The organism is Nonomuraea sp. bgisy101 (assembly GCF_057708945.1).
The window spans coordinates 1-54,999 of record NZ_JBYITD010000049.1 but is presented as its reverse complement, the minus strand read 5'-3'; the positions used below and the strand labels follow the sequence as shown (position 1 = coordinate 54,999).

The 54,999-nt window shown below is 69.0% G+C and carries 58 protein-coding genes; 28 read left to right on the top strand and 30 right to left on the bottom strand.

From position 1 onward, the window contains the following. The first annotated feature begins 195 nt into the window (after positions 1-195). Positions 196-813: a GNAT family N-acetyltransferase gene (locus tag AC3EO4_RS50040; RefSeq protein WP_379572831.1), complete on the top strand. Its 618-nt coding sequence runs from the start codon at positions 196-198 to the stop codon at positions 811-813. Between the two features lie 745 nt (positions 814-1,558). Here AC3EO4_RS50040 and trxA read toward each other — a convergent pair. The 8 genes from trxA to AC3EO4_RS50000 form a co-directional block, all read right to left on the bottom strand. Then, complete coding sequence (trxA, locus tag AC3EO4_RS50035) at positions 1,559-1,873, bottom strand: thioredoxin (RefSeq protein WP_358132853.1); 315 nt, start codon at positions 1,871-1,873, stop codon at positions 1,559-1,561. A gap of 14 nt (positions 1,874-1,887) precedes the next feature. Further along, a complete protein-coding gene (gene trxB / locus AC3EO4_RS50030; RefSeq protein WP_379572832.1) occupies positions 1,888-2,820 on the bottom strand; it encodes a thioredoxin-disulfide reductase in 933 nt (310 codons plus the stop codon). 114 nt (positions 2,821-2,934) lie between these two features. Then, positions 2,935-3,765, bottom strand: coding sequence for an anti-sigma factor family protein (locus AC3EO4_RS50025; RefSeq protein WP_431903106.1), 831 nt, complete (start codon positions 3,763-3,765; stop codon positions 2,935-2,937). After that, positions 3,755-4,366, bottom strand: coding sequence for an RNA polymerase sigma factor SigM (gene sigM, locus AC3EO4_RS50020; protein WP_354919254.1), 612 nt, complete (start codon positions 4,364-4,366; stop codon positions 3,755-3,757). The genes AC3EO4_RS50025 and sigM overlap by 11 nt, the downstream gene beginning before the upstream one ends. Before the next feature lie 5 nt (positions 4,367-4,371). After that, entirely contained in the window at positions 4,372-5,859 is a 1,488-nt protein-coding gene (locus tag AC3EO4_RS50015; protein WP_379572834.1) for a protein kinase family protein, read from the bottom strand. A 132-nt stretch (positions 5,860-5,991) separates the two neighbouring features. Further along, on the bottom strand, positions 5,992-7,599 hold the full coding sequence (gene murJ, locus AC3EO4_RS50010; RefSeq protein ID WP_431903104.1) for a murein biosynthesis integral membrane protein MurJ: 1,608 nt from the start codon (positions 7,597-7,599) through the stop codon (positions 5,992-5,994). Beyond that, on the bottom strand, positions 7,596-9,758 hold the full coding sequence (locus AC3EO4_RS50005) for a DUF6049 family protein (protein ID WP_431903102.1): 2,163 nt from the start codon (positions 9,756-9,758) through the stop codon (positions 7,596-7,598). The genes murJ and AC3EO4_RS50005 overlap by 4 nt, the downstream gene beginning before the upstream one ends. A gap of 34 nt (positions 9,759-9,792) precedes the next feature. Next, the gene (locus AC3EO4_RS50000; RefSeq protein ID WP_431903100.1) at positions 9,793-10,314 is read right to left on the bottom strand and encodes an aminoacyl-tRNA deacylase; all 522 of its coding nucleotides are present in this window, start codon (positions 10,312-10,314) and stop codon (positions 9,793-9,795) included. A gap of 110 nt (positions 10,315-10,424) precedes the next feature. Here AC3EO4_RS50000 and AC3EO4_RS49995 point away from each other — a divergent pair, with 110 nt between their 5' ends. Continuing rightward, a complete protein-coding gene (locus AC3EO4_RS49995) occupies positions 10,425-11,828 on the top strand; it encodes a CCA tRNA nucleotidyltransferase (protein WP_379572838.1) in 1,404 nt (467 codons plus the stop codon). On the opposite strand, the gene AC3EO4_RS49990 is transcribed toward AC3EO4_RS49995, so the two are convergent. Next, positions 11,825-13,111 carry an MFS transporter gene (locus AC3EO4_RS49990; protein WP_431903098.1) on the bottom strand — a complete coding sequence of 429 codons (1,287 nt, stop codon included), beginning with the start codon at positions 13,109-13,111 and terminating at the stop codon, positions 11,825-11,827. The genes AC3EO4_RS49995 and AC3EO4_RS49990 overlap by 4 nt on opposite strands. Before the next feature lie 117 nt (positions 13,112-13,228). Between AC3EO4_RS49990 and idi the strand changes: the two genes are divergently transcribed. Continuing rightward, entirely contained in the window at positions 13,229-13,813 is a 585-nt protein-coding gene (gene idi, locus AC3EO4_RS49985) for an isopentenyl-diphosphate Delta-isomerase (RefSeq protein WP_379572840.1), read from the top strand. Positions 13,814-14,073: 260 nt separating this feature from the next. Here idi and AC3EO4_RS49980 read toward each other — a convergent pair whose 3' ends face one another. Next, on the bottom strand, positions 14,074-15,153 hold the full coding sequence (locus AC3EO4_RS49980; protein WP_379572841.1) for an inositol-3-phosphate synthase: 1,080 nt from the start codon (positions 15,151-15,153) through the stop codon (positions 14,074-14,076). Positions 15,154-15,166: 13 nt separating this feature from the next. Next, entirely contained in the window at positions 15,167-15,742 is a 576-nt protein-coding gene (locus tag AC3EO4_RS49975) for a PadR family transcriptional regulator (protein ID WP_379572842.1), read from the bottom strand. 133 nt (positions 15,743-15,875) lie between these two features. Here AC3EO4_RS49975 and AC3EO4_RS49970 point away from each other — a divergent pair, with 133 nt between their 5' ends. The 4 genes from AC3EO4_RS49970 (at position 15,876) to AC3EO4_RS49955 (ending at position 21,321) form a co-directional block, all read left to right on the top strand. After that, positions 15,876-16,262 (top strand): DUF5318 family protein, encoded by a 387-nt coding sequence (locus tag AC3EO4_RS49970; protein WP_379572843.1) that lies wholly within the window; start codon positions 15,876-15,878, stop codon positions 16,260-16,262. Between the two features lie 219 nt (positions 16,263-16,481). Next, on the top strand, positions 16,482-18,980 hold the full coding sequence (locus AC3EO4_RS49965) for a transglycosylase domain-containing protein (protein WP_431903095.1): 2,499 nt from the start codon (positions 16,482-16,484) through the stop codon (positions 18,978-18,980). Next, positions 18,977-20,275 (top strand): glycosyltransferase family 87 protein, encoded by a 1,299-nt coding sequence (locus AC3EO4_RS49960; protein ID WP_379572845.1) that lies wholly within the window; start codon positions 18,977-18,979, stop codon positions 20,273-20,275. Before AC3EO4_RS49965 ends, AC3EO4_RS49960 begins: the two co-directional genes overlap by 4 nt. Then, positions 20,275-21,321: a mannosyltransferase family protein gene (locus AC3EO4_RS49955; protein WP_431903093.1), complete on the top strand. Its 1,047-nt coding sequence runs from the start codon at positions 20,275-20,277 to the stop codon at positions 21,319-21,321. Before AC3EO4_RS49960 ends, AC3EO4_RS49955 begins: the two co-directional genes overlap by 1 nt. Positions 21,322-21,384: 63 nt before the next feature. On the opposite strand, the gene AC3EO4_RS49950 is transcribed toward AC3EO4_RS49955, so the two are convergent. Then, positions 21,385-22,128, bottom strand: a complete 744-nt coding sequence (locus AC3EO4_RS49950) for a deoxyribonuclease IV (RefSeq protein ID WP_431903091.1) — start codon at positions 22,126-22,128, stop codon at positions 21,385-21,387. A gap of 76 nt (positions 22,129-22,204) precedes the next feature. Between AC3EO4_RS49950 and AC3EO4_RS49945 the strand changes: the two genes are divergently transcribed. Beyond that, the gene (locus AC3EO4_RS49945) at positions 22,205-22,381 is read left to right on the top strand and encodes a hypothetical protein (protein WP_379572848.1); all 177 of its coding nucleotides are present in this window, start codon (positions 22,205-22,207) and stop codon (positions 22,379-22,381) included. A gap of 455 nt (positions 22,382-22,836) precedes the next feature. On the opposite strand, the gene AC3EO4_RS49940 is transcribed toward AC3EO4_RS49945, so the two are convergent. Further along, the gene (locus AC3EO4_RS49940) at positions 22,837-23,148 is read right to left on the bottom strand and encodes a hypothetical protein (RefSeq protein WP_379572849.1); all 312 of its coding nucleotides are present in this window, start codon (positions 23,146-23,148) and stop codon (positions 22,837-22,839) included. Positions 23,149-23,335: 187 nt separating this feature from the next. Between AC3EO4_RS49940 and rpsF the strand changes: the two genes are divergently transcribed. The 4 genes from rpsF to rplI all read left to right on the top strand — a co-directional run bounded on the left by rpsF (position 23,336) and on the right by rplI (position 25,101). Beyond that, positions 23,336-23,626 carry a 30S ribosomal protein S6 gene (gene rpsF, locus AC3EO4_RS49935; protein ID WP_379572850.1) on the top strand — a complete coding sequence of 97 codons (291 nt, stop codon included), beginning with the start codon at positions 23,336-23,338 and terminating at the stop codon, positions 23,624-23,626. Between the two features lie 80 nt (positions 23,627-23,706). Continuing rightward, entirely contained in the window at positions 23,707-24,291 is a 585-nt protein-coding gene (locus AC3EO4_RS49930; RefSeq protein ID WP_431903088.1) for a single-stranded DNA-binding protein, read from the top strand. A 112-nt stretch (positions 24,292-24,403) separates the two neighbouring features. Continuing rightward, a complete protein-coding gene (gene rpsR, locus AC3EO4_RS49925; RefSeq protein WP_020543048.1) occupies positions 24,404-24,640 on the top strand; it encodes a 30S ribosomal protein S18 in 237 nt (78 codons plus the stop codon). Between the two features lie 14 nt (positions 24,641-24,654). After that, positions 24,655-25,101, top strand: a complete 447-nt coding sequence (gene rplI / locus AC3EO4_RS49920; RefSeq protein ID WP_379572852.1) for a 50S ribosomal protein L9 — start codon at positions 24,655-24,657, stop codon at positions 25,099-25,101. Between the two features lie 123 nt (positions 25,102-25,224). On the opposite strand, the gene AC3EO4_RS49915 is transcribed toward rplI, so the two are convergent. The 3 genes from AC3EO4_RS49915 to AC3EO4_RS49905 are packed head-to-tail and all read right to left on the bottom strand — an operon-like array spanning position 25,225 to position 26,381. Further along, complete coding sequence (locus tag AC3EO4_RS49915) at positions 25,225-25,677, bottom strand: SRPBCC family protein (RefSeq protein ID WP_431903085.1); 453 nt, start codon at positions 25,675-25,677, stop codon at positions 25,225-25,227. Beyond that, on the bottom strand, positions 25,674-26,015 hold the full coding sequence (locus AC3EO4_RS49910; protein ID WP_379572854.1) for an ArsR/SmtB family transcription factor: 342 nt from the start codon (positions 26,013-26,015) through the stop codon (positions 25,674-25,676). Before AC3EO4_RS49910 ends, AC3EO4_RS49915 begins: the two co-directional genes overlap by 4 nt. Before the next feature lie 6 nt (positions 26,016-26,021). Continuing rightward, positions 26,022-26,381: a VOC family protein gene (locus AC3EO4_RS49905; RefSeq protein WP_379572855.1), complete on the bottom strand. Its 360-nt coding sequence runs from the start codon at positions 26,379-26,381 to the stop codon at positions 26,022-26,024. Positions 26,382-26,425: 44 nt separating this feature from the next. Here AC3EO4_RS49905 and AC3EO4_RS49900 point away from each other — a divergent pair, with 44 nt between their 5' ends. The 4 genes from AC3EO4_RS49900 (at position 26,426) to AC3EO4_RS49885 (ending at position 29,252) form a co-directional block, all read left to right on the top strand. After that, on the top strand, positions 26,426-26,704 hold the full coding sequence (locus AC3EO4_RS49900) for an MmyB family transcriptional regulator (RefSeq protein WP_431903082.1): 279 nt from the start codon (positions 26,426-26,428) through the stop codon (positions 26,702-26,704). Positions 26,705-26,800: 96 nt separating this feature from the next. Next, complete coding sequence (locus AC3EO4_RS49895; RefSeq protein ID WP_379572857.1) at positions 26,801-27,670, top strand: ABC transporter substrate-binding protein; 870 nt, start codon at positions 26,801-26,803, stop codon at positions 27,668-27,670. Further along, positions 27,670-28,512 carry an amino acid ABC transporter permease gene (locus AC3EO4_RS49890; protein ID WP_431903080.1) on the top strand — a complete coding sequence of 281 codons (843 nt, stop codon included), beginning with the start codon at positions 27,670-27,672 and terminating at the stop codon, positions 28,510-28,512. The genes AC3EO4_RS49895 and AC3EO4_RS49890 overlap by 1 nt, the downstream gene beginning before the upstream one ends. Then, positions 28,509-29,252, top strand: a complete 744-nt coding sequence (locus AC3EO4_RS49885; RefSeq protein ID WP_431903078.1) for an amino acid ABC transporter ATP-binding protein — start codon at positions 28,509-28,511, stop codon at positions 29,250-29,252. The genes AC3EO4_RS49890 and AC3EO4_RS49885 overlap by 4 nt, the downstream gene beginning before the upstream one ends. A 4-nt stretch (positions 29,253-29,256) precedes the next feature. Here AC3EO4_RS49885 and AC3EO4_RS49880 read toward each other — a convergent pair whose 3' ends face one another. Both AC3EO4_RS49880 and AC3EO4_RS49875 read right to left on the bottom strand, forming a co-directional pair. Continuing rightward, positions 29,257-30,699: an amino acid permease gene (locus tag AC3EO4_RS49880; RefSeq protein WP_431903077.1), complete on the bottom strand. Its 1,443-nt coding sequence runs from the start codon at positions 30,697-30,699 to the stop codon at positions 29,257-29,259. A gap of 85 nt (positions 30,700-30,784) precedes the next feature. After that, positions 30,785-32,080 carry an MATE family efflux transporter gene (locus AC3EO4_RS49875; RefSeq protein ID WP_431903075.1) on the bottom strand — a complete coding sequence of 432 codons (1,296 nt, stop codon included), beginning with the start codon at positions 32,078-32,080 and terminating at the stop codon, positions 30,785-30,787. A 303-nt stretch (positions 32,081-32,383) separates the two neighbouring features. Between AC3EO4_RS49875 and AC3EO4_RS49870 the strand changes: the two genes are divergently transcribed. From AC3EO4_RS49870 to AC3EO4_RS49860, 3 genes are all read left to right on the top strand, one after another. Further along, the gene (locus AC3EO4_RS49870; protein WP_431903073.1) at positions 32,384-36,319 is read left to right on the top strand and encodes a replicative DNA helicase; all 3,936 of its coding nucleotides are present in this window, start codon (positions 32,384-32,386) and stop codon (positions 36,317-36,319) included. A gap of 67 nt (positions 36,320-36,386) precedes the next feature. Then, complete coding sequence (locus AC3EO4_RS49865) at positions 36,387-37,472, top strand: protein kinase family protein (protein ID WP_379572863.1); 1,086 nt, start codon at positions 36,387-36,389, stop codon at positions 37,470-37,472. Positions 37,473-37,516: 44 nt separating this feature from the next. After that, entirely contained in the window at positions 37,517-38,275 is a 759-nt protein-coding gene (locus AC3EO4_RS49860) for an HAD family hydrolase (RefSeq protein ID WP_431903071.1), read from the top strand. Here the strand turns inward: AC3EO4_RS49860 and AC3EO4_RS49855 are convergent. Continuing rightward, a complete protein-coding gene (locus AC3EO4_RS49855) occupies positions 38,238-38,906 on the bottom strand; it encodes a TetR/AcrR family transcriptional regulator (protein ID WP_431903069.1) in 669 nt (222 codons plus the stop codon). The genes AC3EO4_RS49860 and AC3EO4_RS49855 overlap by 38 nt on opposite strands. A gap of 259 nt (positions 38,907-39,165) precedes the next feature. Here AC3EO4_RS49855 and AC3EO4_RS49850 point away from each other — a divergent pair, with 259 nt between their 5' ends. After that, entirely contained in the window at positions 39,166-39,621 is a 456-nt protein-coding gene (locus AC3EO4_RS49850; RefSeq protein WP_379572866.1) for a universal stress protein, read from the top strand. Here the strand turns inward: AC3EO4_RS49850 and soxR are convergent. Further along, positions 39,551-40,096 (bottom strand): redox-sensitive transcriptional activator SoxR, encoded by a 546-nt coding sequence (gene soxR, locus AC3EO4_RS49845; RefSeq protein WP_379572867.1) that lies wholly within the window; start codon positions 40,094-40,096, stop codon positions 39,551-39,553. The genes AC3EO4_RS49850 and soxR overlap by 71 nt on opposite strands. Next, positions 40,093-40,809 (bottom strand): metallophosphoesterase, encoded by a 717-nt coding sequence (locus tag AC3EO4_RS49840; protein WP_431903067.1) that lies wholly within the window; start codon positions 40,807-40,809, stop codon positions 40,093-40,095. The genes soxR and AC3EO4_RS49840 overlap by 4 nt, the downstream gene beginning before the upstream one ends. 39 nt (positions 40,810-40,848) lie before the next feature. On the opposite strand from AC3EO4_RS49840, the gene AC3EO4_RS49835 reads away from it, so the two are divergent. Beyond that, the gene (locus AC3EO4_RS49835) at positions 40,849-41,745 is read left to right on the top strand and encodes an SMP-30/gluconolactonase/LRE family protein (protein WP_431903065.1); all 897 of its coding nucleotides are present in this window, start codon (positions 40,849-40,851) and stop codon (positions 41,743-41,745) included. Here AC3EO4_RS49835 and AC3EO4_RS49830 read toward each other — a convergent pair. Together AC3EO4_RS49830 and AC3EO4_RS49825 are read right to left on the bottom strand one after the other, a co-directional pair. Continuing rightward, complete coding sequence (locus AC3EO4_RS49830) at positions 41,723-42,397, bottom strand: ABC transporter permease (protein ID WP_379572870.1); 675 nt, start codon at positions 42,395-42,397, stop codon at positions 41,723-41,725. The genes AC3EO4_RS49835 and AC3EO4_RS49830 overlap by 23 nt on opposite strands. Beyond that, entirely contained in the window at positions 42,394-43,299 is a 906-nt protein-coding gene (locus tag AC3EO4_RS49825; RefSeq protein WP_431903063.1) for an ABC transporter ATP-binding protein, read from the bottom strand. The genes AC3EO4_RS49830 and AC3EO4_RS49825 overlap by 4 nt, the downstream gene beginning before the upstream one ends. A 109-nt stretch (positions 43,300-43,408) precedes the next feature. Here AC3EO4_RS49825 and AC3EO4_RS49820 point away from each other — a divergent pair, with 109 nt between their 5' ends. From AC3EO4_RS49820 to dnaN, 3 genes are all read left to right on the top strand, one after another. Further along, positions 43,409-44,818, top strand: coding sequence for a sensor histidine kinase (locus AC3EO4_RS49820; RefSeq protein WP_379572872.1), 1,410 nt, complete (start codon positions 43,409-43,411; stop codon positions 44,816-44,818). Beyond that, positions 44,812-45,471: a response regulator gene (locus AC3EO4_RS49815; RefSeq protein WP_431903061.1), complete on the top strand. Its 660-nt coding sequence runs from the start codon at positions 44,812-44,814 to the stop codon at positions 45,469-45,471. The genes AC3EO4_RS49820 and AC3EO4_RS49815 overlap by 7 nt, the downstream gene beginning before the upstream one ends. A gap of 178 nt (positions 45,472-45,649) precedes the next feature. After that, entirely contained in the window at positions 45,650-46,747 is a 1,098-nt protein-coding gene (gene dnaN / locus AC3EO4_RS49810) for a DNA polymerase III subunit beta (RefSeq protein ID WP_431903059.1), read from the top strand. A 16-nt stretch (positions 46,748-46,763) separates the two neighbouring features. On the opposite strand, the gene AC3EO4_RS49805 is transcribed toward dnaN, so the two are convergent. Together AC3EO4_RS49805 and AC3EO4_RS49800 are read right to left on the bottom strand one after the other, a co-directional pair. Continuing rightward, the gene (locus tag AC3EO4_RS49805; protein WP_431903058.1) at positions 46,764-47,426 is read right to left on the bottom strand and encodes a response regulator; all 663 of its coding nucleotides are present in this window, start codon (positions 47,424-47,426) and stop codon (positions 46,764-46,766) included. After that, a complete protein-coding gene (locus tag AC3EO4_RS49800) occupies positions 47,423-48,550 on the bottom strand; it encodes a sensor histidine kinase (protein WP_379572876.1) in 1,128 nt (375 codons plus the stop codon). Before AC3EO4_RS49800 ends, AC3EO4_RS49805 begins: the two co-directional genes overlap by 4 nt. A 218-nt stretch (positions 48,551-48,768) precedes the next feature. Here AC3EO4_RS49800 and AC3EO4_RS49795 point away from each other — a divergent pair, with 218 nt between their 5' ends. Next, positions 48,769-49,182, top strand: coding sequence for a DUF6223 family protein (locus AC3EO4_RS49795; protein ID WP_431903056.1), 414 nt, complete (start codon positions 48,769-48,771; stop codon positions 49,180-49,182). Between the two features lie 131 nt (positions 49,183-49,313). Here the strand turns inward: AC3EO4_RS49795 and AC3EO4_RS49790 are convergent, their stop codons facing one another. The 5 genes from AC3EO4_RS49790 to upp form a co-directional block, all read right to left on the bottom strand. Further along, positions 49,314-49,997 carry a FadR/GntR family transcriptional regulator gene (locus tag AC3EO4_RS49790; protein WP_379572878.1) on the bottom strand — a complete coding sequence of 228 codons (684 nt, stop codon included), beginning with the start codon at positions 49,995-49,997 and terminating at the stop codon, positions 49,314-49,316. Between the two features lie 104 nt (positions 49,998-50,101). Next, a complete protein-coding gene (locus tag AC3EO4_RS49785) occupies positions 50,102-51,436 on the bottom strand; it encodes a helix-turn-helix domain-containing protein (RefSeq protein WP_379572879.1) in 1,335 nt (444 codons plus the stop codon). 96 nt (positions 51,437-51,532) lie between these two features. Next, the gene (locus AC3EO4_RS49780; protein ID WP_192778731.1) at positions 51,533-52,063 is read right to left on the bottom strand and encodes a PH domain-containing protein; all 531 of its coding nucleotides are present in this window, start codon (positions 52,061-52,063) and stop codon (positions 51,533-51,535) included. A gap of 273 nt (positions 52,064-52,336) precedes the next feature. Continuing rightward, positions 52,337-52,552, bottom strand: coding sequence for a hypothetical protein (locus AC3EO4_RS49775; protein ID WP_379572881.1), 216 nt, complete (start codon positions 52,550-52,552; stop codon positions 52,337-52,339). 120 nt (positions 52,553-52,672) lie between these two features. Next, entirely contained in the window at positions 52,673-53,311 is a 639-nt protein-coding gene (upp, locus tag AC3EO4_RS49770) for a uracil phosphoribosyltransferase (protein WP_379572882.1), read from the bottom strand. Positions 53,312-53,464: 153 nt separating this feature from the next. On the opposite strand from upp, the gene AC3EO4_RS49765 reads away from it, so the two are divergent. The 3 genes from AC3EO4_RS49765 to tadA are packed head-to-tail and all read left to right on the top strand — an operon-like array spanning position 53,465 to position 54,926. After that, positions 53,465-53,974 (top strand): tRNA adenosine deaminase-associated protein, encoded by a 510-nt coding sequence (locus AC3EO4_RS49765; RefSeq protein WP_358132932.1) that lies wholly within the window; start codon positions 53,465-53,467, stop codon positions 53,972-53,974. A 17-nt stretch (positions 53,975-53,991) separates the two neighbouring features. Further along, entirely contained in the window at positions 53,992-54,471 is a 480-nt protein-coding gene (locus AC3EO4_RS49760) for a tRNA adenosine deaminase-associated protein (protein ID WP_379572883.1), read from the top strand. A gap of 17 nt (positions 54,472-54,488) precedes the next feature. Beyond that, a complete protein-coding gene (gene tadA, locus AC3EO4_RS49755) occupies positions 54,489-54,926 on the top strand; it encodes a tRNA adenosine(34) deaminase TadA (RefSeq protein ID WP_379572884.1) in 438 nt (145 codons plus the stop codon). Positions 54,927-54,999: the final 73 nt, after the last annotated feature.

Sequence of the window (54,999 nt, the reverse complement as noted above, 5' to 3'; positions counted from 1 at the left end):
CGACCGTGATCCGTCTCTTCTTCCGTCACGGTCCACCTCCTCGGTGTCAAATGGGGGCTGAGAGACCAGAGTACGTCAAAGGCATGACCCGCCCGCGACCGGGAGAGCCCTCTGGAGAATGCACCACTGAGCTACGATGCCAGCTGGGGACGCGGTATTCGCGCGCTTTTCCGCCGAGCAACGATTGGGGCAGAGTTGTCGCGTCGGCTGGCCAACATCACTCTGGACAACCTGGATGATCTGCCGCGCCGGTGCCGGCAGTGCGTCTTCTGGGAGCTCGACCCGGTCAGCGGGGAGCGGGCCGTGAAGACGGGTGACCCAGGGCTGGAGAAAGAGGCCTGGATCTCGGCGACGCTGCTGGAGTGGGGCAGCTGCGGAAAGATCGTCTATGTCGACGGGGCGCCCGCAGGGTTCGTTCTCTACAGCCCGCCGCTCTACAGCCCGCGCTCGGTCGCGTTCCCGACCTCGCCGGTCAGCGCGGACGCCGTCCTGCTGATGACCGCCCACATCATCCCCGAGTTCTCGGGCGGCGGGCTGGGGCGGATGCTCATCCAGGGAGTGGCGAAGGACCTGACGCGGCGCGGGGTGCGGGCGATCGAGGCCTTCGGCGACCTGAAGTGGGAGGAGCCGAGCTGCGTGGTGCCCGCCGAGTACCTGTTGTCCGTGGGGTTCAAGACGGTTCGGCCGCATTTGCGGTATCCGCGGCTGAGGCTGGAGCTGAAGACGGCCATCTCGTGGCGTGAGGACGTCGAGGTGGCCCTGGAACGGCTCCTCGGCTCCATGAGCCCGGAACGCGCCCTCCGCCCCGTCTGAGCCCCCTTGAGGCGCTCCTGACCGTCCCGCGTCACCCCGCCCGAGGCGCGCGTCCTGACCCCGGCCACCTGTTGCGTCCCGACCCCGGCCATCTGTTGCCTTCTGACCCCAGCCATCTGTTGCGTCCCGACCCCAGCCATCTGTTGCGTTCTGACCCCAGTCGTCTGTTGCGTTCTGACCCCGGCCGTCTGTTACGGCACGGCCAAGGAGGGCGCCACCGTGGGAGCGGGGCCGGGGCCTGTCCAGGGATACGCGTCACCGGGTGCGCGGGGCTGGGGCGCGTTACGGCGGAACGTCGAGCGACGGCTTCGGGTCCGCAACCCGCACCGTGGCATCGGGCGCCACGGTCGCGCATACGCCTCACTGGTCGACGCAGCGCCACAGCCGGCCGCGCGTAATCCCTCGCTGGTCGCCCAGGCCGTGAGCCTCCGGCAGGCCGGCACCCGCGCTACCGGAACGGACCGGTCCTCTGCAGCCGCCACGTGCCGTCCCACGAGGCGTGCCGTCCCACGAGGCGTGCGGCCTTACGAAGCGGGCCGCCCCACGAGGCGCGCCGTCCCACGAAGCGCGCCGCCCCACGAAGCGGGCCGTCCCACGAGGCGGGCCGCCCTACGAAGCGGGCCGTCCCACGAAGCGCGGTACCGGGGGTTCCGGGCGTGGGGCACGTCGTGGCGACCCGGGCCGCAGGAGAACGACGGAGCCCCGAGGGTCAGGTAACCCTCGGGGCTCTGGTGCAGAGAGGCGGCTAGATGATGCCGTCGAGCTCGCGCAGCAGCATGGCCTTCGGCTTGGCGCCGATGATCTGCTTGACGACCTCTCCACCCTTGTAGACGTTCATCGTCGGGATCTGGAGCACGCCGTAGTCGCGCGGAACGTTCGGGTTCTCGTCGATGTTCAGCTTGACGATCTCGAGCTTGTCCCCGTACTCCTTCGAGATCTCCTCGAGGATCGGCGCGACCTGGCGGCACGGGCCGCACCACTCGGCCCAGAAGTCAACAAGGACGGGCTTGTCGCTCTTGAGGACGTCCGCCTCGAACGAGGCGTCGGTGACTGCCTTCACAGTCTGCTCCTTCGTTAGTTCTCGTTGCTTGCGAGCCAGCGCTCGGAGTCGAGCGACGCCGCGCATCCGGTACCCGCCGCCGTGATGGCCTGCCGGTAGGTGTGGTCGACCACGTCGCCGGCGGCGAACACGCCGGCGATGTTGGTCTCGGTGGTCGGCGAGGCGACCTTGATGTATCCCTCGTCATCGAGGTCGATCTGGCCCTTGACCAGGTCGGTGCGGGGGTCGTGGCCGATCGCGATGAACAGCCCGTCGACTGCCAGGTCGCACTCTTCGCCGGACTTGAGGTTGCGCAGCTTGACCGAGGTGACCTTGTCCTCGCCGAGCACGTCGACGACCTCGGAGTCCCAGACGAAGCGGATCTTCTCGTTGGCGAAGGCGCGCTCCTGCATGATCTTGCTGGCGCGCAGCTCGTCGCGGCGGTGGACGACCGTCACCATGCGCGCGAAGCGGGTGAGGAAGATGGCCTCCTCCATGGCGGTGTCGCCGCCGCCCACGACCACGATGTCCTTGTTGCGGAAGAAGAACCCGTCACAGGTGGCGCACCAGGAGACGCCGTGGCCGGACAGTCGCTTCTCGTTCGTCAGGCCGAGCTCGCGGTAGCCGGAACCCATCGCCAGGATGATCGACTTGGCGTAGTAGGTGTCGGTGTGGGTCTTGACGACCTTGGGGTTGGCCTCCAGGTCGACTTCGACCACGTCGTCGGCCGTCAGTTCGGCGCCGAAGCGCTCGGCCTGCTTGCGCAGGTTGTCCATCAGGTCGGGACCCATGATGCCATCGGGGAACCCTGGGAAATTCTCCACGTCGGTGGTGTTCATGAGCGCGCCACCCGCGGTGACGGAGCCTTCGAACACCAGCGGCTTGAGTTCGGCGCGCGCGGAGTAGACGGCCGCGGTATACCCTGCGGGCCCCGAACCGATGATGATGACATTCCGGACGTCGCTCAACGCTCCACGCCTTCCTTCTCTGTTTGCCAGTGGCGTCAACAGATACTAGGCGTCTGTGATTCCCGCTCAACCACAAAGCGGAAGGGCCCGCCGTGGCGGGCCCTTCCGCTGGAGCTAGTTCCAGCTACCCAGTGTGGGCTTGACGATGTTCTTGCACTTGAACGGGTCGACCACGTCGACCCGGACGCGTTGTGCGACCTTGTCCTTCCAGGAGGCGATGATCAGGGCCTCCTGGCCGTTGAACTCGCTCTGGTCGACCATGAAAGGCTTCAGCTTGGTGCGGTTGGAGACCTTGGTGACGCAGGCGGTCACCTTGGTGTCGACGCCGCCGCCTTCGGAGGCCGGGGCGGGACCGAAGAAGTCTCGCAGCGGCTGCTTCAGGTCCTGCGCGCTCCAGTTGTAGTCGGTGTCGGTCACGACGTAGCCGAGGCTGGTCTTGGACGGCTGCGGCAGGGCCATGTCGTGCTTCTCCACTGGAGAGGCGCCGCCACCCGCCAGGATGCTCGTCCCGACCGCCGCCGTGCCGACCACGACGGCCGCCGCGGCCGCGGCAACAGCGGGCAGGGCCCATCTGCGCCGTCGGGCGGAGCGCCGCTGTCGTGCTGGGACGATGCTGCCGTCGTCGGCGACGACGCCGAGCCGTACCGGCTCGGGCGACGCTTCCCGGGTCAGCTCATCCCAGTCGGGACTTTCCGCGAGGCCGATGCGCCCCCCGGAAGCCTCACGAGCAAGGGCCTGGTCGATTCGCATCGCGACACCCATCGGCATGGCCGGGGTGGGGGTCGCCGCGAGCACCTCGCGAACCGCCGCCAGATCGGCCAGGAGCTCCCCGCAGGGGTCGCAAACCGCGAGATGCTCGCGTACCTGTCCGGCTGTGGCAGCGTCCAAGAGACCCTCGGCCAGCTCGGCCAAGATCTCAAGATCGTAGTGCGTATCACCCGTCACGAAGTTCTGCTCCCTTCGCGGATGAGACGCGAGTCAGGTCGGTTCGGTTCCGCAGATGCGAAAGAATTGGGGCAAGTTTCGCGCGACCCCGCGCGCAGCGGCTCTTCACCGTGCCGCTGGGCACGGACAGCACCTGAGCTGCGTCTTCGACGGAGTAGCCCATCATGTCGACGAGGACGAGCGCGGCTCGCTGGTCGGCTGGAAGGAGTTTGAGGGCGGCCGAAACCTCCATGGAGACTTCGCGCTCGCCGGTCTGGTCGGGCATCGGGGTGTCGCGTTCGGCCGCTTCGATCAGCTCGTCGTCGGCGACGGGCCGGACCGATTTGCGGCGCATCCTGTCGAGGCACGCGTTGACCACGATGCGGTGCAGCCAGGTGGTGACGGCCGCCTCACCGCGGAAGCTGTGCGCCTTCCTGTAGGCGGAGACGAATGCGTCCTGTACGGCGTCAGCCGCCTCGTCGGGGTCGCCGAGCGTCCGCAGGGCGACCGCCCACATACGGTCTCGGTGCCTTTTGACTATTTCGCTGAACGCATGCTGATCCCCGTCGAGGTGCCGGGTGAGCAGCTCGGCGTCAGAGGGTGGCTCGGGTGGGGAATTCACAAGGTTTATGCCGTTCCGGGGGAATACACCACTACGTCATAGATGGTGCCATGAAACATCCCGTCCTCCGCGGGAAGACGCGTAAACCAGATCAAAACGTACTGACCGGTTGCGGGTTTGTCGGGCGTCAGCGTGACCTTGCCAGAGGCGTCCTTCTGCTTGGCCACGGTCTTGAGTGCGTCCAGGTCAGGGGAGTCGCCGACCTTCAGCTCGATACTGGCGCCAGGGGTGTCGGGAAGCGTCGCGATCACGTCGGCGATCTTCGTGGACTTGCCCATGTCGAGCAGCAGCCCCACGCCCGGCTTGAGGTTGCCCAGCGTCGCACTGACGTAGTTGGTGGTCTTCCAGAAGGTTCCGGGCTTGCCGTCGATGGCGTCCTTGGCGAGCTCGGGGTGCTCCGCACGGTCGTCGCCGAGCGGGTCGAAGCCTGTGGCGTTCGACGGCTTGACGATCTGCGGCTCCGCGGTCGCCGACGGCGGCGGCGAGCTCTCGGCGACCGGCGGCGGGCCGGGGTTGCCCAGCTTGCGGCCGAGCGTCCACGCGCCGACGCCGACCGCGGCGATCACCAGGAGCACGACGAACGTCATCAGCGCCCTGTTGAGCGTGCTCGGCGGCTTCGGCGGCGACGGCACGTACAGGTGCTGCCGGGTTTCGAGCCCCTCGGAGCGGGAGGCCGTGGTGGGCGTGGGGGGCGGCGGCGGGGGCGCCGGCGTGAACGGGATCGGCAGGGGCCTGGCGACGTCGGCGAGCGCCTCGGCCACCTGGGCGGGGCTGGCCAGCGCGCTCTGCCCCCTGCGGGACTCGGGCAGCACGGCCCTGCAGGTGATGGTGTCGAGGTAGCCGGGCACGCCGGCGGTGACCTGGCGAGGGGTGCAGAAGTGACCGTCGCTCATCGGGGCGGCGGGAAGGCCGCCCTCTTCCTCGTCGCCAGGCCAGTGGCCGGTCAGGCCCGCGTAGAGCAGCCGCCCGAGACCTTCGGCGTCGTCGAGCGCGGGGTCGTCGGTGGTGAGCCCGGCGAGTGCGGCGTCGACGCCGACACCGAGCACCTTGACCGTGTTGCCGGTGGTCCAGACGAGGTTGCCGGGGCGCAGGCACAGATGGTGAAGGTCGTGCTCGTGCGCGTGGGCCAGCGCCTCGGCCGCCTCGGCGACCAGCGCGGCGGCCCTCTCGGGCTCCATTGGGCCGCCTGCCAGCAGGTCGGACAGCGAGTCGCCGGTGACCCACTCGCTCACCACGTAGGCGAGCTCGTCGTCCTCGGCGGCGTCGAACACCTGGGTGAGCCGGGGGTCGGTGAGCCTGCTCGCCGCGCGGGCGGCCGTCACCACCTCGGTCACGCGGGGAAAGTCGGAGTCGAAGGTGTGCACCGCGACAGGGCGAGCGAGGATCTCGTCGATGGCCTTCCAGAGGGTCGCGCCCTCGGACTCGCTGACACGGTCCTCCAGGCGGAAACGCTCCGCCAGACGGGTGCCTGGTTCTACCGCTGAGGCGCTCATGACTCGATCACCTGCGTGATGTCACACCACGCAGGCACGCTATGCCGGGTGGATCCGCCCACGCCCCTCCTGCTTCCGTTTTGCCGCGTGTCGGGCACCATGGTAGTGCCGCGCCAGTTCCTCCCGCGCTCCTTAACGGCCTACCCGCCCCGCGACCATTCCAACGATCGAGTGGACCTCCGGGATACGCATCTTGTGCGCGACCACCAGATACAGGGCGCCTCCGAGGCCTCCGCCGACGGCCAGAATGATCAGTGAATTCACCATGCCGAGGGTGCCGAAAACCTGCTGAACCCCCCAGACGGCCCCGAGCGCGAGCACGGCCGTCGGGAGCGCCGCGATGTACATCCTGGTCAGCGCCGAGCCCACCGACCAGCCGCCGAGACCCTGCACGCGCCGGCTGGCCATCGTCCACGCCACGGTCGCGCCGATCGTGTACGCCACGGCGTAGGCGAAGGCCAGCCCCATGACGACGTACGCCGCAGGAAGCGTGAAGTAGGCCACGAGCATGAGCGCCGCGTTGACCGCCGTCGTGCCCGCGCCCACGAACACCGGCGTCCTGGTGTCGCCGAAGCTGTAGAACACCCGGAGCAGCAGTTGGAAGACCGAGAACGGCACCAGCGCCAGACCGAAGACCTGCAGCACGTTGCCGATGTAGATGGCGTTCTCCGGAGAGGAGGCGCCGTGGCCGAAGATCAGCACGGTGACCGCGGGGCCGAGCACCATGAGCATGAGCGAGATCGGCACCATGACCGAGGCGACGAGCCGTACCCCCGAGCCGAACTCGGCGCGCACCTCGTCGAGCCTGCCCTCGCCCGCCGACCTGCTCATCCTCGGCAGTATGGCGGTGATGACGGAGACGCCGATGATGCCGTAGGGCAGCTGGAAGAGCTGGAACGCGAAGTTGTACGGCGTGAGGCCGTGGTCCCTGACCGCCGCCCCGGCCGCGGTGGCCAGGTTGGTCGTGAGGACCAGGCCGAGCTGGGTGACCACCACGTAGCCGATCGTCCAGACGCCGGCCCTGCCCATCTCGCCGAGCCTGGCGTTGCGCACGTCGAACCGCAGGCGGAAGGAGAACCCGGCCCGCTTGAGCGAGATGATCAGGACGACGGCCTGGGCCACGATGCCCGCCGTGGTGCCGAGGCCGAGCAGGGCCAGGTCGCTGTCGGTGACCTTCGAGATGTCGTCGCGGCCGACGCTGACCCCCATGTAGGCCAGCAGCACGATGATGACCACCACGTTGTTCAGGACGGGCGCCCACATGGGGGCGGCGAACCTGTCCCTGGTGTTCAGGATGGCGCCCGCGATGGCGCCGACGCCGAAGAAGGCGAGCTGCGGCAGGATGAACCTGGCCAGGGAGACCGCGACCTCGAACTCCCTGGAACCGGCCCGCCAGTCGGTGTACAGGTCGATCAGCTGCGGGGCGATCAGCACGGCCAGCACCGCCACGACCGTGAGCGCGAGTGTCGACAGCGTGAGCAGCCGCTGCTCGTATGCCCTGCCGCCGTCGGGGTCCTGCTGCTGGGCCCGCACGATCATCGGCACGACCACGCTGCTCAGCACGCCGAGGATGAGCAGGTCGAGGATGCTGTAGGGGATGGTGTAGGCGGCCTGGTAGGCGTCGCCCATCAGGCCGAGGCCGATCGCGGCGGACAGGATGATCGTGCGGACGAAACCCGTGACCCTGGACACCATCGTGCCAGCGGCCATGATCGCGCTGGCTCGCAGCATGCGGCTCATACGTGCTCGTTCTCCCTAGGCTTCGCCGACTTCGCCGCGCGCCGCTGCGACCTGCGCCGCAGTACGCGCATCACCACGGCCGCCAGCATCACCGACAGCGCCGCGCCGACGATCACCAGCGCGATGCCGGTGTAGCCGGTCGCCTTGATCGTCAGCTTGGCCGGCTTCTGGTACGCCTTGTTGTCCAGGGTGCGCAGTCTGATGGTGAGCAGCGAGTCGCCGCTCACCTTGACCCGCATCTGCACCTGGATCGTGCCGCTCTGCTTCGCGCCGATGTCGAGCCGCTGCGGCTTGCCGTCGCCGACGATCTCCAGCAGGTCGGGGGAGTCGGAGGTGACCTGCACGGTCAGCGAGACGGGCTCGTCACGCGCGTTCTTGACGCTGACGGGGATCTGGCCCTCCTCACCGGCCAGCGAGCGCGTCCTCGAGTCCGAACCGGTGATGAAGACCCTTCCGATGCTCTCGTCCACCACCTCGTTGACGCGCTTGACCTCGGCGGAGCCCGTGCCCGTCTTGGTGCGCCACGCAGAAGAGGTCAGCCGCAGCACCGCCGTGTCGAAGACGGACGGCAGGCGCTCGGAGGTGATGCCGGAGGTGAGCGCGGCCTTGGCGGCGACCCGCTTGACGGACGCGAGGTACTTCTTGCTCAGCTCGGCCTTGCGGTCGGTGTCGGTGTAGGTCAGCCCCGCGTGCGGCGCGGACGCCTTGGTCGGCTTGATCGAGCCGAGCGGCACGCTGGTGAGCCACGGCAGGCTCGCTGCCGTCTTCAGCAGGTTGGTCACGTGCGCCGGGTTGGGGTTCCAGCGGCGCGCGGGCGCCACGACGAGAGACCTGGGCAGGGTGCCGCCCTGCTCGCCGGCGATCATCGCCGTCTCCGCGACGAAGCGCTGCTTCTGCAGGGTGGACGAGCCCGGCACGCCCTTCTCGAGCTCCAGCGTACGGCTCAGCACCGGGTCGGCGACGAGCGCCTTGACCGGGCCGGAGACGCTGTCGATGGTGGTGGCGGCGTCGGGCGTGACGGCGGGGAGCGTGTTCGCGCCCGTGTTCGCCGACGTGTTCGCCGAGGTGTTCACGGCGGTGTCCTGGGCCGCATGCGTGGACAGGTTGTCGGCGTTGAGCAGCACCGTGGTGACGCCGCTGACCGTCAGCAGGTCGAGCGCGTCCTCGTCGATCTTGCCGGCGACGGGCCAGGCGGTCGTGGCCGGCACGTCGCGCTTGAGCAGCTCCCTGGCCTTGTCGCCGCCGATCTTGATCGCCTTGGCGGTCTCCTCGTCGAGCCCCTGGTGGGCCAGGGCCGTGATGTCGGGATCGGCGTACGGCGTGGCCACCACCTCCTGGCCGGCGAGCGCCGTACGGATCGCGGCGAGCCATCCGGCGGCGCTGGTGTCGCCTGGCCTGCTGACCTCCGTCCCCGACTTGGGACGCACCTTGTACGGCGCGGTCATCGCCATGACGTCGTCGAGCAGCGCGGGCTCGACGAACCAGGTGACGTTCTTCGGCTGGGACTTGGCGATGCGCAGGAGGTCGGCCAGGCGGCCGTCGCCCAGCAGGGAGGTGCGCAGGTTCTCGTCGATGAAGAGGCCGTTGTCGCTGCGGCGCGGCTGGTCGATGATCGGCAGCGCGAACGCGATCTTGTTCTTCCGCAGCTTGGCGTCCGGCGGCGCGTAGGTCAGGAAGGTGCGGACGTTGGCGGCCGGCTGCCAGCCGTTCGCCAGGACCTCGACGCCGAGCGGGTAGACGCCGAACCTCGACAGGGTGAGCGCCATGGGCGTCGTGGTCAGCTCGAACGGGGTGGAGCCTCCCGCGGGCACCGAGGGGAGGACGAGCGTGGAACTCCTGGAGGCGTAGTCGGAGACGAAGCCGCCCGCCAGGTACTCCTCCATGGCCGCCCTGCCGGTGAACTGCTGCCTGGACGGGCGCAGCCGCACCAGCACGTTGGTGAGGGGCGTCGTGCCGGAGTTGGTCAGCTTGCCGGTCACCTTGATCACGTCGGTCGGCTTGCGCGGCACGTCCGGCGTGATCGACTCGATCGTCAGCCTGACCTGCTGCGCCGTGATCGTGGTGGCAGCCGTGCTCGCCGGCGTCACGACCATGGCGGTGAGCAACACGGCGATGAGGACGGAGAGCAGCGTGGCCTTTCGGATCACGCGTCTGCCCATGGAGGAGTTCGACGCACGCCGCCATGGTACGGGCTCAGTGCCGGAGCGCGACCGCCTCACGAGTTCCCCTCGGACGGATCAGGCCAAGATCCACGGCCTTGCCGCGAACCAGGCGTAGCAGGTCGAGGGCGTGTAGCCGGAGGGCCGTGTGTCGCTCGCCCGTCGGGGTGAAGACGAAGCCGCCGTCGGCGGGCATCCGTTCGTCGATGAGGACGAACAGGTCGTGAGGGAGCAGGAGCGGACAGATCAACCCTGCCGCGTAGTCGGTGGACGCGTTGATCGCGAAGGCGGGGGCGGGACTGATGTTCCTCGAGCCGAGCAGCAGGCCGACCGTGCGAGGAGTGGGGAGGTCGGCGACCGTGGAGACCACGGCGACGGCCTCGCGGCCCAGCCGGGAGTGGCGCTCGAACACCGTCACGGCCACGCACCGCTCCGGAGCGGCGGAGATCGTCGCGGGCAGCTCTTCGGCGCACGTCATGGGGCGCGGAAGGCGTACGATCTCATGATGGACCTGGTGTGCGAGGAGCCAGCGGTGGATCGCGAGGGCGTCCTTCATATGTACGCTCCTTGCCTCGTTCCATGGGCCCCCGACGGTCTCTGACCGACGGTAACCCGGACCCGGTGTGGCTCGGGGGATATGTTCCGCAATAGAAGGACCTACCCAGCTTGTCCGACTCAATAGAGATCTCCCGCAAAATCGCTCCGGTCGCCAACGAACTCGGCGAACTCTTCGCCGCCCGCGGGCACGAGCTTGCCCTGGTGGGCGGGTCAGTGCGCGACATCCTGCTGGGCCGTGCCGGAAACGACCTCGATCTGACGACCGACGCCCGCCCCGAGCGGGTCCTGGAGATCGTCAGAGACTGGGCCGACTCGGTCTGGACGATCGGCATCGACTTCGGCACGGTCGGCGTGCGCAAGGGCGGCTGGCTGCTGGAGATCACCACCTACCGCAGCGAGTCCTACGACCCCAAGTCGCGCAAGCCCGAGGTCATGTACGGCGACACGCTCGAGGCCGACCTGGAGCGCCGCGACTTCGCCATCAACGCGATGGCGGTACGGCTGCCGGGACACGAGTTCGTCGACCCGTACGGAGGCAGGCGCGACCTGGCGGCCAGGATGCTGCGCACGCCGGGCACGCCCGAGCAGTCCTTCGACGACGACCCGCTGCGCATGCTGCGCGCCGCCCGCTTCGCCTCCCAGCTCGGCTTCGCGGTCGCGCCCGAGGCCGTGGCGGCGATGACCGCGATGAGCGAGCGCATCGAGATCGTCTCGGCCGAGCGGATCCGCGACGAGCTCGACAAGCTGGTCTGCGGCGCCAACCCGCGCGAGGGGCTGCGCCTGCTCGTCGAGACAGGCCTGGCCGCGCACGTGCTGCCCGAGCTGCCCAGGCTGCGCCTGGAGATCGACGAGCACCACCGCCACAAGGACGTCTACGAGCACACACTGATCGTGCTGGAGCAGGCCATCGCCCAGGAGGAGGACGGCAAGCCCGACCGCATCCTGCGCTGGGCGGCGCTCATGCACGACGTGGGCAAGCCCAAGACACGCCGTCACGAGCCGGGCGGCAGGGTCTCCTTCCACCACCACGAGGTGGTCGGCGCGCAGTTGACCAAGAAGCGGATGGCGGAGCTGAAGTTCCCCAAGGACGTCGTCTCCGACGTCTCCCGCCTGGTGGAGCTGCACCTGCGCTTCCACGGCTACGGCACGGGCGAGTGGACCGACAGCGCGGTGCGCCGCTACGTGCGCGACGCGGGTCCCCTGCTCGACCGCCTCCACAAGCTGACCAGGGCCGACTGCACCACGCGCAACAAGCGCAAGGCGCAGGCCCTCTCCCGCACCTACGACCAGCTCGAGGAGCGCATCGAGCGGCTCGCGGAGGAAGAGGAACTGGCCAAGATCAGGCCCGAGCTCGACGGCAACGAGATCCAGCGGATCCTCGGCGTCGGCCCTGGCCCGATGGTCGGCAAGGCCTACAAGTTCCTGCTGGAGCTACGCCTCGACAAGGGCGTCATCGGCAAGGAGGCCGCCACGGAGGCGCTGCTGGAGTGGGTGGGCGAGAGCAGGCCCTAGAGAGCCGAGGGGGCGCGCGTCGGCGTGACGATCCGGTAGATCATCGCACCGAGCACGTAGCCGATCGCGATGATCGCGACGGCGACGAAGGACTTGCCGTTCGCCGGCAGGATCGCCGCCGACAGCGCCGCCGCCAGCACGTACATCCCGTTGAACAGCATGTCGTAGATCGAGAAGGCCCTGCCCAGGTAGGCGTCCTCGATGTCGCGCTGCACGCTGGTGTCCGCGCAGATCTTGACGCTCTGCCCGGTCACCCCCAGCACGAAGCCGCCGATCCACAACCCCCACGGCTGGAACGGGATGATGAGCACCGCGCCCAGGACACCCGCGGTGACCAGCATGATCGGCACCCAGCGCTCGATGGGGAACCGCTCGGTCGCCCACGGGGTGATGATCACCGCGAGGAAGTAGCCGAAGCCCGAGGTCACCAGCACGATGCTGATGCCCGACAGCGCGGCGTCGGCGTCGCCGTCGGTGAAGTAGTAGCGGTAGAGGATGATGCCCATCGCGGTCGCCATGCCGTACATGAAGCGGTGGGTGGCCATCGCGCCCATCGCGGCGGCGGCCGCACGGTGGTGGACGAGGTGCCTGGCGCCGTCGACGAGCCCGCTGACCACGTTGCGCAGGGCCTCGCGCGCCTGCGGGCGGTCGGGATCGTAGGAGGGGCCGAGCAGGTCGCGATGCATGGTGCGGGCGATCAGCGCGCTCAGCCCGAACACCACGCCCGAGGTGATGAGCAGCAGCGCGGTGCCGCCGTGGCCCGCGCCGAAGACCCAGCGCAGCACGATGCCGAAGCCCGCGCCGATGAAGGTGACGACGGTGCCGGAGGTCGGTGTGACCGCGTTGGCCATCATCAGCTGGTCGCGCGGGACCACGTGGGGCAGCGAGGCGCCGAGCGCGGCCAGGAAGAACCTGTTGACGCCGAGCACGCCGAGCGCCGCCGCGTAGAAGTACTCGTCGGGCAGGCCCACCGCGACGAACGCCGCCGCGACCAGCAGCAGCCCTCCGCGCACGACCGGCGCGACGACCAGGATCTGCCGCCGCGACCACCGGTCGATGAACACGCCCACGAACGGGCCGAGCACGCTGTACGGCAGCAGCAGCACGGCGAGGCCGATGGCCACCTGGAGCGCTGTCGTCTGCTTCTCCGGGCTGAAGAAGGCGAAGCCCGCGACGCCGAACTGGAAGATCCCGTCGGAGAACTGCGAGACCAGCCGGGTGGAGAACAACCGTCTGAAGTCGCGGCCCTTCAGGACCACACGGAGATCGGCGGCATAAGACACGACGCCAGCCTAGCCGTCACCCCACGTCCCGACATCGGGGTCAACCCTGAGAGCGGTGGCGTGACAGATGTTGAAAAGTGTTCCAGCTAACCGTCATGATCACGTACGCTACAGACTGTGACTCCTGACGAACTCGTGGTGTTGGTCGACGGCGACGGCAACGCGATCGGCACCGCACCCAAGACGTCGGTGCACGGTCCTGACACACCACTTCACCTGGCCTTCTCCAGCTACGTCTTCGACGAGGGCGGCAGAGTGCTGCTGTCCAGGCGGGCCTCCCACAAGGTCACCTGGCCGGACGTGTGGACCAACAGCTGCTGCGGCCACCCGCTGCCGGGCGAGTCCCTCGACGACGCGGTGGTGCGCAGGCTCTCCTACGAGCTGGGCCTGGTCGTCGACCACGTCGACCTGATGCTGCCCCGCTTCTCCTATCGAGCGATCATGGGTAACGGCATCGTCGAGCACGAGCTCTGCCCCGTCTACCGCGTCCTGACGACCGCGCCCGTGCGGCCGAACCCCGAGGAGGTGGGGGAGGTGCTGTGGATGCCGTGGAAGGAGTTCACGGCGGGCGTGATGTCGGGCCTGCTGGCGATCTCGCCATGGTGCCGCGACCAGGTGCCCCAGCTCGACGACCTCGGCGCGGACCCGCTGGCCTGGACCCCCGCGACGGCCGCCGACCTGCCTCCCGCGGCCCGCCGGTGAACGTTCCCGCTCGCGTGCCCGGGCCCGCCACGGCGCACAGGAGAACGGCGCCAACGGAAACGGGGCCGCGGGCAACGGGCCGAAGGAAACGCCGCCGCGGGTAGGGCGCGCACGAAGAACGCCGACGTGTCGTCGGTGAGGGGAGCCCGCGCGCTGGAGCAGCGCGCGAAGACCGACCCCTGCCACGACGAGACGCCGGCGCTACGTCGGCTTGCCGTACGGGATGGCCGGCCGTAGGGGTGGCCGGCCGTACGGGATGGTCAGCGCTCGACTTCGCCGCGGATGAACTTCTCCACGTAGTCGCGCGCCTCGTCGTCGGAGTACTGCTCGGGCGGCGACTTCATGAAGTAGGAGCTGGCCGACAGGATCGGCCCGGCGATGCCCCTGTCGAGGGCGATCTTCGCCGCGCGGACCGCGTCGATGATGATGCCCGCCGAGTTGGGCGAGTCCCACACCTCGAGCTTGTACTCGAGGTTCAGCGGGGTGTCGCCGAACGAGCGGCCCTCCAGACGGACGTAGGCCCACTTGCGGTCGTCGAGCCACGGCACGTGGTCGGAAGGACCGATGTGCACGTCGGCCCTGGCCATCTCGTGCGGGATCTGCGAGGTGACCGACTGCGTCTTGGAGATCTTCTTCGACTGGAGGCGCTTGCGCTCCAGCATGTTCATGAAGTCCATGTTGCCGCCGAAGTTGAGCTGGTACGTGCGCAGCAGCTCGACACCGCGGTCCTCGAACAGCTTGGCCATCACGCGGTGCGTGATGGTGGCGCCGACCTGCGACTTGATGTCGTCGCCGACGATCGGCACGCCCGCCTCGGTGAACTTCTCCGCCCACTCGGGGTCCGAGGCGATGAAGACCGGCAGCGCGTTCACGAAACCGACCTTGGCGTCGATCGCGCACTGGGCGTAGAAGCGGTCGGCCTCCTCCGAGCCCACCGGCAGGTAGGACACCAGGACGTCGACCTGGGCGTCCTTCAGCACCTGCACGACGTCGACGGGCTCTTCGTCCGACTCCTCGATGATCTCGCGGTAGTACTCACCGAGACCGTCGAAGGTGTGGCCGCGCTGGACGATGACACCCGTCGGCGGCACATCCGTGATCTTGATGGTGTTGTTCTCGCTGGCGACGATCGCCTCGGACAGGTCGCGGCCGACCTTCTTGGCGTCCACGTCGAAAGCGGCGACGAACTCGACGTCGCCGACGTGGTATTCACCGAACTTGACGTGCATCAGACCCGGCACTCGTGTGTCCGGGTCGGCGTCCTTGTAGTAGTGGACGCCTTGAATCAGCGACGCCGCGCAGTTGCCGACACCGACAACGGCTACGCGTACCGAACCCATCGCACTCGCTCCCTTACTCATCTGATGACGTATCTTTCGCGGGCTCCTGTGAGGCCCTGCGTTCTGTTGCGATCAGCTCATTCAGCCAGCGCACCTCGCGTTCGACCCCTTCCAGGCCGTGCCGTTGAAGCTCCAGCGTGTAGCTGTCCAGGCGCTCCCTCGTGCGGGCCAGCGCGGTGCGGACGCTGTCGAGTCGTTCCTCCAGCCGGCTGCGGCGTCCTTCGAGGATGCGCAGCCGTACCTCGGCCTCCGTGTGCCTGAAGAAGGCGAAGTGGACACCGAAGCTCTCGTCCTCCCACGCGGACGGACCCGCTTGGGTGAGCAGATCCTGCAGCCGCTCCTTGCCGTCGGCTGTGAGTTTGTAGACGATCTTCGACCGCCCTCCCACCGCCTCCGTCGGGCGTTCCTCCGCGATGAGCCCCTGTTCGAGCAATGACTTCAGGCACGGATACAGCGAGCCGTAGGAGAAGGCCCTGAACATTCCCAGCAGCGCGTTGAGCCGTTTGCGCAGCTCGTAGCCGTGGAGCGGGGTCTCGTGCAGCGACCCGAGCACGGCGAGTTCCAGGACTCTGCCCTGTCCGCTGGCCAAGGGAACCGCCTCCTCTCGCGTCGATGTATCGAGTCGATACATCTTCAGGATACGTCGTCTCGCTATATCACTGCAATTAACGGATTCCCCAAGAGGTTGGGAGCAATCGGTAAAAAGCCGTAGTCTGGCGCGCATGTGGTCACAGCGAGGGGTGGTGGACTACGGACTTGCGAAGCGGGCGGCGGTGCGCTCGCTTCGTTCCGGGCGTGCCTCCACCCGTGAGATCTGTGACGCACAGCCGTATCTCCTTCGCGCGGCACGACACTTCGGCGAACTGACCGAACGCCCCTGCCCGGTGTGCGAGAGAGAGAACGTCACCAACGTGACCTATGTCTACGGGGATTCGCTGGGGCGACATGCCGGTCGTGCAAAGGCCACGTCAGAGATCCTCGAGATGGCCCATGATTACGAGGAGTTCCGGGTCTACGTGGTCGAGGTCTGTCAAGGTTGTTCCTGGAACCACCTGACCGTCTCCTATGTCCTCGGCAACGGGCCACCCGACGGCGTCGGCACCACCTGAACCGAGGACGGCGCCCGCCGTGCAAGACGACGACGATGCGAGGACGTGTTGAGTAACAGCAGCTATGGCCCCGAGCCGACCGGACGCGGACAGCGCTCTGATGGAACGGCTCGCCAGGGAAGGCGCCGTCGCTCGAGTTCCGTGCCCGCTTCGCAGCCGCCGCAAACCGGCTGGGCCTCGGAACGCCGTCCCGAGGCGGCATTCGAGCAGACGGGCGCCATGGATGCCCAGCCTCCCGCCCCCGCCAGGTCGTCGGGGCCGTCGGGGCCGTCGGGGCCGCAGCAGATGCCGCCGCAGCAGACCGCGCAGTACCCGACGGGCGGCCCGCCGACGTCGACACGCAGGCGCGGCGCCGAGGAGACGATGGTGAGCGGGCCCGAGGCCCGCCGTGCCAGAGGTGGACGCGGCCCTGGCGGCCCCGAGGGTCCCGGCCGCGGTGGCGGCGGTGGCGGCGGCGACTCCGGCAAGGGCCGCCGCGGGTGGAAGCGGTTCATCCCGAACTGGAAGATCGTCATGGCCGCGATGGTCGTGATGGCGGCCGGCGTGTTCGGCATGATCTGGGTCGCCTACTCGGGCACCCCGCTGCCCAAGGTGGCCCAGCAGGGCGCGACCGCCCAGGAAAGCATCATCTACTACAACGACAAGAAGACGGAGATCGCCCGCTGGGGCATCCCGCGCAAGATCATCGACATCAGCGACGTCAACGACGCGGTCAAGGACGCGACGATCGCCATCGAGAACAAGACCTTCTATGAGGACTCGGGCATCTCGATCCCCGGCATGATCCGTTCGGTGTGGATGACCGCGACGGGCCAGCAGGTCCAGGGCGCCTCCACCATCACCCAGCAGATGGCCCGCAACTACTACGAGGGCCTCAGCCAGGAGCAGTCGATCCAGCGGAAGATCAAGGAGATCTTCGTCGCCGTAAAGATCAACAAGGAGTACTCGAAGGACAAGATCCTTCAGGACTACCTCAACACGATCAACTACGGGCGCGCCTTCGGGATCCAGGCGGCGGCCGAGGCGTACTTCGGCAAGGGCAAGAAGGCCAAGGACCTCACCCCGGCGCAGGCGGCGTACCTGGCCGCCCGGATCCAGCAGCCGAACTGGGACAGCGACGACCCCAGGCTCCGCACCCGATGGAGCACGGTCGTCCAGTACATGGCGGAGCAGTTCCCGCAGAAGTACGCCAACCTGCCCACCACGGCCAAGTTCCCCAAGACCGTGAAGACCTCCGAGAAGAGTGAGCTGGCCGGTCTCAAGGGCTACATGGTCCAGGAGGTCCTCGCCGAGCTGAAGCGGAACAACATCTCCGGCGACGAGGTCGAGCGCGGCGGTTTCAAGATCGTCTCCACGTTCGACAGGAAGCTGATGCTGGACGCGAAGAAGGCCGCGGAGAGCGTCACGTCCCGCATGGACAAGGAGTACCACGTCGGCCTCGCCTCCGTGGAGAACAAGACGGGCAGGGTGCTGGCCTTCTACGGCGGCAGGAACTACATCACCGACCCGTGGAACGAGCCGTTCAGGTCCTACAAGCAGGCGGCCTCGGCCTTCAAGCCGTACGTGCTGGCCGCCTGGCTCGACGCCGGCTACAGCCTCAGCAGCTACGTGCCGGGCAACGAAACCGTGCCCAAGGTGCTCCCCGGCCAGCAGCCCGGAGGCTTCCGCAACAGCCACAACGTCGGCCAGGCCGTCGACATCGTCAAGGCCACCGCGGCCTCGGTCAACACCGCGTATGTCTCCATGGCCTACAAGCTGCCCAACCAGCTGGAGGACGTGCAGCGGATCGTCGAGGAGGCGGGCCTCGGCAAGCAGCGGATGGAAGAGGACATCAAGGCCCACAACTACGGCTTCTCGATCGGCTCGGCCCTGGTGTCGCCCGTCGAGCAGGCGGCGGGCTACTCGATCTTCGCCAACGGCGGCAAGCACATCGACTACCACGTGGTGCAGAAGGTCACCGACCCCTCGGGCCTGGTCGTCTACGACCCCGAGAAGAAGTCGCCGCGTCAGGTGATCTCGGCCGAGGCCGCCGCCGACGCCACCGTCGCGATGCAGGCGGTGCTGCGGGCCGGCGGCACCGCTGCGGGCAAGGGCCTCGGGTCCCGCCCCGCCGCGGGCAAGACGGGCACCAACAACGACGAGAAGGAAGCCTGGTTCGTCGGCTACACCCCGCAGATCTCCACGGCGGTCGGCTTCTACCGCGAGGAGTGCAGGACCTCCTCCGGAAAGGTCGTTCCCCCGCAGCACTCCAACTGCCCTGGGACCGACGGCAAGAAGAACAGCAAGTACGACGGAATGACCAAGGTCTACACCAAGCCCTACGAGGTGTCGCTGGGCTTCGAGGGCGCCGGCCCGCCCACCGAGGTGTGGCGCGCGTACATGCTCGCCGCCCACGAGACGCTGAAACTGCCCGTCGAGCAGTTCCCCACCCGGGCCAACATCGGCCAGCCGGAGAACATCGTCGAGAAGCCGAAGCCCACGCCGACGCCGACCCCCGACAACCCGTTCGGCACGCCGGAGGACCCGTGGGGCGACGACAACGGCAACGACTGCGGCCTGCTCGGCTGCGATGACAACAGCGACAACAGCGGGCTGCCCGAGGACGGCACCACCGAGGCCGACCGTCTCGGCGACGTCGGCACGGGCGAGGACCCGATGGGCGGCGGCGCCGTCGTGCCCGACCCCATGACCGGGTCCACCAGGCGCGACGACGAATGACACGGCTGTCGTCGACGGCACGGGCGGCCGTGCCGTACCTGCCCCTGGGGCTGTTCGCGGCCCTGGGGGCGATCCTCGCCTACGTCTGGAAGCTGCCCTGCAGGACCGGCGGCTGGAACAACTCCGTCCAGACGTACGCGAATGCCTGCTACACCGACATCTACCCGCTCTTCTTCGACCGGCAGCTGCACACGCAGAACCCGTACTTCGCGGACGTGCCGTTCGACAAGCAGGTGGAGTACCCCGTCGTGCTCGGCGAGGTCATGCAGGTGATCGCCTGGCTGGTGCGCTGGATGACGCCGGACGAGGCGACGCAGGCGGTGCGCTTCTACGACATCACGGTGATCCTGCTGGGGATCTCCCTGGTGGTGGGCGTGCTGCTGATGGCGGCCGCGGCGGGGCCCACGCGCCGGTGGGACGCGGCCTGGTACGCGCTCGCTCCCGCCGTGATCCTCGCCGCCTACATCAACTGGGACCTCATCGCGGGCGCCCTGTCCATGGGCTTCCTGCTGGCGTGGGCGCGCGGGCGGCAGGTGCTCGCGGGCGTCCTGCTCGGCCTGGCGATCGCGACCAAGTTCTACCCGCTGATGTTCGTCGGCGCGCTGTTCCTGCTGACGGTGCGCACGTGGAAGTGGCGTCCGTTCCTGATCACGATGGGGTCGGCGGCGGCCGCGTGGCTCGTCGTCAACGTGCCCTTCATGGTGCTGGCGTGGGAAGGCTGGCGGCGCTTCTACGTCTTCTCCCAGGAGCGCGGCATCGACTGGGGCTCGCCCTGGCTGTTCTTCGAACGCAAGGGCTGGCCCATCCTCGGCAGCATGGACCCGAGCCTGCTCGGCATGATCTCGCTCGCGCTGCTGTGTCTCGGCATCGCCGTGCTGACGGTGCTGGCGCCGCAGCGACCGCGGCTCGCGCAGATCTGCTTCCTGGCGCTCGCGGCGTTCATGATGACGAACAAGGTGTGGTCGCCGCAGTTCGTGCTGTGGCTGGTGCCGTTCGCGGTGCTGGCCAGGCCCAACTGGAAGCCGATCGCGCTGTGGCAGGTCGCCGAGGTCTGGTACTTCTTCGCGATCTGGCTCTACCTGCTCTACCAGGACGAGGACACCAAGCACCTGGGCATCGGCGACAACGTCTACTTCACCGCCGTCTGGGGCCGCATCATCACGATCCTCATCCTGATGGCGTTCGTGGTGCGCGACATCCTCCGCCCGGACAAGGACCTGGTACGGCAGGCAGGCGTCGACGACCCGGTCGGCGGCGTCTTCGACCGGGCCCCTGACAGGTTCTCGCTCGCCTGATGAAGGCGCTGGGAATCTGGGTCGCCTCCCGTCTCGGACTCCTGCTCGTCACCCTGATGGGTGTGTCGTGGCTGGTCGGCACGGGCGACTACCTCGCCAGGTGGAAGCAGTGGGACGCCAGCCTGTTCGTCACCATCGCCACGTACGGCTACGCGGGCGACCCCGCCGCCGCGCACGACCCCGGGCTGCCCGCGTTCTTCCCCGGAATGCCCGCCATTCTCCGGCTCGTCCACCTGGTGGTGTCCGACTGGGCCCTGTGCGGGCTGCTGATCTCGCTGGTCGCGGGCGGCGTGGCGGCCATGGCGCTGGCGCGGCTGGCGGAGTTCGAGGGCGGCTCCGGCACCGCGGCGGTGCTGGCGATGATCCTCTTCCCGACGGCCGTCTTCCTGGCCGCGGGCTACAGCGAGGCGCTCTTCCTCGCGCTGGCCATCCCCGCGTGGCTGGCGGCGCGCAGGAGACAGTGGGCCGCGGCCGCCCTGCTGGCCGCGGGGGCGTCCGCGGTACGCATCACGGGGCTGTTCCTGGCGATCGCGCTGATCGTCGAGTTCGCGCTCAGCAGGCCGCGGTGGCGGGACCTGCCGTGGCTGGCGGTCCCGTTCGTGCCGCTGATCGCCTACTCCTGGTACCTGCACGGCCGTACCGGCGACTGGCTCGCGTGGAAGCACGCCCAGGAGGCGGGCTGGGGCAGGGAGATGGTGTGGCCGTGGGAGGCGTGGCGGACCACGTGGAACTCCGCGATGGGCGCCGACGACTTCGCCGTCGCCTTCCGCATGGAGATCGCCGGCGCCGTGGTCGCCGTGGTGACGCTGGGGTGGCTGCTCGTGCGGCGCCGGTGGAGCGAGTTCGTCTACTGCGGGTTGCAGGCCGGCGCGCTGCTGCTGTCGGCCTACTACCTGTCGGTGCCGCGCTCGCTGCTGCTGTGGTTCCCGCTGTGGGTACTGCTGGCGCGGCTGTCCACGCGGTGGATCATCGCGTACGGCCTGCTGCTCGGCCCGCTGATGGTGCTGAACACCCTGCGTTTCCTCACCGGCGCGTGGGCCGGCTGAAACTCTTACCCGCTTCCTTCGAAAAGTAATCCATGGAAGTTATCCACAGCCTGTGGGTTTCCCTCACAGATTCTTGCGGAGGAAGGCGATGTCCTCCGCTTGACCTGCGAATGGCGTCTCCACGATGATCGGCGCCGCCGCCTTGCGGCACACCTCGAGAATCAGCTCAGAGTCGATCTGACCCTGCCCGAGGTTGGCGTGCCGGTCGGCGCCCGAGTCGAACGAGTCGCGCGAGTCGTTGCAGTGGACCAGGTCGATGCGGCCGGTGATGGCCTTGACCCTGTCGACCACGTCGACCAGCTCCTCGCCTCCCGCGTGCGCGTGGCAGGTGTCGAGACAGAAGCCCACGTCGAACCCGTCGAGCGCCTCCCACAGCCTGGCGATACTGTCGAGCCTGCGGGCGACGGCGTTGCCGCCGCCCGCGGTGTTCTCGATGAGCACGGGGATGGGGCACTCCATCCGCTCGAACACCTTGCGCCAGTTGTCGAACCCGATCTGCGGGTCCTCGTCCTTGTTGAGATGGCCGCCGTGGACGATCAGGCCCTTGGCGCCCAGGCTCGCGGCCGCCTTGAGGTGCTGCTCCAGCAGCTTGCGGCTGGGGATCCTGATCCGGTTGTTGGTGGTCGCCACGTTGATCAGGTAGGGCGCGTGGATGTAGATGTCGACGCCCTCGACCGGCTTGTCGGGCAGCACCGGGGCCTTGTAGCCCTGCGGGTCACCGAGGAAGAACTGCACGATCTCCGCGTCGCGTTCGGCCGCGTGGGCGGCGGGATCGTCCTGGTCGACATGAGCTCCGATGCGCACCATGCCCTCCAGGCTATCTGTTTGGCGGGGACGCATCAGGGCAGTCGAGGCGCAGCCCCCCGTACGCAAGGAGCGCCAGATGACCCGCTATCGCTTAGGCAGTTTCGTCTTTCTGATCTACATCCTCGTCGGGCTCTACGTGGCCTGGATCTACGACTACATCACCCCCGCTCTCCTGAAGGACGTAGCCGAGGCACTGCTGGCCACGTTCCTGTGGTTCGTCCTCCTTCTCGGCGGAGACCTTCACCTGGGCTGAGACCGTCGTCGCCCGGCGTCAACGCATAGCACCACCGGCCGGACATCGGACTGGTCCGATGTCCGGCGTCTTCGTCTTCCCTCCGCTCGGCCCCACGAGCGCTGCCCGCCGGTTCGTGCCGTCAGGGGTCGCATGGTTCGCGGCGTACGGGGACGCATGGTTCGCGCCGTCAGGGAACGCATGGTTCGCGGCGTACGGGGACGCATGGTTCGCGCCGTCAGGGAACGCATGGTCCGTGCCGTTCGGGACGCATGGTTCGTGCCGTCAGGGGACGCATGGTTCGCCCCGTCCGGGTGACGCGTGAGGAGCGCGCCGCACGGCCCGCGGTAGCGGGCGGAACGCGACCACGCGGACGGCCGCTCTCGCGTTCGCCGCGGAAGGAACGTGTCACGCGCGAGCGTGCCGCTTCCGCAGGGAAGGGCCTCCGGCCACGGAAGGACGGGAGGGGTCCGCGCCTACGGGAGGAATCCGCCGCGGGCGATGCCCAGCGCCACGCCTACGAACGACGCCACGATCCCCACGATGTTCAGCGCCCGCTCGGGCGTCGTCGCCGAGATGTACTGCGAGTAGAGCCCGCCTCCGAAGCCGAGCGCCCCCACCCACGACGAGACCACGTGACCACCGGGAAAGAAGGTCGCTCCGAACGCGATCAGGCCGCACACCAGCGTCCCGATGGACAACAGGTTCTCGACAGGATGTGAGCGGCCGTCGCTGTTGAGCGTCATTTTGAACTTCTCGTTCTCGCCGGGACGAAGCACGTGTGGCATGGCTACCACCCCCTCATCAGTAAAGGAGTTCCCATCCGTGAGCGGCTGGTAACCTGAGCAGGCTGCGTTGTGCTGGGTCAACCGCCGCCGGGTCGCCGAAAGGGGCGAATCCGGTGAAAACGTCAGCGTCCTCCTGTCACGGCAGAGTGTCGTGACCGCAAGAGTCCAGAGGAGGTTGGAGTCCAACATGCGTCGTTACGAAGTAATGGTGATCCTGGACCCTTCGCTCGATGAGCGCACTGTGGCGCCGTCCCTCGACCAGTTCCTCGCTGTCGTCCGCAACGACGGTGGCACCGTGGAGAAGGTCGACGTGTGGGGCCGCCGCCGTCTCGCCTACGACATCGACAAGAAGTCGGAAGGCATCTACGCCGTCATCGACCTGTCCGCCGAGCCGGCCACGGTCAAGGAGCTCGACCGCCAGATGAACCTCAACGAGGGCATCATGCGGACCAAGGTTCTCCGCCCGGACGTGCACTAAGCAGCTCGTTCTCCCGATTTTCTGTCGGGGGCGAGCCGTAGTCTGAGCCGTAACCCAAGAGTTGAGGAAGGGCTCCAGCCATGGCAGCAGGCGACACCGTCATCACCATCGTCGGCAATCTTGTCAACGATCCTGAGCTGCGCTTCACCCCTACGGGGCAAGCCGTGGCCCAGTTCCGCGTCGCGTCCACTCCGCGGTTCATGGACCGCCAGACCAACGAGTGGAAGGACGGCGAAAGCCTCTTCCTGACCTGCAACGTGTGGCGTCAGGCGGCCGAGAACGTCGCCGAGTCGCTGCAGCGCGGCATGCGGGTCATCGTCCAGGGGCGGCTCAAGCAGCGGTCTTACGAGACCAAGGAAGGCGAGAAGCGCACGGTCTACGAGGTCGAGGTCGACGAGATCGGCCCGTCTCTCCGTAACGCCACCGCCAAGGTCAACCGCACCACCCGTCAGGGTGGCGGCGGTGGCGGCTTCGGCGGCGGTCCCGCCGACGACCCGTGGGCCTCGGCCACGCCCGCCCCGCCTCAGGGCGGCGGCGGTTACGGCGGTGGCGGCGGCGGCGGCTTCGGCGGCGGCAACCAGGGTGGCGGCTTCGGCGGCAACCAGGGTGGCGGCGGCTTCGGCGGCGGCGGCGGCGGCGACTTCAGCGACGAGCCTCCTTTCTAGTCCGAGGTGCCCGTTCGCGGGCACCTCACGGCCAGGCCGCGAGGCCTGACCACCTGTCAACAAGCCCGAGTCCATTCCCGCTTCACGGCGGGGCTCTGAAAGGAGCACCACGATGGCTAAGCCGGCACTGCGCAAGCCCAAGAAGAAGGTTTGCCTGTTCTGCCACGACAAGATCTCCTACGTCGACTACAAGGACACGGCGCTGCTTCGGAAGTTCATCTCCGACCGCGGCAAGATCCGTGCGCGTCGGGTGACGGGCAACTGCACCCAGCACCAGCGTGACGTGGCGACCGCGATCAAGAACGCCCGTGAGGTGGCTCTGCTGCCCTACACGAGCACCGCGCGCTAAGGAGGACTTGCGACATGAAGCTCATCCTCACCACCGAGGTCTCCGGCCTCGGCGCCCCCGGCGACATCGTCGAGGTCAAGGACGGCTACGGCCGCAACTACCTCGTTCCCCGCGGCTACGCGATCCTGTGGACGCGCGGCGGCGAGAAGCAGATCGCTTCGATCAAGAAGGCGCGCGACGCCCGCGAGATCCGCGACCTGGGCACCGCCAAGGAGATCGCCGGCCAGCTCGGCGCCCTCAAGGTCAAGCTGACCACCCGCGCCGGCGAGTCCGGCCGCCTGTTCGGCTCGATCACCACCGGTGACATCGCCGACGCGGTCAAGAAGGCCGGTGGCCCGGTCCTCGACCGTCGTCGCATCGAGATCGTCAACGCGATCAAGAGCGTCGGCTCCCACAAGGTCAGCGTCAAGCTGCACCCCGAGGTCTCCGCCTCCGTCGACGTCGAGGTCGTCGCCGGCTAGCGGTTTCTTCATGAGCGAAGCCCCCGTGGGTCTCCCGCGGGGGCTTCGTCGTTCCCCGTGCACGTCCGCGCCCGCTCGAAGCGATCGCCGGTCCGGCCCGGTCTTGCTGCTTCTGCGCCGGTGTCAGAGGCGGTCGAGGAGTTCTTCCAACGCGCGCATGACGCCGGATCGCCAGCCGCCGCCCATGATCGCGCGGGCGCGCTGCTGGAGCGGGTTGTCCGGGTCGAACCCTTCGTGCACCAGGAACAGGCGGGTACCGGCGCCTTCCCTGTGCAGGGTCCAGGTGATCGTCCAGTCCGCGCCGTGGGCCTCCGACGGGGCGGCGTCCTGCCAGCGGATGCTGAGCATCTTCTCGGTCTCGAAGGCCAGGACCTCAGCCTGGACGGTGCCGGAGAATCCGGTGGCGGGAATCGCGACCGCCTGCATGGTGTAGCGGTGCCCGACCTCGAGCCGGAAGTCGCCCGGCATCAGCCATTGGGCGAGCAGGTCCGGCTTGGTCAGTGCCCGCCACACCTTGGCCGGCGGATGCCGCAGGAACTGGTCGACGTGGACGGTGGTCAGATCGTCATCGGTCATGATTCTTCCTCGGTCATGCGGTCGAGCAGGTCGCGCAGGCCGGTGAGCTTCTCGCGCCAGAACCGCTCGAACGGGTGGAGCCACTCCTGCACCTCGTGGAGCGGAACGGCCTCCAGCCGGTAGATCCGCTGCCGGCCCACCTTCTGCTCGCTGACCAGCTCGGCCTCACGCAACACTCGCAGGTGTTCGGAGAGGCTGGGGCGGGCCATGTCGAAGTGGCCCGCCAGCCGCTGGACGGGCTGCGGTCCCTCCTCCCGGAGGAGTCGCAGCACCTCCCTTCGCACCGGGCTGGCCAGGGCCGCGAAGATCCGGTCCTCGACTGCTTCTACGGCGGGCATCGCGGTTCAGGAGGCGGACAGGACGAAGGAGTTGCCGTCCGGGTCGGTGAAGGTGGCCTGACGCCCCCATGGCAGGTCCATGGGGCCGTCGACCGCCGCTCCTGCCCGGGCGAGGCGGGCGCAGTCGGCGTCGAGGTCGGACGTCTCCAGCATGATCCCCTTCGCGGAGCCGGGGGTGAAGCCCTGCTCGGCGGCGGCCAGCGTGAAGCTGGTCTGCGCGCCTTCGGGCGCGACCTGGAGCCAGCGCACCGGCCCCATCCGCCTGTCGGTGAGCACCTCGAAGCCGAGGGCGCCGACGTAGAAGTCCTTGGCCGCGTCCTGGTCGGTGACGGGCAGCGTGACGAGTTTGGCGTGCGTGATGGTCATGCGGCTCATAATAGGTAGGAAATCTCCTACCTATCAACTCGATCGTGGTCGATCGACCATTGCGGACGGTCATGGGCTGGCCGCCACCGGCGACGACTTCAGGGAAGGCGTGGGCGGAGCACCGGCTCAGGGACAAGACGCATGGCCGCTACGTCTACCTGCACCCCGTGGCCGGCGAACTGGATCTGTCGTTCGAGACGCCGCGGCTGCCCGACGATCCTGACCAGGCGCTGGTCGTCCACACCGTAGAGGAGGGGTCGCCTTCGCACACCGCGCTGCGGCTGCCGGCGGCCTGGGCACGGGAGGCGTCGCCGGCGCGCTGAGCATAAGCCGTCAAAGGTACATATGGGCCCGAACTGATCCTCCATTAGTGCCGCGTACAATTTGCACGTTCATCTAGGTAACGTGGAGGCTTGCCCATGGTCCGCCCTTCGATGCTGCTCGCGCTCGGTGCGCTCGCGACGGCGGCTGTGGCGTGCGCGCCCGCCGACAACACCGCGACCACGGCGGCACCGAGCGCCGCAGCGTCCACCGCCTGCACGAAGGATCAGCTCACGCTCGTCTCCGCGGGCAAGCTCACGATCGGTACCGACAAGCCCGCCTACGAGCCGTGGTTCAAGGACGACGACCCCGCCAACGGCCAGGGCTTCGAGAGCGCGGTCGCCTACGCGGTCGCCGGCGAGATGGGCTTCGACCGTGACGAGGTGCAGTGGTCGACGGTCAAGTTCGACACCGCCTTCGCCCCCGGTGAGAAGAAGTTCGACTTCGACGTCAACCAGGTTTCGATCACTCCGCAGCGGGCCGAGGCGGTCGACTTCAGCAAGGGGTACTACACGGTCAAGCAGGCCGTCGTCACCCTGAAGGGCTCTCCCGCCGCCACCGCCACGACCCTCGTGGGCCTCAGGGAGACCAGGATCGGCGTGCAGGTCGGCACGACCGCGTTCAGCGCCGTCCAGCGTGTCATCCGGCCCTCCTCGCTGCCCAAGGTCTACAACGAGCAGATCGACGCGGTTAACGCGCTCAAGAACGGCCAGGTCGACGCCCTCGTGGTCGACCTGCCGACGGCTTTCTACGTGACCGCCGTCCAGGTGCCGAACTCGCAGATCCTCGGCCAGTTCAGCGCCACGGGCGGCGAAAAGCCCGAGGAGTTCGGCCTGGTCATGGGGAAGGGAAGCGCGCTGAAGCCCTGCGTCGACAAGGCGGTCGACGCGCTGAGGTCCAAGGGTGAGCTGGCCAAGATCGAGCAGCAGTGGCTCGGCGAGGCGGCGGGCGCTCCCGAGCTGAAGTGATGGCCACCACCTGGGTCAAGAGTGACAGGCAGCGCGAACGCGAGCGGATGCGCGCCGGCCGTGCGCGCCGTTCGGCCTCCACCGCCACCGTGTCGACGGTCGTCTTCCTGGTGCTCGTCGTCTGGGCGGTCACGAACGCGCCGGGCTGGGACCGGGTCCAGGACACCTTCTTCAACCCCGGCCAGTTCGTCACGGCGCTGCCCGACGTGCTCGACGGGTTCCTGCTCAACGTCAAGATCTTCCTGATCGCCGAGCCGTTGATCCTCGTCGTCGGCCTGCTGGTGGCGCTGGCGCGCGGGCTGACCGCCCCGGTGTTCTTTCCGCTGCGCTGCCTGGCCGTCGCCTACACCGACATCTTCCGTGGTGTCCCGACGATCCTGCTGGTCTACCTCGTCGGGTTCGGCCTGCCGGCGCTTCGTCTGCAGGGCATTCCCTCGGACGAGGCGACGCTCGGCGTCATCGCGCTGACGCTCTCCTACGGCGCCTACGTGGCCGAGGTGTTCCGCTCGGGCATCGACTCGGTCCATCCGAGCCAGGTGTCCGCGGCCCGCTCGCTCGGCCTCACCCACGCCAAGACGATGCGGTTCGTGGTGCTGCCCCAGGCGGTGCGCAGGGTCATCCCGCCGCTGCTGAACGACTTCGTGTCGCTGCAGAAGGACACGGCGCTGGTGGCGACCATCGGCGCGATCGAGGCGCTGCGACAGGCGCAGATCCACGCCTCCACCACCTTCAACTACACGCCCTACCTGGTGGCCGCGTTGCTGTTCGTCCTGCTCACCATCCCGATGGCCCGGTTCACCGACTACCTGGCCGCCCGGTCGCAGAGGCGGAGGGGCCGATGACCGTGCTCGCCCTCGAAGGGGTCTGGAAGAGCTACGGCGACCACCCCGTCCTGCGTGGGATCGACCTGGAGGTGGCCCCGCACGAGGTGGTCTGCCTCATCGGCGCCTCGGGGTCGGGCAAGTCGACCCTGCTGCGTACGGTCAACCTGCTCGAGACCGTCGACGACGGGGTCATCACGCTCGACGGCCGGGAGATCACCGATCCCCGCGTGGACGTCGACGACGTGCGCAAGCGCGTGGGCATCGTCTTCCAGGCGTTCAACCTGTTCCCCCACATGAGCGTGCTCGACAACATCACGCTCGCTCCGCGCCAGGTCCACAGGGTGGCCAGGAAGCAGGCGGAGGAGCAGGCTCGTGAGCTGCTGGCCAGATTCGGCCTGGCGCAGAAGGCGGACGCCTACCCCGACCAGCTGTCAGGCGGGCAGCAGCAGCGGGTGGCCATCATCCGCGCGCTGGCCACGCAACCCAGACTGATGCTCCTCGACGAGGTCACCTCCGCGCTCGACCCCGAGCTGGTCACCGAGGTGCTCGGCATCATCAGGGAGCTCAAGGGCGCGGGGATGACGATGGTCATGACCACCCATGAGATGAGCTTCTGCAGGGACATCGCCGACACCATCTGCTTCCTGGACGACGGGGTGCTGCTCGAGAAGGGCAGCCCCGAGCAGATCTTCGGCGACCCGCAGCACCCTCGCACGCGCGACTTCCTGCGCAGCGTGATCGAGTCGGGGCGCTTCTGACGTCTCAGCGGCGGTGGCGTCCGCGGCCGGAGGCGACGGGGGCGGCCAGGAGGCTGCGCCGCCTGCCGTACGCCAGGTAGACCAGGACGCCGAGCGCCATCCACGCCGCGAACGACAGCCACGTCTGCACGCTCAGGTTGACCATCAGCCACAGCGTCGCCAGCACCGACACCGCGGGCAGGAGCGGTGACAGCGGCACGCTGAACTCGCGGGGAGCGCCCGGCATCCGTCGGCGCAGCACCACCACCCCGGCCGACACCGCGAGGAACGCGAACAGCGTGCCGATCACGACCAGCTGCTCCAGCATCAGCACCGGCGCCAGCTCGGCCAGCAGGATCGCGGTCACGCCGATCACCAGCGTCACCCTGGAGGGGCTGTGGTAGCGGCGGCTGAGCGTCCCGAGCCCGCGCGGCAGCAGCCCGTCGCGGGCCATCGCGAACATGATCCGCGTCTGCCCCGCGATCAGCACCAGGATCACGGTCGTCAGCCCCAGGACGGCGCCGATGTTGATCACGTGCACCATCGCGTTCTCGCCCACCGCCGCGAAGGCCGCCGCCAGCGGCGCGGACTCGGAGATCCGGGTGTAGGGCACCATGCCGACCATGACGATCGCCACCGCGATGTAGAGGACAGTGGCGATCACCAGGCTCCGGATCATCCCCTTCGGTACGGCACGCGGCGCGTCCAGCGTCTCCTCCGACGCCGTGGCCACGATGTCGAACCCGATGTAGGCGAACGCGATCGCGGGCGCCGCCGCGAACACCCCGAACCATCCGAAGGTGCCCGTCGGCCCCACGACCAGTCCGAGCAGCGTGTCGGGAGGGTCCGACGCCGGCTGGTGCGGCGCGATGAACCCGCCCAGGTTGGCCGCGTCGAAGTGGAGCGCCCCCACGACGATCACCGCGCCGATGGCCAGCAGCTTCGCCACCACGATCACCCACAGCGCGCGCAGCCCGATCCTGGCGCTCACCGCGGCGGTGAGCGTCAGCACGCCGAGGATGAACGCGGTCAGCACGCCAGGAGGGAGCGAGAGGCTCAGCCCGAGGTCGGCGAGCGTCTGGGCCGCGTACAGCGCCCACACGCGCGCCACCACGGCCGCCGCGAGCTGCATCTCCAGGAGCAGCGCCCAGCCGACGACCCAGGCCCACACCTCGCCGAACAGGACGTAGGTGAAGGTGTAGGCGCTGCCCGACGCGGGGATCGCGGAGGCCAGCTCGGCGTAGCAGAGCGCGGCCAGCAGCGAGGCGATCCCGGCGATCATGAAGGAGAGGATCACGCCGGGGCCCGCCGTGGTGGCCGCCTGGCGGCCGGCGACGCTGAAGATGCCCGCGCCGATCATCACACCCAGGCCGAGCACCACCAGGTCGGCAGGCCGGTAGAGCCGGTGCAGGCTGTGCCGGGCACCGGTGCGCAGGCCGAGGGCTTCGGAGAGGGGGAGGCGGCGCACGTCTTTGTACCAATCGCCTAGGTGAAGGCTCCCACCTTGCAAGCCTTGGACCGTGCCAGGCAAGCACGGTCCGGTTGACGAGTGGTCAACCTCCGGTAACTAGCCACCGCGTGCCGTACGCCCTGCCACCCAGCGTGATCAGCCGTGCGATCATCCACACGCCGAGCGCCAGCCACAGCACGACGAGGTCGCCCGCCACGAGGGCCACCGGCAGGTAGGCCAGCGTCGTCCACACCCCGGCCCACGCCAGGTAACGCTGGTCGCCTGCGCCGATGAGGACGCCGTCGAGCACGAAGACGATGCCCGAGACCGGCTGGAACAGCGCCACCACCCACAGCACGTCGAGCAGCTCGGCGGTCACCTGTGGATCGGCGTCGAAGATGCCGGGGAAGAACGGCCGGCCCGCGACGACGACCAACGCGAGCACGACGCCCGACCACAGGCCCCACCACACCATGCGCCTGGTGGCCGCCCTGGTGCCCTCGGTGTCGCCCGCGCCGAGGGAACGCCCCGTGATGGCCTGCCCCGCGATCGCGATGGCGTCGAGGGCGAGGGCGAGCAGTGTCCACAGCTGGGTGGCGATGGCGTGCGCGGCCAGCTCCGCGGTGCCCAGCCTGGTCGCCATGGCCGTGGCCACCAGCAGCACGATGCGCAGGCAGACGGTCCTGATGAGGAGGGCGAGGCCGGCCGTACCCGCCTGCATGATGCCCGAGAGGCCGGGCGCGAGCGACACCCCGGCGCGGCGCGCGCCCCTGACGACGACCCGCAGGTAGACGGCCGCGCCGATGGTCTGCGCCAGTACGGTGCCCCATGCCGAGCCCGCGATGCCCCAGTGCAGGCCGAGCACGAACCAGGCGTTGAGCACGGCGTTCAGCGCGAAGGAGCCGATCGCCACGGCGAGCGGCGTCCTGGTGTCCTGCATCCCGCGGAGGACGCCGGTGCCCGCGAGCACGACGAGCATGCCGGGGGTGCCGAGCAGGCTGATCCGCAGGTAGGTGACGGCTTCGGCGGACTGCTCCGCGGCGGCGCCGAACAGGGCGACCATGGCGGGCGCCAGCGGCCAGCAGATCACGATCAGCGCCACGCCGATGGCGAAGGCCAGCCACATCCCGTCCACCCCGCTGCGCATCGCGCGCGTGTGGTTGCCCGCGCCGATCTGCCTGGCGACGGAGGCGGTGGTGCCGTAGGCGAGGAACACGCAGAGGTAGACAAGCGTCGACAGCACCGTTCCCGCCACGCCGAGCGCGCCGACCGCGGTGGTGCCCAGCCCGTGGCCCACGATCGCGTAGTCGGCGATCAGGAACAGCGGCTCGGCGACCAGCGCTCCGAACGCGGGGAGCGCCAGGCGCAGAATCTCCCTGTCCTGGGTAGTAATGGGCATTTAGCCATTATGCCCCTTACGTAATGATCCTTTGGCGTGTCGAGTCAACTTTCTTTCCTCCACAGCTAGTGGATAGTGTTTTCCCAGGTCAGAGCGGTTTTCCACAAGGCGGCTCAGAGTTATCCCCAGGCTCGTCCACAGCGCTCCCACACCTTCCACCGGTTCCTGCACAGCTTGACCACAGGGTTGTCCACAGGCTGCGTTGCCGTACCGTCTAACGACGGGCGAAACTGTCAGCCCGGTCGACTACAAGTGGGGGTGGTGCGACCGCCTGCTAGGTGTGTTCAAGGGGGCGCGGAGACCATGGAAGACGAAGAGCCGAGCGGCGGCGGCCCAGGATTCGAGCGCACCCCACCGAGCAACATCGAGGCGGAGCAGTCCGTTCTCGGCGGCATGCTGCTGTCCAAGGACGCCATCGCCGACGTCGTCGAGATCATCAGGTCCGACGACTTCTACCGCCCCGCACACCAGATGATCTACGAGGTCGTCACCGACCTGTACGGCAGGGGCGAGCCCGCCGACGCCGTCACCGTCTTCGACGAGCTCCAGAAGCGCGGCGAGATGGCCAGGGTGGGCGGCGCGGCCTACCTCCACACCCTGACCGCGGTCGTCCCCACCGCCGCCAACGCCGGCTACTACGCCAAGATCGTCCGAGAGCAGGCCATCCTCCGCCGCCTCATCGAGGCCGGCACCCGCATCGTCTCCTTCGGCTACGGCGGGCAGAACGAAGAGGTCGACGACCTGGTCGACCGCGCCCAGGCCGAGATCTACAAGGTCACCGAGCGCCGCACGTCCGAAGACTACGCGCCGCTGTCCGACATCATGCCCGGCGCCCTCGACGAGCTGGAGGCGATCGGCTCCCGAGGCGGCCAGATGGTCGGCGTCCCCACCGGCTTCCAGGACCTCGACAGCCTCACCAACGGTCTCCACCCCGGCCAGATGATCGTCGTCGCCGCCCGCCCCGCGATCGGCAAGGCGCTGGCGCTCGACACCCCGCTGCCCACGCCCACCGGCTGGACCACCATGGGGGAAGTCCGCGTGGGCGACCACCTCATCGGCGCGGACGGCAGGCCCACCAGGGTCGTCGCCGCCACCGGCGTCATGACCGGCAGGCCCTGCTACGAGGTCGAGTTCAGCGACGGCACCGTCATCGTCGCCGACGGCCGGCACCAGTGGCGAACCAGCACCTCGACAGGCCGCCGTGCCGCGCCCGAGCGAGCCTTCTCCCGGCACGAGGACACGGCGCGGCGGGTGCGCGCCGCCTACGCCGCCACCGCGGAGCGACCCGGACGGCTCACCGCGCACGAGCGGACACCGGTATGGACGCGGGGGGCCGCAGGGCTCGTCCCCGCCCACCTGTCCACCCAGGTGCCCGGCGCGCTTCAGCACGCCCGGCCGGCCAGGCCCGCCTCGGTTACCAGGTCCGCTGCGAACGGGTTCGCTGTGACCAGGCTCGCCTCGGTCACCAGGTCCGCGCTGACCAGACCTGCCCCTGTGACCAGGCCGGAGCACGACGCCACGACCGAGGCGCACCGACGCGTGCGCACCACGGAGGAGATCGCCGCCTCCCTCCGCTCCGCCCCCGCAGGCCGGCGGCCCCGCCACGCGGTCGAGGTCGCGAGCGCCTTCCAGCTCGACGAGCAGGACCTGCCGCTGCCGCCGTACGCGCTGGGCATCTGGCTGGGCGACGGCCACGGCGGCGCGAGCCGGCTCGCCACGGCGGACCACGAGATCGCGGCCCACCTCGCGAGCGAGGGGCTGCGCATCGGCCAAGGGCAGGACCTCCTCCACGACGAGCGCGGGAGCATGCGGGACGTCCTGCGGTCACTGGGCCTCCTGGACGGCGCGCACGTCCCCGCGCGCTATCTCAGGGCCTCGGAGCGCCAACGCCGCGACCTCCTCGCGGGTCTGCTCGACTCCGGCGGCACGGTCGACGAGCGGGGACTGATCCAGTTCGCCCACACGAGCCGGCGGCTGGCCGAGGACGTGTTGGAGCTCGTCCTCAGCCTCGGATACCAGGCCACCGCGGGGACGAAGCCCGCCGAGGGGCGAACCCCGGGCTCCGCCACCTGCCACACGATCGGCTTCACGACGGCCGACCGGGTCTTCCGGCTGTCCAGCAAGGCGGCAAGGCTCGTCGGCGCCGTCCACCCGGCGACCCGCGTCCGGCACATCGTCGACGTCAGACCCATCGCGTCGGTGCCCGTCCGGTGCGTGGAAGTCGACAACGACGATCACATGTACCTCGCGGGCAGAGCCTGCGTCCCGACGCACAACAGCACGCTCGGCCTGGACTTCGCCCGATCGGCGGCGATCAAGCACGGCATGACCACCGTCATCTTCTCCCTGGAGATGTCGCGCAACGAGATCACCATGCGCCTGCTGTCGGCCGAGGCTCGCGTGGCGCTCCACTCGATGCGCTCGGGCATGATGAACGACGACGACTGGACCAGGCTCGCCCGCAGGATGAGCGAGGTGGCCGAGGCGCCGCTGTTCATCGACGACTCGCCCAACATGTCGATGATGGAGATCAGGGCCAAGTGCCGCCGCCTGAAACAACGCAACGACCTGCGGTTCGTCGTCATCGACTACCTCCAGCTGATGAGCTCGCCGAAGAAGACCGAGTCCAGGCAGAACGAGGTCTCGGAGATCTCCCGATCGATCAAGCTGCTGGCCAAGGAGCTCGAGGTGCCCGTCATCGCGATCTCCCAGCTCAACCGAGGCCCCGAGCAGCGCACCGACAAGCGCCCCGCCGTCAGCGACCTTCGCGAATCGGGATGTCTCACGGCCGACACCCGCATCCTCAGAGCCGACACCGGCGCTGAGACGACTCTCGGCGCTCTGCTGGAGTCGGGCGCGCGCGACGTTCCTGTCTGGTCGATGGACGACAACCTCCGGCTCGTTCCCCGGACGATGACCCATGTGTTCCCCAGCGGCACCAAAGAGGTCTTCCGCCTGCGGCTGACCTCCGGAAGAGAGATCACCGCGACCGCCAACCACCCGTTCCTGACCTACGGCGGCTGGCAGGCTCTCGGGGATCTCGGCCCAGGCGTCCGGCTGGCCGTACCCCGCCATGTGCCTGCCCCGCGGCAGTTGCAGTCGTGGTCGGACAGTGAGGTCGCGCTGCTGGCCCACATGATCGGCGACGGCTCGTTCGTCGGGCGCCAGCCGATCCGCTACGCGAGTACGGACGAGGCATGCCTGGCCGCGGTGACCGAGGCGACTCGCCACTTCGGTGTCACCGCGGTGCGTGACGACTATGAGGCGGCCAGGGTGACCACCCTGCGGCTGCCCGCGCCGTATCGGCTGACGCACGGCAAGCGGAACCCTGTTGCGGCGTGGCTCGACTCCCTGGGGTTGTTCGGTCTCAGGAGCAACGAGAAGTTCGTCCCCGAAGGGGTCTTCGCGCTGCCCAAGCGGCAGATCGCCGACTTCCTGCGGCACCTGTGGGCGACGGACGGATGCGTGTGGTGGGATGACAAGCAGGGCCAGGCCCGCATCTCCTACTCCTCCACGAGCAGGCGGCTGATCGACGACGTGGCGCAACTGCTTCTGCGCTTCAACGTGATGACGAGGGTGAAGACGACCAGGAAGGGCGACCACCGTCCCGGCTACCAACTCGTCATCTACGGCGCCGAGAACCAGCGCCGTTTCCTGGACGACATCGGGGTCCACGGAGAGCGTGCAGCGCAGGCGGAGCGTTGCCTCGCCGGGCTGAGCCACGTCAAGAGCGACACCAACCTCGACACCGTGCCCGCTGAGGTGTGGGGGCGAGTGCGCGAGGTCCTGACGGAGAAGGGAATGACCCACCGGCGGTTCGCCGACGACCTGGGCACGCAGTTCTGTGGCAGTGCGCTGTCGAAGCACGCGCCGAGTCGTGAGCGGCTGGGACGGGTGGCCGCCATTCTCGACGATGCCCAGATGGACATGCTGGCCACCAACGACGTCTTCTGGGACGAGATCGCCTCGATCGAGAGCCTGGGCGAACAGCCTGTGTACGACGCCACGGTGCTCGGCACGCACAACTTCGTGGCCAACGGGATCAGCGTCCACAACTCGATCGAGCAGGATGCGGACATGGTGATCCTGCTGCATCGTGAGGACGCGTATGAGCGGGAGTCGCCCAGGGCGGGTGAGGCTGACCTGATCGTGGCCAAGCACCGTAACGGCCCCACCGCGACCGTCACCGTCGCCTTCCAGGGTCACTACAGCCGGTTCGTGGACATGGCCCAGCACTAGCTGGCCCACGACGGGCCGCGGCGGGGTCTCGTCGGCTGGGCCGGCCCAGGCTGGATAGGGTCGATCGATGGAGGAGATCGCGGGAGAGCCGTCGGAGGACCGTTCTGATGCGCGGTACGCGGCCCGCCTGGCGGCGTACGGGGCCGTCTCCACCCGGTTGTCGTTGATGAGCGACCGGCGGTTGGGCGAGGTCGTCGCGGCGGCCGGCGAGCGCGGGGCCGGAATCGGCGGCAGGTCGGCGGAGGTGGAGCTCGACGGGACTCGGGTGTTCGTCAAGCGGGTGCCCCTGACGGACGTCGAGCTGCGGCCGGAGCACGCGCGCTCGACGGCGAACGTGTTCGGGCTGCCGATGTTCTACCAGTACGGCATCGGCTCGGCCGGGTTCGGTGCGTGGCGTGAACTGGCCGTCCACACCATGACGACCAACTGGGTCCTGGGCGACGAGTATGAGGGGTTCCCGCTGATGTACCACTGGCGGATCCTGCCTGACTCGCCTCCTCGCGGGTTCGCCGACGAGTTCGGGGGCCTTGAAGGGGCGGTGGCGCACTGGGACGGCTCGGCGGCCGTGCGGGGGCGTCTGGAAGCGATCGGGCGGTCCACGTTCAGTCTGGTGCTCTTCCTGGAACACGTGCCGTGGACTCTGGGCGCCTGGCTGGCCGACCACCCGACCGCCGCGACGTTCCTGTGGGCGGAGGAGGCTCTGGCACGAGGGGCCGCGTACATGAGCTCTCGTGAGCTCGTGCACTTCGACGCTCATTTCCACAACGTGCTGACGGACGGGCGGCGGCTCTACTTCGCCGATTTCGGGCTGGCCCTGAGCGCGGGTTTCGACCTCTCGGCGGGGGAGGCCGCTTTCCTCTCCGACCATCTGGCGTACGACCGCCACTACACGGCGGCCCATCTGCTCCGCCATCATCTGCTCGCCGGCCTGCGCGGCGGCACCGAGCACGGGGCTTTCCTGCGGGAGTGGCTCGATCGCGAACGGCCGGCCGGGATCCCCGCCGAGATCGCCGCGATCATCGATCGGCACGCGCGGGCGTCCCTCGTCCTGGACGACTTCCACCGCCGCCTGCTGACGGGCGGCAAGCGGGTACCGTTCCCTGCCGCCGAGCTCGGGGGACCCGGAGGCGGCGTGGGGGAGCCGCCGGGGTAGCGTGCGGGCTGGGTGCGATTTCGTTGCGGCGACGAGGCGGGGAAGTGTCTGACGTTATCCGTGGTGTGTTGTTCGACATCGACGACACCCTCTTCGACTACACCAGCGCCGAACGGGCCGGTCTGCTCGGGACCCTGGCGGCCGAGGGGCTGGTGGCGGTGTTCCCTTCGCCTGAGGAGGCGGTGGCGCTCTGGCGGGGGATCATGGAGGAGGAGTACGCCAGGTTCCTCGTCGGTGAGCTGACCTTCGAGGAGCAAAGGCTCGTGCGGGTCAGCAGGTTCCTCGGAAGGACGGTCGGCGAGGAGGAGGCGACGGCCTGGTTCGCGGGCTACTCGGCGCTCGTCAACGCCGCGTGGTCGGCCTTCCCTGACGCGGCTCCCGTGCTGGAGGCGCTCGCGCCGCGTTACCGGCTGGGCGTGGTGTCCAACTCGACGCTGGCGCATCAGCTGGACAAGCTGACCGCGCTGGGACTGCTCGCGCACTTCGGCGAGGCGGCGATCGTGTGTTCCAGCGAGTACGGCCAGGCGAAGCCGTACCCGGGGATCTTCCTGGAGGGTTGCGCGCGGCTCGGCCTGCCTCCTGAGCAGGTCGCGTTCGTGGGCGACAAGTACGACGTCGACGCCCTCGGGGCGCGTGACGCGGGGCTGCGCCCGTTCTGGCTGGACAGGTCGGGCGGCGCCGCCGGGCAGGGAGCGGGCGCGCCGGTGGACGAGGGGGTGACGGTCATCGGCTCGCTGGAGGAGCTGGTGGCGGAACTGGACGCGGTCAGCTGGCGTAGATCAGGTCACGGTAGGGCTGGATGAGATTCTCGAAGACGGCGATGAACTCGGCGGCCGCCTCGGCGAGTTCCTCGGCCGGCGGCGGTGTGGCGGGTTCGAGCGCGTGGCGGACGACGAAAGCCATCGTCTCGGCCTTGGCCTGGCGGTCGAGCTCGGCGGCTTGCGGGTCGAGCTCGTCGATGAGGTAGAAGCCGCCGTTGAGCGCGCTCATCGCGTAGCTCAGGTTGGGCACGTCGGCGCGGAGCAGGCCGTGGCCGACCATCAGGTCGAACATGCGGGTGGCGGCCAGCAGTTCCTGGCTCTGCAGCGGCCGGTCGGCCAGCATGCCCTGCAGCGGCCTGGTGTCGCCGGTGATGAGCACCTGCAGGACGGGCCTGTTCTGGATGTCGATGAACGAGAACGGCAGCAGCCGGTGGGGGAGCACGGTGGCCGGGTCGCGGCGCAGCTCCTCGAGGAGCGTTTCGAGGTAGGCGACGGCTTCGCGCAGGAGGAGGGCCTCGAACAGCTGCCGCTTGGTGCGCCAGTGGAGGTAGACGGTGCCCTTGCCGATGGCGGCCCGCCGGGCGATGTCGTCGATCGTCACCTTGCGGTAGCCGTGCTGGATCAGGAGCTCGGCGGCCGCGTCGAGGATCCGGTCGGCGCGTTCCTGCGCCATGGGCCCTCCCGAACACTCGCTGACCGTTGGTCGAATCTATCGCAGGCGGAAGGTGAGGTGCGTGGCCTGCGGACGCGCGGTTCGGCGCGGTCGAGGGAGCTGCCGGGCCCGGCGGCCCGGCCGTCAAGCGAGGGCCGTCACATCCCGAAAAATCATCAGATATCCCGATGAATGTGACGTATGAGACATCGGGCCCCGGAATCCGGCCTGATCATCCCAGCGCTACACGAGATAGGTAAAGCGAAAGGGAAGTGGAATCATGGCCTACCTCATCGCCTACGACGGCTCGGCCGACTCGCGGCACGCGATCGAGTTCGCCGCCAAGCATCTCAGCGCCGAGCGCACCGTGATCGTCACGGTATGGGAGCCGCTGCTCGTCCAGCTCGCCAGGCACGGCGCGGCCGCGGCCGCCATCGTTCCAGGCGAGGACCCCGAGGAGCTGCGGATCCAGGCCGAGGCGCACGCCAAGGAGGGCGCCGAGCTGGCCATCGCCTCCGGCCTGTCCGACGTCACCTACCGCGCGGTGGCCGACAGGACCGCCATCTGGCAGGCGATCGTCGACCTCGCCGACGAGATCGACGCCTCCCTCGTCGTCACGGGATCGCGCGGCCTCAGCGGCGTGCGGTCGGTGCTGCTCGGCAGCGTCAGCAACCACGTGCTGCACCACGCGCGGCGACCGACGCTGATCGTGCCTCCGGCCCCGGAGACTCGCTGACCTTGGCGCATGCGGGGGGCCGCAGGTGGGTGTCGATGCGCCTGGCCCCAGGCCCCTCCTCGCCGAGCAGGTCGCGCGGGTTGGCCAGCACGCACCTGTCGAGGGACAGACACCCGCAGCCGATGCAGTCGGTGAGGTCGTCGCGCAGCCTCAGCAGCTGCTCGATGCGGTCGTCCAGCTCCGTCCGCCAGATGGCCGACAGGCGGGCCCAGTCGTCACGGTTCGGCGTGCGGCCCTCGGGCAGCTCGGCCAGCGCGTCCTTGATGGTCTTCAGGGGGATGCCGATGCGCTGGGCCAGCCGTACGAAGGCGACCCTGCGGAGGGTGTCGCGGGAGTAGCGGCGCTGGTTGCCCGTGGTGCGGCGGCTGGAGATCAGGCCTTTGGCCTCGTAGAAGTGAAGGGCGGAGACGGCCACGCCGCTGCGCTCGGACAGCTGGCCGACGGACAGCTCCTTCGCGTTCCACGGCGCGGTCATCGCGTCACCGGCCGGAAGTGTGTCACCAGCCGCCCCTGGTCGAAGACGTGCAGGGCGAAGGCGGGCGGCAGGTCGTAGTCGACGAGGGCCTCGCTCTCCGTGGGCGTCAGCAGCGTGGAGACCACGCCGGGCGCCACGATCAGCGGACGGCCCGCGAAGGTGGTCGCGACCCCTGTGTGGGCGTGTCCCGCGAGCACGGCGACGACGTGCGGGTGCCGGTCGAGGAGCGCGGCGAGCCGTTCGGGCTCCTGGAGGCGGATCTCGTCCACGTACGGCACGCCCAGCGCCACGGCCGGATGGTGCATGCCGACGAAGGCGGGAACGTCGGGCCGCTCCGACAGGACCTCGTCCAGCCACGCGATGGTCTCGTCGGCCAGCCGGCCGTCGTCCCTGCCGGGAATGCTGGAGTCGGCCAGCGCGATCGTGACGCCGTCGAGCCGCAGCACCTGGTTGGCCGGGCCGATGACCTTCTCGAACTCGGGGACGGTGTCGTGGTTGCCGGGGCAGACGATCAGGGGGACCGGCGAGCGCAGCAGGTCGCGTGCCGTCTCGTACTCCTCGACCAGAGCGTGGTCGGCGATGTCGCCGGTGACCAGGATCGCGTCGAGCCGCCCAGGGAAGGACAGAAGGTGCCGCATGACGAGTGCGGCCCGGTCGACGCTCTGTTCGGATCCGCCGATGTGGATGTCGCTGATATGCGCGAATACCTGCATCGCTCAAGACTAAAGGGACAGGCGTCTACCATCTGGACAGTGAACACGATTCAGGCTGAGTTCGAGGTTTTCGACGAGCGGTTCGCCGGCGTCGGCGGCGACGAGCGGATAGAGGTCCTCCATACGGGTACGCGGTGGGCGGAGGGCCCCTGCTACTTCCCCGCAGGCCGCTATCTCGTCTGGAGCGACATCCCCAACGACAGGATGCTGCGGTGGGACGAGCAGTCGGGCCACGTCGGCCCCTTCCGCCTGCCCTCCGGCTACGTCAACGGCAACACCCGTGACGCCGGCGGCCGGCTCCTGTCCTGCGAGCAGGGCAACCGCAGGGTCACCCGCACCGAGCACGACGGTTCGATCACCGTCATCGCCGACCGGTGGGAGGGCAAGCGGCTCAACAGCCCGAACGACGTGGTGGAGAAGTCGGACGGGTCGATCTGGTTCACCGACCCGCCGTACGGCATCACCAGCGACTACGAGGGTCATCGGGCCGAGCAGGAGATCGACGGCTGCCACGTCTACCGTGTCGACCCCGGCAGCGGCGAGGTGACCCGCGTGGCCGACGGGTTCGAGCGGCCGAACGGGCTGGCGTTCAACGCCGACGAGAGCCTGCTGTACGTCGTCGACACCAGGCGCAGGCACCTGCGCGTCTTCGACGTCCACGGCGACGGCACGCTGTCGAGCGGCAAGGTGCTGGCCGAGGGCACCTCCGACGGCATCAGGCTGGACGACGCGGGCAGGATCTGGGCGGCCGGAGACGGCGGCGTGCTCTGCTTCGACCCGGACGGCACGCTGATCGGCAGGCTGGCGATCCCCGAGAAGGTCTCCAACCTGACCTTCGGAGGGCTGAAGCGCAACTGGCTGTTCATCACCGCCTCCACCTCGCTCTACGCGCTGATGACCAACGTGCGGGGCCTCATTCCCAGCGGAACAGCCTGACGGCGAGCGTCCCGAACACCACCAGCCCCGCCGCCAGGACGAGCAGGTGGGGCAGGTGGGGCGCCTGTCCCGCCCACGTGGCGGCCAACGCCCTGGCGAACGGCCCGGCCACCGAGTAGTCGCCGACCACTCGCGCGACCTCGGGCAGGTACTCGCGCGGCACCCACAGGCCCGCCACGAACATCAGAGGGAACATCACCGCCGACCCGATGATCGGCGCGATCTTCCCGTTGGGCGCCAGGGCCGCGATCACCAGGCCCATCGCCATCAGCGCCGCCCCGCCGAGCAGGAACACCAGCACGAAGCCCGCAGGGTTCCGTGGCAGGCCGGGCCCGGCCACGATCAGCAGCGTGGTGGACACCACGGCGACCACCAGGTTGATCAGCAGCTGGACGGCCAGCATCCGCAGGGGCGAGACGGGCGTCGTCGACATCCTGCGCAGCACGCCCTGCTCCCTGTAGGTGGCCAGCACGGCGGGCAGCACGCTGAACGACAGCGTCAGCATCGACAGCATGACCATCATCGCGGGGAACGCGGGACCCGCGACCCCGCCGAGGAACAGCAGCAGCAACAGCGGCAGCGCGATCGTGAACAGCAACGACCAGCCGTCCCGCAGGTGCAGCTTCGTCTCGACGAGCAGGATCTTGCTCACGTGAGGCTCCTTCCCGTGAGTGCGAGGAAGACGTCCTCGAGCGTGGCCTGCTCGATGCGCAGGTCGGTGGGGATGATGTGCTTCTCGGCCAGCGCCAGCGTGACCGCGGGCGCCAGGTCGCCCGAGCCCGTGACGGTGACCTGCTCGCCGTTCCTCAGCACCTCCACGACCTCGGGTACGGCGAGCAGCAGCCCGTCGTCCACCGGAGCCGACGGCCTGAACCTGACGCGCTGCGCGGCCTCGACCTGGCCGATGAGCGCGCTCGGTGAGTCGAGCGCGGCGACCCGTCCGGCGGAGATGAGCGCGACCCTGTCGCACAGCCGCTCCGCCTCCTCCATGAAGTGGGTGACCAGCACGATCGTGACGCCGTCGGCCCTGACCTGCTCGATCAGGTTCCAGGTGTCCCTGCGGGCCTGCGGGTCGAGTCCTGTGGTCAGCTCGTCGAGCACGGCCACCCTCGGCCTGCCGACCAGGGCGAGGGCGACGGAGAGCCGCTGCCGCTGGCCGCCGGAGAGCTTGGCGAAGGTCGTGTTCCGCTTGTCGGACAGGCCCACCGTGTCGAGCAGCGCCCGCCAGTCGGCCGGGTCGGGGTAGAAGGAGGCGAAGAGGTCGAGCGCCTCCCACACCTTGATCTTCTCGGGCAGGGCGGCGCTCTGCAGCTGGGCGCCGAGCAGGCGGCGGACCGCGTCACGCTCGTGCACGGGGTCGTGCCCGCCCACCCTGATCGTGCCGCTGGAGGGTACGCGCAGGCCGGCGACGCATTCGACGGTGGTGGTCTTGCCCGCGCCGTTGGGGCCGAGCACGCCGAAGATCTCACCCTCGTCGACGGCGAACGACACGTCGTCCACCGCCACGTGCTCTCGGTAGCGTTTGTGGAGGTTCGTGACCTCGATGACCTTCATGGCCACAACGCTAGAAATCCGGGGATCAGCCGGTAAGACGGCTGGACGCACGGTAAGGGTGTGGCTAGGTGCAATGTGCATCTCGCTGGATTCGCGCACACTGGAAGGCATGCTGCGCAGAAACCTGGGGTTGCTCGCGCTGGTGGTCGTCGAGGTGCCACTGGTGCTGTTGTCGCTTCTCATGATGCTCGGCGCCTTCGCCCTGGGGCTCGTCCCGTTCTTTCCGCCCACGGTGATGATGGTCAGGCGCGTGACGCAGCTCACCAGGCGGATGACGGGCATCGACGTGCCGTACCACCCCGAGCCGCCGCCGCCCGTGCCGCAGGCCGACGGCTGGTACCGCTCGGACCGCACGCTCTACAAGACGCCGCGGGTGCCGAGGTGGAACGACCGGTGGAAGTGGGTGTTCGGCGACCCCGCCACGTGGCGGGACTTCCTGTGGCTGCTCATCGACCCGCTGGTGAAGATGGTGCTCGCCGTACCGCTGCTGGTGGTCCCCGCGGCGGCGCAGCGGGTCTACGGGCAGTGGGCGGTGCTGTTGCTCGCGCCGACGGCCAAGAGCAGGCTGGTGGGCCAGGTGCGGCGGCTGTCGGAGTCCCGCTCGACGACGGTCGACTCGCAGGCCGCCGAGATGCGCAGGATCGAGCGCGACCTGCACGACGGAGCCCAGGCCAGGCTCGTCGCGCTCGGCATGACGCTCGGCGCGGTCGAGGAGCTGGTCAGGACCGACCCCACGGCGGCCGTGGCGTTGCTGGCCAAGGCGCGCGACGCCTCCGCTGAGGCGCTGGCCGAGCTGCGCGGGGTGGTGCGCGGCATCCACCCGCCCGTCCTGGCGGAACGCGGGCTCGGCGACGCGGTGAAGGCGCTGGCCCTGGACAGTCCCCTGCGGGTGGACGTGCAGGTGGACCTTCCCGTACGGCTCGAGACCCCGGTCGAGACCGCCCTGTACTTCGCGATCAGCGAGCTGCTGTCGAACGCGGCCAGGCACTCCGACGCCGAACGCGTCACCGTCGAGATCGCCCACTCCGAACGCGACGTGACCGTCATGGTGTGGGACGACGGTGGCGGCGGCGCCGACCCCTCGCGCGGCAGCGGCCTGAACGGCATCGAACGCCGCCTGGCGGCCTTCGACGGCGTGCTCGCGCTGTCCAGCCCGCTCGGCGGTCCCACCACCGTGGCGATGTCGGTGCCGCTGGCCCTTCCCGAGGAGTACGGCAGGCCGAAGACGCGGATGCCGAAATGGCAGACCGCGATCGTGGTGGTCTGCTGGAGCCTGGCCTGGTGCCCGCTGTTCCCCCAGGGCATCGTCACCGCCATCTTCAAGATCTTCGACATCGACGTGCGGTCGTGGTTCCTGGCGCTGTATCTGGACGAGCCGTGGCAGTGGCCGGTGATCGTCGGCATGATCGCGCTGGGCTCGCTCATGTACGGCCTGGCCCTCTACCTGCCGATGCGCCACAACAGAGAACGCTGGATGGCCGAGGCCTCCCCGCGCCGCCCCTGGTTCGGCACATGCTGAACCGCGTGCTGGTCGCCGAGGACCTCTATCTGCTCAGGGACGGCCTGGTCCACCTGCTCCAGGCTCACGGCTTCACGGTCGTCGCGGCCGTCGACGACGGCCCCTCGCTGCAGCGGGCGCTGGTCGAGCTGCGGCCCGACGTCTCCGTGGTCGACGTACGGCTGCCGCCCACCTTCACCGACGAAGGCCTGCAGGCGGCGCTCGAGGCCCGCAAGCGGATCCCCGGTCTGCCCGTCCTGGTGCTGTCTCAGCACGTGGAGCAGCTCTACGCGAGAGAGCTGCTGGCCGACGGGTCGGGCGGCATCGGCTACCTGCTGAAGGACAGGGTGTTCAACGCCGAGCAGTTCGTCGACGCCGTGCGCAGGGTCGCCGAGGGCGGCACCGCGATGGACCCCGAAGTGATCGCCAAACTGCTGGCGAGCACGGCCAGGCACGAGCCGCTCGCCAGGCTCACCCCGCGCGAGCGGGAGGTGCTGGGGGCGATGGCCGAAGGCAGGTCGAACGCGGCCATCGCCCAGCGGCTCTACCTGAGCGAGAGCGCCGTGGGCAAACACACGGCGTCCATCTTCGCCAAACTCGACCTGGCCCCCTCCGATGACGACAACAGGAGGGTGCTGGCCGTCCTGGCCTACCTCAACGCGGCCAGGCGCTAGCCGCGTGCGCGGAGGCGCTCGCGGTGTGGTGTCTTCGTCTGCCGGCTCCGTCCTCACCGGCCGTCGTCGCGCGGGGTGTCCCGCGTTCGAGCTGCGGCGGGATCATCTGGGGCGGTCAGGTTTGTCAGTGCCACCGGCTAACGTTTGGGGAGAAACCGGCGACGAAGGGATGGCTCAGGTGAAGTTCCGGGTTAACCGCGATGTGCTGGCTGACGCGGTGGCGTGGGCGGCCCGAGTCCTCCCCACCCGCCCCTCCGCCCCCGTGCTGTCCGGTCTTCTGCTCGAAGCGGGCGACGAGCTGAGCCTGTCCGCCTTCGACTACGACGTCTCCGCGCAGGCCCGCATCGAGGCCGAGATCGACGAGCCTGGCCAGGTGCTGATCCCCGGCAGGCTGCTCGCCGAGATCAGCCGCAGCCTGCCGCACGAGCCGGTCCAGATCGTCACCGACGGCGCGGAGGCCGTGCTGACCTGTGGCAGCGCCGAGTTCGGGCTGGTGACCATGCCGGTCGAGGACTTCCCCACACTGCCCCAGATGCCCCCTGCCATCGGCGCGGTCGGCGGAGGCGTGTTCGCCGCCGCGGTCGGCCAGGTGGCGCCCGCGGCCAGCCGCGACGACACGCTGCCCATGCTGACCGGCATCCGGGTCGACATCGCCGGCGACACCGTGGCCATGGCGGCCACCGACCGCTACCGCATCGGCGCCCGCGACTTCACCTGGCGTCCCGTCGAGCCCGACGTCAACATCTCGGCCATGGTCCCGGCCAGGGTGCTGGTCGAGGTGGCCAAGTCGTTGCGCGGCGGCGAGGTGTCGATCGCGATGGGCGACGGGGTGGCGGGCTTCGAAAGCGTCGGCCGCAGCACCACCGTGCGTCTGCTCGACGAACAGTTCATCGACTACCGCACCCGCCTGACGGCCGACTGGCCGCTGCGGGCCGACGTGCGCGTGGTCCCGTTCGTGGAGGCGATCAAGCGGGTGGCGCTCGTCGCCGAACGCAACACCCGCGTCAAGCTGACGTTCACGCAGGGGCAGGTGCTCATCCAGGCGGGCGGCGGCGACGTCGGGCGCGGGGCCGAGGTGGTCGAGTGCGACCTGCGAGGCGAGGACATCCAGATCGCCTTCCAGTCGCAGTTCCTGCTCGACGGGCTGACGGGGATCGAGACGGAGCTGGCGCGCATCAACATGGAGTCGCCGACCAGGCCCGCGATGATCACCGATGTTCCCGGTGACGCCGACCCGGCCTTCCGCTACCTCGTCATGTCCCTGCGACTGGCCTGACCGCCCGCCGCGCGGGTCAGGAGCCGCGCGGGGCTACCAGGCCGGATTCGTAGGCGAGGACGACGAGCTGAGCGCGGTCGCGGGCGTGGAGCTTGGCCATGGCTCGGTTGATGTGGGTTTTCGCGGTCAGCGGGCTGATCACCATGCGGTCCGCGATCTGGTCGTTGGACAGGCCCTGCGCGACCAGGACGACGGCCTCGCACTCGCGGTTGGTCAGTTCTTTCAGCCTCGCGTCGGTTCCGGCGTTGAGCGGCTGGGTGACGTACCTGTCGATGAGTTTGCGGGTGATCGACGGGGCGAGCAGCGCGTCGCCGCGCGCGGCGACGCGTACGGCGTGAAGGAGGTCTTCGGGCAGGATGTCCTTGACGAGGAATCCGGCCGCGCCGGCGCGCAGCGCGTTGAAGACGTATTCGTCGAAGCCGTAGTTGGTCAGGATGACGACGTGCACCCCGGCCAGGGCCGGATCAGCGGCGATGCGCCGGGTCGCCTCGATGCCGTCGACGACCGGCATCCGGATGTCGATGAGAGCGACGTCGGGCAGATGTTCCTTGGCCAGGGCCAGGCCCTCCAGCCCGTCGCCGGCCTCGGCCACCACCTCGATGTCGTCTTCGAGGTCGAGAAGCGCGCGGAATCCGCTGCGCAGGAGCGGCTGGTCGTCGACCAGCAGGACACGGATCACGACGTCTGGTCTACAGGGAGTTCGGCCTGGACGGTGAAGCCCCCCTCGCCGCGCGGCTCCGCGCGCAGGCGACCGCCGAGGGCGATGACGCGTTCACGCATCCCGAGCAGCCCGACGCCGGGCACCGGGGCGTTGTCCGGCGTGGCCTTGCCGTCGTCATCGATGCGTACCGCGAGGGCGTCAGGACGGCAGTCGATCCGGACCGACGCGGTAGCGGCGGCGGCATGCCGGGAGATGTTGGTGAGCGACTCCTGAACGATCCGGTAGACGGTCCGGCTCACCGCGGCCGGTACGTCGTGCCGTTGCCCTTCGATCGTCAACGTCGCGTCCAAGCCGATGGTTCGGGCCCGTTCCACCAGTTCCGGGACGTGCTCGAGCCCACGCGGCGGGGTCGTGTCGTCGTCGCGCAGCGCCTGCAGGGTCGCGCGCAGCTCCCGGGTCGCCTCACGTCCGGCCTCCTGGATCGCCAGCAGGGCCTCCGGTACCTGTTCGCCACGCCTGCGTGCCACGTGGACGGCGACTTCGGCCTGCACCTTGATGATCGAGATCTGGTGGGTGAGCGAGTCGTGCAGCTCCCGCGCGATGTGCAGCCGCTCCTCGTCGGCGCGGCGCCGCGCGGTCTCCTCCCGGGTGCGCTCGGCTTCGTCCGCCCGCCGCTCGGCCTGCCGCAGTGCTTCACCGGCGGCGCCGGCTGCGATCAGCCAGGCCAGCTCGAGGGCGCCTCGGGCCTGCGCGAGCGCCTCGCTCACGTCGTGCAGGCCCGAGACGAAGGCCGCGACGGGGAGAGCGGCCAGCAGGGTCACGCTCGCCGCCACCGTGAGGGTGCGGTGTCCGGCCCGTACGGCGGTGTAGACAGCGAACAGGTACGCGACGGCAGGCACGTCGAAACCGGCCGCCTGGTAACCCACCGCGCACAGTCCGGTCACGGCCAGGACGGGAATCGGAGCGCGGCGGCGCGCGGCCAGCACCAGGCCGCCGGCCGCCAGCAGCGCGTAACCGAAGAGGTCGAGGTTCGTGGCGGAGCTCTGCCCGGACAGCCCGGTGACCAGCAGCGTCGCCGTCACGCAGACGGCGATCGCCCAGTCTCTGACACCGTCCCGGACACCTGACCGACCTGTACTCATGCGCGCACCTTAGCCCGATGTCCGCGCGGCCGACTCCTGCGCGCGGACGATCGGCCGGCTACCGCACCCGCGGTACTTTCGCGGCTCCTGCGGCGTCCGCGGTACCCGGCTGCGGCATGGGCGGCAACGCGAATTGCCCACGTCCGCTGGACGACCGGCGGTGGGTCCTGCGGACATGCTCAGACGACGCCCCACCGTAGGAGGAGAAGGAGCACCTCATGCCAGTCCGATTCGCGCTTGCCGCCGCCCTGCTCGGAGTTTTCGGGCCTGACACACCGGCGGCCGCGCACGTCTTGGTCCAGCCGGATCCCGTCAGTTCCTACGCCTTGACCACCGGGCGAGCCTGGTCCTTGGTGGCCATACTGCTGGGGCTGATCGGCGTGGTCATCGGCGGGCTGGCCCTGGCCCGCTCCACCGGTCGCATCGGCACCGGCACCGGGAGAAGGGGGGCCATCGTGGCCCTGGTGGCGGGGCCGGCGGGCGCGGTCATCGGCGGGCTGGTCGTGGCCGCCGCCAAGGGTGGTCCAGGAACCGGCTACGGCATCGTCGGGGGCTTCGTGGCCCTGGCGGTGGGGCTGATCGCGATGGTCCTCGGCGGGCTGGTTCTGACCCGTTCCCGCCGCGCCGGCTGACCGGCTGATCGGACGGCCACCGAGTGACCCCGGTGGCCGTGGTGCGGCTTGCCGTACGGATCGGTCGGGGGCGGCTCCCAACCCCCCTCGACGGCGGCCGGAGGTTCGTCCAGGCCGCGTCCCGGACCGGGTCAGACGTCGGTGAGGGCGATGAGGATGTGTTCCATGCACGCGTGGCCCGCGCGCTCGGCTGCCGCCGCGTCGCCGGCCGCGATGGCGCGGGCGATGGCGTCGTGCGGGATGTAGCTGCTGTTGAGCGCGTCCATCGATGTGCCCGCGGCCGTGATGCTCGCTCGCAGCGCCGCCGAGAAGTCCTCGTACAGGTCGATCAGCACCAGGTTGTGGGTGGCGTGGACGACGGCCATGTGAAAGGACAGGTCGGCCTCGACGAACCCTTCGGGGTCGCCGGCTTCCCACGCCCTGTCGCGGTCGGCCAGGCGCGCCTCGATGAGCTTGATGTCGTCGTCGTTGCGCCTGGTGGCCGCCAGGCGGGCCGATTCGACTTCGAGCGCGCGCCTGACCTCGAGGATCTCGAGCTGCTCGGCCTGCCTCAGCCTGCGCAGCATCGCTCCTGACAGTTCGCTCGTCGCCCTGACGTAGGTGCCGTCGCCTTGCCTGCATTCGAGCAGCCCGGCGTGGGTGAGCGCGCGCACGGCCTCACGCACCGTGTTGCGGCCCACCCCGAGCTGCTCTGCGAGCACGGTCTCCGTCGGGATCTTGCCGTTCATCTGCCACGACCCTGAGGTGATCTGCTCTTTGAGCTGGTCGATCACCTGGTCGACGAGCGAGGCCCGCTGCGCCGTACGCAGACTCACAGTCCGCCTCCTCCGGGGAAACCAATCATCCTATGAGTCAATGACTGGTCGACCCTAATTATTCCAGACGTGAAAACACAAATCTGGAGCTCCCGGAGTTCTTTTCAGCGGGAAAGTGGCGCGTCGACCCGCACTCCTGCCATGGCGGAGCGAACTCCGGCGGCTTCGAGGGCTCTACGATACGCCGCGGTCTGTTCCTCCCTGAGTCCGGCCCTGCCGTACAGGTCACCCAGCTCGCGCCAGCACCTGGCCGCCCTCCGGTCGATGCCGTACGGCGGCGCGTGGAGCGCATCCAGGAGCAGCCTCGCCGAGCGGAGGTGCTCGGTCGGGTCGCCGCCACCCGCGAGGGCGGCGTCGGCCAGCAGCAGATGGGCCACCGCTGGGACCGTTCCCGGAACGTTACGAAGCAGGCCGAGCGCGCTGGCGCCCAACTCGCTCGCGCCGGTGACGTCACCGGTGCCGAGCTTGACCCGGCCGTGCACGATCATGCTCTCGGCATGGTCGGCGACGGTGTCGGCGAAGGCGGACAGGATCCTGCTCGCGCTCGTGGCGAACTCCTCCGCCTCCACGGCCGAGGCGAGCCCGAGCCGGGCCCACGCCATGGACACCTGCCCGAGCCGCACCGCCAGGCGAGCGGAACGACCTGCGGCGATGGCGTCGTCGGCCAGCCGTACGGCCAGCGCGGAGTCCTCGCCGGCCGCGGCCACGATGCTCGCCTTCCACAGCGCGTGGATCTCAGCGGAACGGTCCACAACCTCAGGCGTCCCTGTCGTGACGAGCACCTGGCGCACGTAGGTGAGCTCAGGAGAAGGCTCGGAGCGCGTCTCCACGAGCGCCGCGGCCAGCTCCACCGCCAGTTCGCCCTGGGTGACGGCGAGCCGCGAGGCCTGCTCGAACGCCGTGGTGCCCAGGTCACGGGCCCTCAGGCGGTCACCGGCGAGGTGGTAGCAGCGCGCGAGCGCGACGGTCAGCGGCAGGTCGGCAAGGCGTTCGGGATGAGCGGCTGCCTCCCTACGCAGCCGCTCATAAGCCTCGACAGCCGGTCCGATCCTGCCTTGCGCCTCGAGCGCGCGCGCTCTGCCGAGCCTGGCGTGCGCGGCGAGCATCGCGTTCTCCTCGCCGGCTGCCTTGACGATCTCGGTGAAGCGCTCGGCGGCCACGTTCGGGTCACCGTGCCGCAGCTCGAGCTCGGCGTGACGAAGGCCGAGCTCCGTGTCGATGCGCTGTCGAGGTTCGATCCCGTGCAGGAGGAACTCGGTGGTGCATCCCAGTCGCTCGGCCAGGAGTCTGGCCACTACTGGAGTCGGCGTTCGCTTGCCCGACTCGATGAGTGAGACATAACTGTCCGACAGGTCGGGCCCGGCCAGCTGGGCCTGAGACATCCGCCTGTTTAGCCGCAGTCCTCGGACGCGGTCACCGATGGTTCCCTGACTCGGCATCTCATCTCTCAGGGCGGGGAAGGGTCAATGTGTCGCAATGATTGCATGAAGCGACCGAATCGGGTATCCCCACCCGAGAAATCTCTTCACAGAGGGTTAATCGTCCCCTTCGTCCTTGCTCGGGAATAGCATCTGGCAGACCTCGAGATAAAGGGTCTCCGGATACGGGATGTACTCGACGGTGGACAGGGCCTGGTCCTGACCTGCCGACTCGAGGATGAACTCCCCATAACCGAGCATGCGTCCGAGCAAGGAGCGCTGGAAGCTCATGTCGGTGACCTTCTGTAGTGGCATCATCGCGACTTTGCGCGTGATGAGGCCCGTGGTGAGCAGCATCCGTTTCGAGGTCACCACGAAGTAGTCGACCGACCACTCCGCGACTTTCCATACGAAACGGATGAGCAACAGGAGCCACAGCCACCACACGACGACCAAGGCCGTGCCGCCGCCCTGGTCGCCGAAGAACTTGCTGAGCAGTCCAGCGATGATCAGGCCGCCGAAGACCTCGGCGACCGGACGGAGCAGCACGGCCGGGTGACGCCGCACCATGATGACCTGGTGTTCGTGGGGGAGTAGGTAGCGGTTGACCGACGACGGAGCAGAGTCCCCGTGGGTCACAAGTCTCATGCGAGGCTGTTGAAGAATTGAGCTAGCGAGTCGGCCGCGTTGAACACTGTGTCGAACGCCCCCCGCACCGCGTCCGCTGCGTCGGCTGGTCGCGCGAAGAGGTAGTACGCAACGAATGCGATACCACCATAGGTGAGGACCTTTTTGACCTGCACTGTCGCCTCCACTACCACGTTCCCACTACACCCGCCGTATACATTACCCAGCCGGGTGGCTGGGTAAAGCGCAACAGACCACGACAAGTCTTACGCGTCGCGGGATTATCGATCTTGACTAGCCCCGCTCGCTCGCCACGAGCGCCAGGACGTGAAGGTGCTTGCGAGCGATCCGCTCGACCAGGCCCGGGTGGGCATAGCCGGTGACCTCGAGTGCGCCGTAGTGTGCCGCCTCGACGCAGCGCGTGACCGTGCTCGCGGAGTGGACCCCCGCGAACTCGTCGCGGAGGGCTGATTCGACCTCCGCGTAGGGACTCGTGGTTGGCTCGCTCATGGTGCTCCCCGACGTGCGCCTCTCGGAAGGAGGCGCTTAAGAGATGCCTTCATTACTCTTCGTACCCACACAACCACAGTATGTAACGAAGAGGGGAGCGTTGAAGCGGGAAAGAGTGGATCAGACCACGCCGTAGAGGCGGTCGCCCGCGTCGCCGAGACCTGGAACGATGTAGCCGTGCTCGTTCAGCCGCTCGTCGAGCGCGGCGGTCACGACCCTGATCGGCCGGCCCGAGTCGGCGAAGACCTTGTCCATGTAGGCCAGGCCCTCCGGGGCGGCCAGCAGGCACAGCGCGGTCACGTCCTCCGCGCCCCTGTCGAACAGGAACTGGATCGCCGCCGCCAGCGTGCCGCCCGTGGCCAGCATCGGGTCCACCACGTAGCACTGGCGGCCCGACAGGTCGTCGGGCAGGCGGGTGGCGTACGTCTCGGCCTGCAGGGTCGACTCGTTGCGGATCATGCCGAGGAAGCCGACCTCCGCGGTGGGCAGCAGCCTCGTCATGCCGTCGAGCATGCCGAGCCCCGCCCTGAGGATGGGCACGACCAGCGGGTACGGCTTGGCCAGCCGTACCCCGTTGGCGGCCGCCACGGGGGTCTGGACGGTCACGTCCGTGACCCGGACGTCGCGCGTGGCCTCGTAGGCCAGGAGAGTCACCAGCTCGTCCGCGAGCCGCCGGAAGGTGGGCGAGTCGGTACGGACGTCTCGCAGCGTCGTGAGCTTGTGCGCGACGAGGGGGTGATCGACGACGAGGGTCTCCATAACGGACAACGCTATCTTGTGTGGAAGGTACCGGCACGTCGCGTACTTGGATTTGATCACAATTTGGTCGGACGGCCCTACGCTCGGTGGACGGTTCTGAAACCATTGAGGCTCGTAGAGGTTGTGCTGGCAGGTCGGGTGGGGAGCACGACGATGACAGACGAAGATGCGCTCGACTTCGCCATCGTGGTCTATCGCGAGGACGAGTGCTGGGATGCCGAGCTGCTTCCTGTCGCGCTGACCTCCGATCTCCACGGGCTGATCCACGCGCTGAAGCAGCAGCCGAGCGAGAGCGGCACCATCGGTCTCGTGGCCGTGGCCGACGAGTTCTTCGTGGCGTTGCGGGTGCTGCGTGACAGGGTCGACGTCTTCCTGTCCGACATCGCGGCCTCGTGGGACTACCCGCTGGCGCAGCAGGTCCTCGAATACCTCGACGTCCCCGTCCCGGACGAGGACGAGCTCGACGAGATCCTCCAGGACGAGGACACCGTGCTGCCCGCCGGCGATCTGTCGATCTTCGTGGACCTCGGGTTGGACGAGATGGAGCTGGGCATCCTCTCCGGTGACATCGACCTTCACCCCGAGGACGTGCTGTCCAGCATCGCCGCGCGGCTCGGCTTCTCCGAACCGTTCGAGCGGGCCATCGACTCGGTCTTCGGCTGAATCTCGGGAGCAATGGCATGCCCTCCAGCGCCATCTTCTCGGCCGCGTTCGTCAGGACACCCGAAGGGTGGAGCGGAGCCGAGATCGATCTGAGCGACGCGGAGATCGTGGATGATCTCGGCGACGCCGTACAGGAGACACTGGGGCTGAGCGGTGACGAGCTGGCGCTGCTGTGCGTCGAGGTCGAGGACGAGTGGTTCGCCATCGCCCGCTACAGGGGCGACGAGGAGCCGCGGGTGTTCCTGTCCGACGCGCAGGCCGGCCTGTCCGACACGCTGGGCGAGCTGTTCGCCGAGTTCGCCGGCGTCGCGCCCGACAAGGACAGCGCCGATCTCGGTGTGCGGCCCGCGGGCGACTTCGAGCTGCTGAGCGACTTCGGGGTGACCAAGGAGGAGCTGCTCGAGCTGAGCATGGAGGAGGGCGTGCTGCCCGCCGACATCCTCTCCGTCATCGCCGAGCGGCTGGCCTTCGCCGACGAGCTCGACAGGTTGCGGTGAGCCCTTGGGAAGGGGCCATGCGGCTGGCGCTCGCCGAGGCGTCGGCGGCCGCGGCCAGGGGTGAGGTCCCGGTCGGGGCCGTGGTCCTGGCTCCTTCCGGCGAGGTGCTTTCGCGGGCGGGCAACGACCGGGAGGCGGGTGCCGACCCGACCGCGCACGCCGAGGTGCTGGCGCTGCGCGCCGCCGCCGCCTCGCTGGGCACGTGGCGGCTCGGCGGGTGCACGCTCGTGGTCACGCTGGAGCCCTGCACGATGTGCGCGGGCGCGGCGGTGCTGGCCAGAGTGGAAAGGATCGTCTACGGCGCGGTCGACGCCAAGGGCGGGGCCGTCGGGTCGCTGTGGGACGTGGTGCGCGATCGCCGCCTCAACCACCGGCCCGAAGTGATCATGGGAGTGCTGGAGGACGAATGTTCGTCGGCGCTTAAGGAGTTCTTCGGCACTCGGCGGATCCGGTAAGCTCGTGCGCGGTGGTGTCGCCTAGTGGCCGAGGGCGCACGCCTCGAAAGCGTGTGATGGGGCAACTCATCCG

Coding starts and splice junctions, on each gene's coding strand:
- AC3EO4_RS50015 (WP_379572834.1), bottom strand. CDS start 5,859: ATGAGCGCCTCAGCGGTAGAACCAGGCACCCGTCTGGCGGAGCGTTTC.
- murJ (WP_431903104.1), bottom strand. CDS start 7,599: ATGAGCCGCATGCTGCGAGCCAGCGCGATCATGGCCGCTGGCACGATG.
- AC3EO4_RS50005 (WP_431903102.1), bottom strand. CDS start 9,758: ATGGGCAGACGCGTGATCCGAAAGGCCACGCTGCTCTCCGTCCTCATC.
- AC3EO4_RS50000 (WP_431903100.1), bottom strand. CDS start 10,314: ATGAAGGACGCCCTCGCGATCCACCGCTGGCTCCTCGCACACCAGGTC.
- AC3EO4_RS49980 (WP_379572841.1), bottom strand. CDS start 15,153: ATGGGTTCGGTACGCGTAGCCGTTGTCGGTGTCGGCAACTGCGCGGCG.
- AC3EO4_RS49970 (WP_379572843.1), top strand. CDS start 15,876: ATGTGGTCACAGCGAGGGGTGGTGGACTACGGACTTGCGAAGCGGGCG.
- AC3EO4_RS49965 (WP_431903095.1), top strand. CDS start 16,482: ATGGATGCCCAGCCTCCCGCCCCCGCCAGGTCGTCGGGGCCGTCGGGG.
- AC3EO4_RS49960 (WP_379572845.1), top strand. CDS start 18,977: ATGACACGGCTGTCGTCGACGGCACGGGCGGCCGTGCCGTACCTGCCC.
- AC3EO4_RS49955 (WP_431903093.1), top strand. CDS start 20,275: ATGAAGGCGCTGGGAATCTGGGTCGCCTCCCGTCTCGGACTCCTGCTC.
- AC3EO4_RS49950 (WP_431903091.1), bottom strand. CDS start 22,128: ATGGTGCGCATCGGAGCTCATGTCGACCAGGACGATCCCGCCGCCCAC.
- AC3EO4_RS49945 (WP_379572848.1), top strand. CDS start 22,205: ATGACCCGCTATCGCTTAGGCAGTTTCGTCTTTCTGATCTACATCCTC.
- AC3EO4_RS49940 (WP_379572849.1), bottom strand. CDS start 23,148: ATGCCACACGTGCTTCGTCCCGGCGAGAACGAGAAGTTCAAAATGACG.
- rpsF (WP_379572850.1), top strand. CDS start 23,336: ATGCGTCGTTACGAAGTAATGGTGATCCTGGACCCTTCGCTCGATGAG.
- AC3EO4_RS49930 (WP_431903088.1), top strand. CDS start 23,707: ATGGCAGCAGGCGACACCGTCATCACCATCGTCGGCAATCTTGTCAAC.
- rpsR (WP_020543048.1), top strand. CDS start 24,404: ATGGCTAAGCCGGCACTGCGCAAGCCCAAGAAGAAGGTTTGCCTGTTC.
- rplI (WP_379572852.1), top strand. CDS start 24,655: ATGAAGCTCATCCTCACCACCGAGGTCTCCGGCCTCGGCGCCCCCGGC.
- AC3EO4_RS49915 (WP_431903085.1), bottom strand. CDS start 25,677: ATGACCGATGACGATCTGACCACCGTCCACGTCGACCAGTTCCTGCGG.
- AC3EO4_RS49910 (WP_379572854.1), bottom strand. CDS start 26,015: ATGCCCGCCGTAGAAGCAGTCGAGGACCGGATCTTCGCGGCCCTGGCC.
- AC3EO4_RS49905 (WP_379572855.1), bottom strand. CDS start 26,381: ATGACCATCACGCACGCCAAACTCGTCACGCTGCCCGTCACCGACCAG.
- AC3EO4_RS49895 (WP_379572857.1), top strand. CDS start 26,801: ATGGTCCGCCCTTCGATGCTGCTCGCGCTCGGTGCGCTCGCGACGGCG.
- AC3EO4_RS49890 (WP_431903080.1), top strand. CDS start 27,670: ATGGCCACCACCTGGGTCAAGAGTGACAGGCAGCGCGAACGCGAGCGG.
- AC3EO4_RS49885 (WP_431903078.1), top strand. CDS start 28,509: ATGACCGTGCTCGCCCTCGAAGGGGTCTGGAAGAGCTACGGCGACCAC.
- AC3EO4_RS49875 (WP_431903075.1), bottom strand. CDS start 32,080: ATGCCCATTACTACCCAGGACAGGGAGATTCTGCGCCTGGCGCTCCCC.
- AC3EO4_RS49870 (WP_431903073.1), top strand. CDS start 32,384: ATGGAAGACGAAGAGCCGAGCGGCGGCGGCCCAGGATTCGAGCGCACC.
- AC3EO4_RS49865 (WP_379572863.1), top strand. CDS start 36,387: ATGGAGGAGATCGCGGGAGAGCCGTCGGAGGACCGTTCTGATGCGCGG.
- AC3EO4_RS49855 (WP_431903069.1), bottom strand. CDS start 38,906: ATGGCGCAGGAACGCGCCGACCGGATCCTCGACGCGGCCGCCGAGCTC.
- AC3EO4_RS49850 (WP_379572866.1), top strand. CDS start 39,166: ATGGCCTACCTCATCGCCTACGACGGCTCGGCCGACTCGCGGCACGCG.
- soxR (WP_379572867.1), bottom strand. CDS start 40,096: ATGACCGCGCCGTGGAACGCGAAGGAGCTGTCCGTCGGCCAGCTGTCC.
- AC3EO4_RS49840 (WP_431903067.1), bottom strand. CDS start 40,809: ATGCAGGTATTCGCGCATATCAGCGACATCCACATCGGCGGATCCGAA.
- AC3EO4_RS49825 (WP_431903063.1), bottom strand. CDS start 43,299: ATGAAGGTCATCGAGGTCACGAACCTCCACAAACGCTACCGAGAGCAC.
- AC3EO4_RS49820 (WP_379572872.1), top strand. CDS start 43,409: ATGCTGCGCAGAAACCTGGGGTTGCTCGCGCTGGTGGTCGTCGAGGTG.
- AC3EO4_RS49815 (WP_431903061.1), top strand. CDS start 44,812: ATGCTGAACCGCGTGCTGGTCGCCGAGGACCTCTATCTGCTCAGGGAC.
- AC3EO4_RS49800 (WP_379572876.1), bottom strand. CDS start 48,550: ATGAGTACAGGTCGGTCAGGTGTCCGGGACGGTGTCAGAGACTGGGCG.
- AC3EO4_RS49795 (WP_431903056.1), top strand. CDS start 48,769: ATGCCAGTCCGATTCGCGCTTGCCGCCGCCCTGCTCGGAGTTTTCGGG.
- AC3EO4_RS49785 (WP_379572879.1), bottom strand. CDS start 51,436: ATGCCGAGTCAGGGAACCATCGGTGACCGCGTCCGAGGACTGCGGCTA.
- AC3EO4_RS49780 (WP_192778731.1), bottom strand. CDS start 52,063: ATGAGACTTGTGACCCACGGGGACTCTGCTCCGTCGTCGGTCAACCGC.
- AC3EO4_RS49775 (WP_379572881.1), bottom strand. CDS start 52,552: ATGAGCGAGCCAACCACGAGTCCCTACGCGGAGGTCGAATCAGCCCTC.
- upp (WP_379572882.1), bottom strand. CDS start 53,311: ATGGAGACCCTCGTCGTCGATCACCCCCTCGTCGCGCACAAGCTCACG.
- AC3EO4_RS49765 (WP_358132932.1), top strand. CDS start 53,465: ATGACAGACGAAGATGCGCTCGACTTCGCCATCGTGGTCTATCGCGAG.
- AC3EO4_RS49760 (WP_379572883.1), top strand. CDS start 53,992: ATGCCCTCCAGCGCCATCTTCTCGGCCGCGTTCGTCAGGACACCCGAA.
- tadA (WP_379572884.1), top strand. CDS start 54,489: ATGCGGCTGGCGCTCGCCGAGGCGTCGGCGGCCGCGGCCAGGGGTGAG.